General features: G+C 51.8%; 53 protein-coding genes and 5 pseudogenes (1 of these 58 running past the window's edge). 49 read left to right on the forward strand and 9 right to left on the reverse strand.

Annotation, left to right across the window (positions count from 1 at the left end; genetic code table 11):
* From WMO26_RS07510 to WMO26_RS07520, 3 genes are all read left to right on the forward strand, one after another.
* Nucleotides 1-194: hypothetical protein (locus tag WMO26_RS07510; protein WP_349219367.1), on the forward strand; the 194-nt coding region annotated here is incomplete at its 5' end.
* A 54-nt stretch (nucleotides 195-248) separates the two neighbouring features.
* Nucleotides 249-1,991: a bifunctional homocysteine S-methyltransferase/methylenetetrahydrofolate reductase gene (locus tag WMO26_RS07515; protein ID WP_349219369.1), complete on the forward strand. Its 1,743-nt coding sequence runs from the start codon at nucleotides 249-251 to the stop codon at nucleotides 1,989-1,991.
* Nucleotides 1,988-2,779 (forward strand): dihydropteroate synthase, encoded by a 792-nt coding sequence (locus WMO26_RS07520; protein ID WP_349219371.1) that lies wholly within the window; start codon nucleotides 1,988-1,990, stop codon nucleotides 2,777-2,779. The genes WMO26_RS07515 and WMO26_RS07520 overlap by 4 nt, the downstream gene beginning before the upstream one ends.
* Nucleotides 2,780-3,051: 272 nt before the next feature.
* On the opposite strand, the gene WMO26_RS07525 is transcribed toward WMO26_RS07520, so the two are convergent.
* Both WMO26_RS07525 and WMO26_RS07530 read right to left on the reverse strand, forming a co-directional pair.
* On the reverse strand, nucleotides 3,052-4,341 hold the full coding sequence (locus WMO26_RS07525) for a CapA family protein (RefSeq protein WP_349219373.1): 1,290 nt from the start codon (nucleotides 4,339-4,341) through the stop codon (nucleotides 3,052-3,054).
* 18 nt (nucleotides 4,342-4,359) lie between these two features.
* Nucleotides 4,360-5,070 (reverse strand): tRNA 2-thiocytidine biosynthesis TtcA family protein, encoded by a 711-nt coding sequence (locus WMO26_RS07530; RefSeq protein ID WP_349219375.1) that lies wholly within the window; start codon nucleotides 5,068-5,070, stop codon nucleotides 4,360-4,362.
* 591 nt (nucleotides 5,071-5,661) lie between these two features.
* Here WMO26_RS07530 and rplM point away from each other — a divergent pair.
* The 12 genes and pseudogenes from rplM to WMO26_RS07590 all read left to right on the forward strand — a co-directional run bounded on the left by rplM (nucleotide 5,662) and on the right by WMO26_RS07590 (nucleotide 13,173).
* The gene (rplM, locus tag WMO26_RS07535; protein ID WP_349219377.1) at nucleotides 5,662-6,090 is read left to right on the forward strand and encodes a 50S ribosomal protein L13; all 429 of its coding nucleotides are present in this window, start codon (nucleotides 5,662-5,664) and stop codon (nucleotides 6,088-6,090) included.
* 17 nt (nucleotides 6,091-6,107) lie between these two features.
* Nucleotides 6,108-6,509, forward strand: a complete 402-nt coding sequence (rpsI, locus tag WMO26_RS07540) for a 30S ribosomal protein S9 (RefSeq protein ID WP_349219379.1) — start codon at nucleotides 6,108-6,110, stop codon at nucleotides 6,507-6,509.
* A gap of 443 nt (nucleotides 6,510-6,952) precedes the next feature.
* Complete coding sequence (locus tag WMO26_RS07545; RefSeq protein WP_002576359.1) at nucleotides 6,953-7,774, forward strand: ParA family protein; 822 nt, start codon at nucleotides 6,953-6,955, stop codon at nucleotides 7,772-7,774.
* Nucleotides 7,731-8,657 carry a ParB/RepB/Spo0J family partition protein gene (locus tag WMO26_RS07550; RefSeq protein ID WP_002576358.1) on the forward strand — a complete coding sequence of 309 codons (927 nt, stop codon included), beginning with the start codon at nucleotides 7,731-7,733 and terminating at the stop codon, nucleotides 8,655-8,657. Before WMO26_RS07545 ends, WMO26_RS07550 begins: the two co-directional genes overlap by 44 nt.
* A 12-nt stretch (nucleotides 8,658-8,669) precedes the next feature.
* On the forward strand, nucleotides 8,670-8,945 hold the full coding sequence (locus WMO26_RS07555; RefSeq protein WP_002576357.1) for a DUF5720 family protein: 276 nt from the start codon (nucleotides 8,670-8,672) through the stop codon (nucleotides 8,943-8,945).
* Nucleotides 8,946-8,972: 27 nt separating this feature from the next.
* Nucleotides 8,973-9,164: a hypothetical protein gene (locus WMO26_RS07560; RefSeq protein WP_002576356.1), complete on the forward strand. Its 192-nt coding sequence runs from the start codon at nucleotides 8,973-8,975 to the stop codon at nucleotides 9,162-9,164.
* 69 nt (nucleotides 9,165-9,233) lie between these two features.
* Nucleotides 9,234-10,127 carry a DUF6017 domain-containing protein gene (locus tag WMO26_RS07565; protein ID WP_002576355.1) on the forward strand — a complete coding sequence of 298 codons (894 nt, stop codon included), beginning with the start codon at nucleotides 9,234-9,236 and terminating at the stop codon, nucleotides 10,125-10,127.
* Between the two features lie 48 nt (nucleotides 10,128-10,175).
* Complete coding sequence (locus tag WMO26_RS07570) at nucleotides 10,176-10,538, forward strand: DUF7768 domain-containing protein (protein ID WP_002578791.1); 363 nt, start codon at nucleotides 10,176-10,178, stop codon at nucleotides 10,536-10,538.
* Nucleotides 10,531-10,842 (forward strand): DUF5720 family protein, encoded by a 312-nt coding sequence (locus WMO26_RS07575; protein WP_002576353.1) that lies wholly within the window; start codon nucleotides 10,531-10,533, stop codon nucleotides 10,840-10,842. The genes WMO26_RS07570 and WMO26_RS07575 overlap by 8 nt, the downstream gene beginning before the upstream one ends.
* A gap of 101 nt (nucleotides 10,843-10,943) precedes the next feature.
* Complete coding sequence (locus WMO26_RS07580; RefSeq protein ID WP_002576352.1) at nucleotides 10,944-11,444, forward strand: PcfB family protein; 501 nt, start codon at nucleotides 10,944-10,946, stop codon at nucleotides 11,442-11,444.
* Between the two features lie 2 nt (nucleotides 11,445-11,446).
* A pseudogene (locus tag WMO26_RS07585) lies at nucleotides 11,447-12,493 on the forward strand (type IV secretory system conjugative DNA transfer family protein); the annotation flags it as partial.
* A gap of 308 nt (nucleotides 12,494-12,801) precedes the next feature.
* Nucleotides 12,802-13,173, forward strand: coding sequence for a TnpV protein (locus WMO26_RS07590; protein WP_055145291.1), 372 nt, complete (start codon nucleotides 12,802-12,804; stop codon nucleotides 13,171-13,173).
* 60 nt (nucleotides 13,174-13,233) lie between these two features.
* Here WMO26_RS07590 and WMO26_RS07595 read toward each other — a convergent pair whose 3' ends face one another.
* From WMO26_RS07595 to WMO26_RS07605, 3 genes are read right to left on the reverse strand one after another with little or no spacing between them, the layout of a single operon-like run.
* Nucleotides 13,234-14,601, reverse strand: coding sequence for an ATP-binding protein (locus WMO26_RS07595; RefSeq protein WP_055145294.1), 1,368 nt, complete (start codon nucleotides 14,599-14,601; stop codon nucleotides 13,234-13,236).
* Nucleotides 14,594-15,520 carry a hypothetical protein gene (locus WMO26_RS07600; protein WP_055145297.1) on the reverse strand — a complete coding sequence of 309 codons (927 nt, stop codon included), beginning with the start codon at nucleotides 15,518-15,520 and terminating at the stop codon, nucleotides 14,594-14,596. The genes WMO26_RS07595 and WMO26_RS07600 overlap by 8 nt, the downstream gene beginning before the upstream one ends.
* 47 nt (nucleotides 15,521-15,567) lie before the next feature.
* A complete protein-coding gene (locus WMO26_RS07605) occupies nucleotides 15,568-16,446 on the reverse strand; it encodes a hypothetical protein (protein WP_055145300.1) in 879 nt (292 codons plus the stop codon).
* A gap of 250 nt (nucleotides 16,447-16,696) precedes the next feature.
* Between WMO26_RS07605 and WMO26_RS07610 the strand changes: the two genes are divergently transcribed.
* The 8 genes from WMO26_RS07610 (at nucleotide 16,697) to mobQ (WMO26_RS07645) (ending at nucleotide 25,033) form a co-directional block, all read left to right on the forward strand.
* A complete protein-coding gene (locus tag WMO26_RS07610; protein ID WP_055145303.1) occupies nucleotides 16,697-16,906 on the forward strand; it encodes a transposon-encoded TnpW family protein in 210 nt (69 codons plus the stop codon).
* The gene (locus WMO26_RS07615) at nucleotides 16,903-18,951 is read left to right on the forward strand and encodes a recombinase family protein (RefSeq protein ID WP_055145306.1); all 2,049 of its coding nucleotides are present in this window, start codon (nucleotides 16,903-16,905) and stop codon (nucleotides 18,949-18,951) included. The genes WMO26_RS07610 and WMO26_RS07615 overlap by 4 nt, the downstream gene beginning before the upstream one ends.
* A gap of 83 nt (nucleotides 18,952-19,034) precedes the next feature.
* Nucleotides 19,035-19,670 (forward strand): CHC2 zinc finger domain-containing protein, encoded by a 636-nt coding sequence (locus WMO26_RS07620; protein ID WP_055145308.1) that lies wholly within the window; start codon nucleotides 19,035-19,037, stop codon nucleotides 19,668-19,670.
* Complete coding sequence (locus WMO26_RS07625; RefSeq protein ID WP_330375650.1) at nucleotides 19,633-20,958, forward strand: DNA primase family protein; 1,326 nt, start codon at nucleotides 19,633-19,635, stop codon at nucleotides 20,956-20,958. The genes WMO26_RS07620 and WMO26_RS07625 overlap by 38 nt, the downstream gene beginning before the upstream one ends.
* 283 nt (nucleotides 20,959-21,241) lie before the next feature.
* Complete coding sequence (locus WMO26_RS07630) at nucleotides 21,242-22,171, forward strand: ParM/StbA family protein (protein WP_055145311.1); 930 nt, start codon at nucleotides 21,242-21,244, stop codon at nucleotides 22,169-22,171.
* Nucleotides 22,168-22,542 carry a hypothetical protein gene (locus WMO26_RS07635; RefSeq protein WP_055145314.1) on the forward strand — a complete coding sequence of 125 codons (375 nt, stop codon included), beginning with the start codon at nucleotides 22,168-22,170 and terminating at the stop codon, nucleotides 22,540-22,542. The genes WMO26_RS07630 and WMO26_RS07635 overlap by 4 nt, the downstream gene beginning before the upstream one ends.
* Before the next feature lie 203 nt (nucleotides 22,543-22,745).
* The gene (locus tag WMO26_RS07640) at nucleotides 22,746-22,934 is read left to right on the forward strand and encodes a hypothetical protein (protein ID WP_055145756.1); all 189 of its coding nucleotides are present in this window, start codon (nucleotides 22,746-22,748) and stop codon (nucleotides 22,932-22,934) included.
* Nucleotides 22,935-23,335: 401 nt separating this feature from the next.
* Nucleotides 23,336-25,033, forward strand: coding sequence for a MobQ family relaxase (gene mobQ / locus WMO26_RS07645; RefSeq protein ID WP_055145320.1), 1,698 nt, complete (start codon nucleotides 23,336-23,338; stop codon nucleotides 25,031-25,033).
* A gap of 133 nt (nucleotides 25,034-25,166) precedes the next feature.
* Here mobQ (WMO26_RS07645) and WMO26_RS07650 read toward each other — a convergent pair whose 3' ends face one another.
* Both WMO26_RS07650 and WMO26_RS07655 read right to left on the reverse strand, forming a co-directional pair.
* A complete protein-coding gene (locus WMO26_RS07650; RefSeq protein WP_055145323.1) occupies nucleotides 25,167-25,835 on the reverse strand; it encodes a hypothetical protein in 669 nt (222 codons plus the stop codon).
* Nucleotides 25,832-26,392, reverse strand: a complete 561-nt coding sequence (locus WMO26_RS07655) for an RNA polymerase sigma factor (protein ID WP_055145326.1) — start codon at nucleotides 26,390-26,392, stop codon at nucleotides 25,832-25,834. The genes WMO26_RS07650 and WMO26_RS07655 overlap by 4 nt, the downstream gene beginning before the upstream one ends.
* Nucleotides 26,393-26,793: 401 nt before the next feature.
* On the opposite strand from WMO26_RS07655, the gene WMO26_RS07660 reads away from it, so the two are divergent.
* The 16 genes and pseudogenes from WMO26_RS07660 to WMO26_RS07735 all read left to right on the forward strand — a co-directional run.
* The gene (locus WMO26_RS07660; protein ID WP_055145329.1) at nucleotides 26,794-27,006 is read left to right on the forward strand and encodes a helix-turn-helix domain-containing protein; all 213 of its coding nucleotides are present in this window, start codon (nucleotides 26,794-26,796) and stop codon (nucleotides 27,004-27,006) included.
* Nucleotides 27,003-27,671, forward strand: a complete 669-nt coding sequence (locus WMO26_RS07665) for a response regulator transcription factor (protein WP_055145332.1) — start codon at nucleotides 27,003-27,005, stop codon at nucleotides 27,669-27,671. Before WMO26_RS07660 ends, WMO26_RS07665 begins: the two co-directional genes overlap by 4 nt.
* 1 nt (nucleotide 27,672) lies before the next feature.
* The gene (locus WMO26_RS07670) at nucleotides 27,673-28,680 is read left to right on the forward strand and encodes a sensor histidine kinase (protein WP_055145335.1); all 1,008 of its coding nucleotides are present in this window, start codon (nucleotides 27,673-27,675) and stop codon (nucleotides 28,678-28,680) included.
* 100 nt (nucleotides 28,681-28,780) lie between these two features.
* The gene (locus WMO26_RS07675; protein WP_055145338.1) at nucleotides 28,781-29,461 is read left to right on the forward strand and encodes an ABC transporter ATP-binding protein; all 681 of its coding nucleotides are present in this window, start codon (nucleotides 28,781-28,783) and stop codon (nucleotides 29,459-29,461) included.
* Nucleotides 29,461-31,965, forward strand: a complete 2,505-nt coding sequence (locus WMO26_RS07680) for an ABC transporter permease (protein ID WP_055145341.1) — start codon at nucleotides 29,461-29,463, stop codon at nucleotides 31,963-31,965. Before WMO26_RS07675 ends, WMO26_RS07680 begins: the two co-directional genes overlap by 1 nt.
* Nucleotides 31,966-32,007: 42 nt before the next feature.
* Nucleotides 32,008-32,370, forward strand: a complete 363-nt coding sequence (locus WMO26_RS07685; RefSeq protein ID WP_055145343.1) for a hypothetical protein — start codon at nucleotides 32,008-32,010, stop codon at nucleotides 32,368-32,370.
* A gap of 123 nt (nucleotides 32,371-32,493) precedes the next feature.
* Nucleotides 32,494-34,287 (forward strand): annotated as a pseudogene (locus WMO26_RS07690) (DUF4368 domain-containing protein); the annotation flags it as partial.
* On the forward strand, nucleotides 34,284-34,628 hold the full coding sequence (locus WMO26_RS07695; RefSeq protein WP_118481866.1) for a TnpV protein: 345 nt from the start codon (nucleotides 34,284-34,286) through the stop codon (nucleotides 34,626-34,628). The pseudogene WMO26_RS07690 and the gene WMO26_RS07695, both read left to right, overlap by 4 nt.
* Nucleotides 34,629-34,764: 136 nt before the next feature.
* Nucleotides 34,765-35,265 (forward strand): hypothetical protein, encoded by a 501-nt coding sequence (locus WMO26_RS07700; protein WP_005930729.1) that lies wholly within the window; start codon nucleotides 34,765-34,767, stop codon nucleotides 35,263-35,265.
* A 274-nt stretch (nucleotides 35,266-35,539) separates the two neighbouring features.
* Nucleotides 35,540-35,896: a hypothetical protein gene (locus WMO26_RS07705; RefSeq protein ID WP_349219401.1), complete on the forward strand. Its 357-nt coding sequence runs from the start codon at nucleotides 35,540-35,542 to the stop codon at nucleotides 35,894-35,896.
* Complete coding sequence (gene cfr(E), locus WMO26_RS07710) at nucleotides 35,893-36,927, forward strand: 23S rRNA (adenine(2503)-C(8))-methyltransferase Cfr(E) (RefSeq protein ID WP_105119688.1); 1,035 nt, start codon at nucleotides 35,893-35,895, stop codon at nucleotides 36,925-36,927. The genes WMO26_RS07705 and cfr(E) overlap by 4 nt, the downstream gene beginning before the upstream one ends.
* Nucleotides 36,928-37,242: 315 nt before the next feature.
* Nucleotides 37,243-37,602, forward strand: a complete 360-nt coding sequence (locus WMO26_RS07715) for a DUF3847 domain-containing protein (RefSeq protein ID WP_118481865.1) — start codon at nucleotides 37,243-37,245, stop codon at nucleotides 37,600-37,602.
* A complete protein-coding gene (gene mobQ, locus WMO26_RS07720; RefSeq protein WP_118481864.1) occupies nucleotides 37,568-39,064 on the forward strand; it encodes a MobQ family relaxase in 1,497 nt (498 codons plus the stop codon). Before WMO26_RS07715 ends, mobQ (WMO26_RS07720) begins: the two co-directional genes overlap by 35 nt.
* Nucleotides 39,061-40,932, forward strand: a complete 1,872-nt coding sequence (locus tag WMO26_RS07725; protein WP_194611886.1) for an AAA family ATPase — start codon at nucleotides 39,061-39,063, stop codon at nucleotides 40,930-40,932. The genes mobQ (WMO26_RS07720) and WMO26_RS07725 overlap by 4 nt, the downstream gene beginning before the upstream one ends.
* Before the next feature lie 143 nt (nucleotides 40,933-41,075).
* On the forward strand, nucleotides 41,076-41,234 hold the full coding sequence (locus WMO26_RS07730; protein WP_002596227.1) for a transposon-encoded TnpW family protein: 159 nt from the start codon (nucleotides 41,076-41,078) through the stop codon (nucleotides 41,232-41,234).
* A 41-nt stretch (nucleotides 41,235-41,275) separates the two neighbouring features.
* Nucleotides 41,276-42,091: pseudogene (locus WMO26_RS07735) on the forward strand (VirD4-like conjugal transfer protein, CD1115 family); the annotation flags it as partial.
* Between the two features lie 146 nt (nucleotides 42,092-42,237).
* Here the strand turns inward: WMO26_RS07735 and WMO26_RS07740 are convergent.
* Complete coding sequence (locus tag WMO26_RS07740; RefSeq protein ID WP_002382856.1) at nucleotides 42,238-43,446, reverse strand: IS110-like element ISEnfa110 family transposase; 1,209 nt, start codon at nucleotides 43,444-43,446, stop codon at nucleotides 42,238-42,240.
* A gap of 286 nt (nucleotides 43,447-43,732) precedes the next feature.
* Here WMO26_RS07740 and WMO26_RS07745 point away from each other — a divergent pair, with 286 nt between their 5' ends.
* From WMO26_RS07745 to WMO26_RS07775, 8 genes and pseudogenes are all read left to right on the forward strand, one after another.
* The gene (locus WMO26_RS07745; RefSeq protein WP_002588926.1) at nucleotides 43,733-43,990 is read left to right on the forward strand and encodes a DUF4315 family protein; all 258 of its coding nucleotides are present in this window, start codon (nucleotides 43,733-43,735) and stop codon (nucleotides 43,988-43,990) included.
* Nucleotides 43,980-44,753 (forward strand): DUF4366 domain-containing protein, encoded by a 774-nt coding sequence (locus WMO26_RS07750; protein WP_002588925.1) that lies wholly within the window; start codon nucleotides 43,980-43,982, stop codon nucleotides 44,751-44,753. The genes WMO26_RS07745 and WMO26_RS07750 overlap by 11 nt, the downstream gene beginning before the upstream one ends.
* A complete protein-coding gene (locus tag WMO26_RS07755; RefSeq protein ID WP_038270835.1) occupies nucleotides 44,750-44,968 on the forward strand; it encodes a hypothetical protein in 219 nt (72 codons plus the stop codon). The genes WMO26_RS07750 and WMO26_RS07755 overlap by 4 nt, the downstream gene beginning before the upstream one ends.
* Entirely contained in the window at nucleotides 44,949-47,048 is a 2,100-nt protein-coding gene (locus WMO26_RS07760) for a type IA DNA topoisomerase (RefSeq protein ID WP_002588924.1), read from the forward strand. The genes WMO26_RS07755 and WMO26_RS07760 overlap by 20 nt, the downstream gene beginning before the upstream one ends.
* Entirely contained in the window at nucleotides 47,045-47,326 is a 282-nt protein-coding gene (locus WMO26_RS07765) for a hypothetical protein (RefSeq protein ID WP_002588923.1), read from the forward strand. Before WMO26_RS07760 ends, WMO26_RS07765 begins: the two co-directional genes overlap by 4 nt.
* Before the next feature lie 2 nt (nucleotides 47,327-47,328).
* Nucleotides 47,329-49,039 (forward strand): annotated as a pseudogene (locus tag WMO26_RS13660) (ArdC family protein); the annotation flags it as partial.
* 284 nt (nucleotides 49,040-49,323) lie between these two features.
* Nucleotides 49,324-50,550, forward strand: a pseudogene (locus WMO26_RS13665) (YodL domain-containing protein); the annotation flags it as partial.
* Nucleotide 50,551: 1 nt separating this feature from the next.
* Nucleotides 50,552-50,767, forward strand: a complete 216-nt coding sequence (locus WMO26_RS07775; RefSeq protein WP_002588921.1) for a transposon-transfer assisting family protein — start codon at nucleotides 50,552-50,554, stop codon at nucleotides 50,765-50,767.
* 49 nt (nucleotides 50,768-50,816) lie between these two features.
* Here the strand turns inward: WMO26_RS07775 and WMO26_RS07780 are convergent, their stop codons facing one another.
* Entirely contained in the window at nucleotides 50,817-51,620 is an 804-nt protein-coding gene (locus WMO26_RS07780; RefSeq protein ID WP_072853160.1) for a hypothetical protein, read from the reverse strand.
* Between WMO26_RS07780 and WMO26_RS07785 the strand changes: the two genes are divergently transcribed.
* Nucleotides 51,619-51,975: a TnpV protein gene (locus WMO26_RS07785; RefSeq protein WP_072853158.1), complete on the forward strand. Its 357-nt coding sequence runs from the start codon at nucleotides 51,619-51,621 to the stop codon at nucleotides 51,973-51,975. The genes WMO26_RS07780 and WMO26_RS07785 overlap by 2 nt on opposite strands.
* Nucleotides 51,976-52,028: 53 nt before the next feature.
* Nucleotides 52,029-57,671 carry the 5' portion of a helicase-like domain-containing protein gene (locus WMO26_RS07790; RefSeq protein WP_349219392.1) on the forward strand. 2,346 nt of this gene lie beyond the right edge of the window, so only the first 5,643 of its 7,989 coding nucleotides appear in the window; it begins with the start codon at nucleotides 52,029-52,031; its stop codon lies beyond the right edge, outside the window.

Raw genomic sequence — 57,671 nt, forward strand, 5'->3', positions numbered from 1 at the left:
GTGCGGCAATTTGCCGCACCGGGTTTCTTGTTTTATCAATATGTTTCGTGCCCTGCCGCTGCAAGCCATCGGATAGAGGAAAAGAAATCAACTTCGAACAAGGCCGATCGTTGAAACCGGGCGGCAAGAGATCCCTTCGCCAAACCATGCAGGTGTGGCGCGCCTCCTATCTACAGAAAACGCTCTATTTGTAATCCTTTCGGAAATATGCTATACTCTTTTCAATTTCTGCGAAAGGAGTGCATGCGGTGGAACGGTTTTTTCTGGACGGGGCCTTCGGTACCTATTACCGCCAGGCGGGCGGTCAATGTGAACGGTGCGAAGAGGCAAACCTCTTCGAGCCCGAGACGGTTTTGCGCATTCACCGGGAGTATTTGCAGGCAGGAGCGGACGGGATTAAAACCAATACCTTCGCCGTGCGTCCCTCCTTTTCGGAGAACTGGCGGCAGGTGCTGCGCGCGGGTTACCGTCTGGCCAAAGAGGCAGCCGGAGAGGAGAAGGCTGTGTTTGCCGACATTGGCTCCATCCAGGCGGAGGAGACGGCGGAAGAGGAATACTTGGAAGTGGCGCGGGAGTTTTGCGCCTGTGGGGCACAAAACTTCCTCTTTGAAACCCTTGCCCAGCTGGACGATCTTCTGCCTGCCGTGGCGCTCATCCGGCAGGAGGTCCCAGGTGCGCGGATCTTTGTTTCCTTCGCCGCCTTTTCCGACGGGTATACCCAGAAGGGCTTTGATTACAGGGACCTTTTGCGCCGGGCGGCCCAGGTGGAAGGAATCGAAGCAGTGGGCTTGAACTGCGTGTGCGGCCCATCCCACGTCTACCGCCTTCTGTCCCAGATGGACCGGACCGGCCTTCGCCTGCTGGCCATGCCAAACTCCGGCTACCCCGCCAACGTGGGCGGGCGTACCGTGTATGAGGACAACCCCGCCTACTTCGCCGCCAAGCTTTGCGACATCGCAAGCCTCGGCGTACCGATTCTGGGCGGCTGCTGCGGCACCACTCCCGCCCACATCGCCATGGCGGTGCATGCGGTGGAAGGAAAGCCCTCCCAAGAGGCGGCACCGCCCACACCGTCATTGCAGCAAGCACGGCGGCAGGGGCCAAGCCCTTTTCTGAACGGGATGGAGACAGGGCGCAAGGCAGTGGCGGTGGAGATTGATCCTCCGGAGGATCTGGACATCGAGCGGGTGCTGTCCTTCTCAAAAACCGCGAAGGAAGCCGGAGCCGACGTGATTACCGTGGCCGACTCCCCGCTTGCCCGCACCCGGGCGGACAGCTTCCTGGTGGCCGCCCGCATCAAGCGGGAGACTGGTATCGACGTGCTTCCGCATCTTTCCTGCCGGGACCGCAATCACATCGCCGTCAAAGGGACCCTGCTGGGCGGTGCTATGGAAGGAATCCGCAATGTTCTCGCCATTACCGGCGATCCCATCATCCCGCTGGAAAACGGTGTGAGCAAGGGCGTGTTCACCTTCAATTCCTATCGCTTGATCTCCTATATCAAAAGCCTGTCGTCGGACGTGCTGGCCGCTTCTCCCTATGCGGTGGGAGGCGCTCTCAACGTCAATGCCGAGCGGTTTGACGCGGAGCTTAAACGAGCGGAGAAAAAAGTGGAATGCGGCGCCCAGTTCCTGCTGACCCAGCCGATTTTCACCCGGCAGGCGGAGGAAAACCTAAGGAAGGCCAGGAACGCCCTTTCCTGTAAGCTGCTGGCCGGGATTATGCCGGTGGCGGGGTATAAGAACGCGCTGTTTCTCAACAATGAAGTGTCCGGCATTTGTGTACCAGGGGATCTGCTTACCGCCTTGCAAGGAAAGAGCAGGGAAGAGGCGGCGGATTTGTCCGTCCGCTTTAGCATGGAGGTTATCCGCCATGTATTCGACTGCTGCGACGGCTTCTATCTCATGACCCCGTTAAAGCGGATCGACCTGACTGCGCGTCTGGCCCGGGAAATCCGAAATTTTGAAACAGGGAGGAAAGAAACCCTATGATTCGCATTGGAGAAAAACTCAACAGTTCCATCCCTTCCACCCAGAACATGTTCGCAGAGCGCGACCGAGATGGGGTGGTTGCGTTGATTGAAAAACAGGAGGAGGCCGGCGCCGACTATTTGGACATCAACACTGCCCTGTGCGCGGACAAGGAATTGGAAACCATGCTCTGGGTCATCGGCCTGGCTATGGAACACAGCGACTGCGGGATCATGATTGACTCCCCTTCCACCGCTGTGATGAAAGAAGCGATGGCTGCCTGTAAGGGGCGCAAGCTCATCGTCAACTCTGTCACCATTACCGACCGCATAGAGGAAATCGCCCCCCTCATCGCCGAATCGGGCGCCGGGGTGGTGGGGATGCCCGTGGGCGGCGACGGGGATCGGGCCAGCCTGGACGGGAGAATGCACAACATCAGCCTTTTGGTGGAAAAGCTTCGTTCCTTCGGCATCCAGGACGAGCAGATTTACGTGGATATTATGATGGAGGCCGCAGCTTTCGACAGCGAAAGCCCGGCTCTGGCCCTGCAGGTCATCGGGGCGCTCAAAAAGCGGTTCCCGGCGGTCAAAAGCGTGTGCGGCCTTTCCAACGTTTCCTTTGGCCTGCCCGGCCGGGTGAATATCAATATTGCCGCTCTGTCCGCCGGCGTGTTTTTAGGGCTTGACAGCGCCATCCTGGACGTTACTTCCCCCAAGACCCGGCTGGCTTTGCTTGCGGCCGACGTGGTCGCAGGCAACGACGAGTATTGCATGGAGTACATCGCCTACCTACGCGAGCAGGAGAAATAAGGAGATCGCCGGGCGGGCTTATGGCCTTAGAAAAAACGGCCCTGCAATATGGTAGGAAACCGAAACTCTATCCAGTTTTTCAGGCGAGGAGCAATCCGGTCCAAGGCAAAAGCAATCGAGCCGCTCTCAACGGCGCCGGGGTTTTCCTTGCACCAAAGACCGGAAGCTTACGCTGTCGGTAGTCCCCGCGCTTTTATTATCCGGAACAAAATAATCAACAAGGCCCCTGGAATCCAACTGGATTCCAGGGGCCTTTGTCAAAACAAATGCGATTATTCCCCGGTCAGGCAGGGGACCGAATCACCAATGACGCTCTGTAGCCGCGTCCAGGCGCGTTTGCAGAACTCCCAGTCGGCGTTGTTGATAAAAATATCTGGTTTCGTCGGGGCCAGTGCGTACTTACCCACCGGAATGACGCGATACCGGTCGGAGGTTTTGGTATCCTCCCGGATGTAGGTCATCAAAGGGGTGTAGGCAGCGTCTGCGATCTTGACCCCGTCCTCTGTTTTGCGGATGGTTACCGAAACCATTTGACTGGTGCGGGTTTTGTCCACTTGCACGGAGGACTGGTCGGCGATAAAATTCCCCAGCGAGTAGACGATCAGCCGGTTGGCGGTGCCGTTTAATGTTTCCACCTGGTGCAGCTCGGTAGGCTGGGCGGCGTGGGCGTGGTTGCCGAGTACAATGTCCGGTCCGTCGGGGGTGTTAATCAGGGCCTTGGCCAGCGCCTTTTGGGTGGCGTTGGGCGCGTCCTGATACTCCGCGCCCCAGTGAAGGGAGAGAATTACGAAATCTGCCCCCGCTTCCCGGCATTTGCGCACGTCGCCCAGCAGCCGGTCCAGATCCTCGGTGCTGTCGTGGTTGAATTCCCGCATGGCGTACGGCCGGTGTTCCTCGGGAATGGTGACGATCATGCCGTTGTCCCCGTACGAATAGGTAACGATGCCGATCTCAATGCCGCCGTAGTTGAGGACACAGGGCGTGTCGCACTGCTCCTGGGTTTCATAGGTCCCGTCAAACTCCGCTCCAGCCGCCTGAAGGGCGGCGCGAGTGGCCAGAAGGCCGCTCCAGCGCATGTCAAAAGAATGGTTGTTCGCGGTTAGAAAGAAGTTAAAGCCCGCGCCCATGGCATCGCGGATGATCTCGGAAGGATAATTGAAGCACGGGTAACTGGAAGGCTCCCTGGAATCGTCCACCGCGCCTTCCAGGTTGACGATTTTCAAGTCCGCCGTCAACAGCTTGGACACCTCCGAAAAATACGGCGAAAAGTCATAGCTGCCGTCCGCCAGCAGGGCCGACTGGACCGGCTGGTAGTGAAGCAAAATGTCCCCGCAGAACTGAATGGACACCTCGTCCTCCTTTTTGGTTGGGTGCAGGGGATAGGGGGAAAGCGCCTCCTCCGGTTCGGAGGAAACCGGCAGGGTGCTTTGCCCGGATGGGAGGCTCTGTACCTGGGAAGAAGCCCCGCTCTGGGAGGAGGCGCCGCCGTCCGTGCAGCTTGCAAAGGTGAGCGCTACCATCAGCGCCAGCAAAAGACAGGAAACCTTCGTACGTATCTTCATTATCATTCTCCTTTTTCCTTACCAGCCGTCGATTCCCGCGCGCTGCATCGCGCCCACAATTTTAATGCGCAGCCGGTCATAATCCTTTTCCAGATGCCAGAGCAAATCTTTGATCTCTTGGCGCTTGGTGTCCCCATCCACGGGGCACTTGCTTTTGACGATAGGAAGCGCCTCCCGCTTGGCGGCAGACCGTATCATCCGCTCTTCCACAAAGATCATGGGCCGGATCAGGAAAAGCTCCTTGCGGTCGAGCCAGGTCACCGGGGAAAAACAACCGATTTTTCCGCCGCACAGCAGGTTCATCATAAAGGTTTCCGCCGCGTCGTCGAAATGGTGCCCCAAGGCCAGCCGGTTGCACCCGGCTTCTTTGGCCATGTTGTGCAAAATCCCCCGGCGCAGCTTGGCGCACAAAGAGCAGGGATTTGGCTCCTTTCGTTCCTCGAACACGATCGGTCCAAGCTTTGTGCGCTTGAGGACATATTCCACTCCCAGCTCCCCGCACAGCCGGGCAATAGGGGTATAGTCGGTGCACTCTCCGCCGAAGCAAGGGTCCATGGTCAGCGCTACCAGCTCAAACCGCTGGGGGAGATAGGCGCGCAGCCGCGCCAGAGACGTCAGTAAAACCACCGAGTCCTTCCCGCCGGATACGCCTACTGCCACCCGGTCGCCGTCGGCAATCATCCGGTACTGGTCGATGGCGCTGCGCATAAGCCCGTCGATGCGCTGCATAGGCCCCACCCCCATTTCCATGTTTGTCCCATTATACCAGAAAGGAACGTACGATGCAACGAACGGGCCAAAAGGATGCCGTTTGGATACGTTTGTACCGGCCGGCGAGCTGCGGGAGAGAGTTCATATGACAGCCCCGCCAAAAAACGTTGTTTCTCTTCCCTCCGCCTTCCCATCGGTGTAGCCAAACAAACTGCGGAGCAAAAACAGCCATAAGCGCAGCCGGCCGCGTGGAAATGGATACAGACGGAGACCGTGTAGCAGCGCTTTTCTTTTTGGTTAACGAAAGAACGAAACGAACCCCATACGGAAGAAAAATTTATAAAAATGACAAATGAGATTGAAAGCGATACAAAGAGAAAAAACGAGATTTTGAGAGATTGTGCGGATGTAAATTGATGCTATCGAAAATTTCTCTTGACACCGGGAGATTCCTATGATAGTATCATGTTTGCGTCCGGCTGAGAACCGGCCGGTTTTTGAGAACATTCGCCTGCCTGCCCTACCTGGGCAAAGCAGCTTGGTCCATACGACGAGAATGAAAAGCCTTTCATTGCGAAGCGAGAACATTTTAAAGTAGGAGGTACCCTTATGTCGACCTATATGCCAAAAGCGGGGGAGATTACCCGTAAATGGTATGTGCTTGACGCCGCCGGCAAGCCCCTTGGCCGTACCGCTGCCAAGGCCGCCGTTCTTCTGCGCGGAAAGCACAAGCCCACCTTTGCTCCCCATGTGGATTGCGGCGATCATGTTATCGTGATTAACTGTGCCAAAGCAGTCCTCACCGGTGATAAGCTCAATCAGAAGTATTATCGCCGTCATTCCGGCTGGATCGGCGGCCTGCGGGAGATCAAGTACGCCACTCTAATGGCGACCCGTCCTGAGTTTGCCATGGAGCTTGCCGTTAAGGGCATGATTCCGGACACCACCATCGGCCGCGCTGCCTGCGCTCGTCTGCGTGCTTACAGCGGCGCAGAGCATAAGCACGCCGCGCAGAAGCCCGAAACGTTAGAATTTTGAGGAAGGAGGCAATCGGAATGTACGATACGAAGACCTATTTTTACGGCACTGGCAGAAGAAAGAGCTCGGTTGCCCGTGTAAGAGTCTATCCCGGTTCTGGTAACATCACCATCAACGACCGTGATATCGACGATTATTTTGGCCTGGAAACCTTAAAGCTGATTGTCCGCCAGCCTCTCGCGCTGACTGGAAACACCGATAAGTTCGACATCGTCTGCCGCGTAGCCGGCGGCGGCGTAACCGGTCAGGCCGGCGCCATCCGTCATGGTTTGGCCCGCGCCCTGCTGCAGGTGAACTCCGAGGAGCTGCGCCCGATTCTCAAGAAGGCAGGCCTTTTGACCCGCGATCCTCGTATGAAGGAGCGCAAAAAATACGGCCTCAAGGCTGCCCGTCGCGCTCCGCAGTTCAGCAAGCGCTAAACTTTATCAAAAGTGGTCAAAAACCCCGGAACTACGCGGTTTCCGGGGTTTTTCCTTTTCAAATGGTTTGACGCAATTTGACAGAACGAAGCCTCTTTTAACCCGTTTTCTATGGGTTAAATGGTGGACAACCACCCCAAAAAGAGGGCTTATGGGTTAAAAAATAGGACAACCGAGACGCGATTTTGGGATGCCAAGGGGATGTTTATTTATACATCTCCAAGAGACCTTTTTCGTGAAAACGGTTTGTCTGAATTTGACCTAATTTGAACAAAAGAGAATAAATCTAATCGCCAAGCGCTCAGTATTTTCTACTGGGCGCTTTTTGCGTTTCCGGGGAATTTCATTCCGGGATAAGAAAAGGCCGTCACTTTCAATTTTTGAAGTGGCGGCTTTTTCTATTTCCAGAAGCCATAGAACAATTCAGAAATGAGGTGAAGTCATTGAACACGCAAATCATCGCCATCGCCAACCAGAAAGGCGGCGTTGGCAAGACAACCACCTGCGCGAACCTGGGGATTGGGCTGGCGCAGGCCGGAAAGAAAGTGCTGCTGATCGACGGGGACCCGCAAGGCAGCCTGACCATCAGCCTGGGCCACCCCCAGCCGGACAAGCTGCCCTTTACCCTGTCCGACGCGATGGGCCGTATCCTGATGGACGAGCCGCTGCGCCCCGGCGAGGGTATCCTGCACCACCCGGAGGGCGTTGACCTGATGCCCGCAGACATCCAGCTCTCCGGCATGGAGGTCTCCCTGGTGAACGCCATGAGCCGAGAGACCATCCTGCGGCAGTATCTGGACACGCTCAAGGGACAGTATTCCCATATCCTGATTGACTGCCAGCCATCCCTGGGTATGCTCACGGTCAACGCCCTGGCCGCCGCCAACAGGGTCATAATCCCCGTTCAGGCGGAGTACCTGCCCGCCAAGGGCCTGGAACAGCTGCTCCAGACCGTAAACAAGGTGAAGCGGCAGATCAACCCCAAGCTCCAGATCGACGGCATATTGCTGACGATGGTGGACAACCGCACCAACTTCGCCAAGGAGATTGCCGCCCTGCTGCGGGAGACCTATGGCAGCAAAATCAAGGTGTTCGGCACCGAGATTCCCCATTCTGTCCGGGCAAAGGAGATCAGCGCCGAGGGCAAAAGCATTTTTGCCCATGACCCTAATGGCAAGGTGGCCGAGGGCTATAAGAATCTGACCAAGGAGGTGATAAAACTTGAAAAGCAGCGCGAAAAAAGTAGAGCTGGCTCCATACGATGATTTGTTTTCCACCGAGGAAAGCCGCCAGGATGCCAAGCTGGAGAAGATACAGGAAATTCCGCTGTCTGAGCTGCACCCATTTAAGGGGCATCCCTTCAAAGTCAAGGATGACGAGGCCATGATGGAGACCGCCGACAGCGTTCGGCAGTATGGTGTTCTGGTTCCGGCGATCGCCCGCCCGGACCCGGAGGGCGGCTATGAGCTGGTTGCCGGTCACAGGCGGCACCGGGCCAGTGAGCTGGCCGAGAAAGAAACCATGCCTGTCATTGTCCGAGACCTGGACGATGATGCTGCCACTATCATCATGGTGGACAGCAACTTACAACGTGAAAGCCTGCTCCCCAGCGAAAGGGCCTTTGCTTACAAGATGAAGCTGGAGGCTATGAAACACCAAGGCGCACGGGGGGACTTAACTTCGTCCCAACTTGGGACGAAGTTGCGTGCAGATGAATTGTTGGCGCAGCAGGCTGGTTCGAGTAGGAACCAGGTGCAGCGCTATATCCGCCTGACGGAGCTGATTCCCGAACTGCTGGATATGGTCGATGAAAAGAAAATCGCCCTCAATCCGGCTTATGAGCTGTCCTTTCTCAAAAAAGAAGAACAGCGGGATTTGCTGGACGCGATGGACAGCGAACAGGCTACCCCCTCTCTCTCCCAGGCTCAGCGACTCAAGAAATACAGCCAGGAGGGACATCTGACCCTCGATATGATGCGCGTCATCATGGGTGAGGAAAAGAAAAGTGATCTCGACAAAGTGACTTTCACCTCCGACACCCTGCGGAAGTATTTCCCCAAAAGCTATACGCCCCAGCGGATGCAGGAAACCATTATCAAACTGCTGGAGGCGTGGCAGAAGAAGCGCCAGAGAGACCAGGAACGATGAAAGGAGCCGCCTATGAGGGATATTTCAGCCCGTGAGCTGAAAGGACACAATATCTTGGCCGTAGAGCGTTTTCAGGACAGCACCCGCTGGATGATCGAGTTTTCCGTTCAGCGCCCTTGTTCCTACGGCTGCCCCGGCGATGATATGCGGCTGTTTCTTACGGAGGACGGGTATCAGGCCGCCCTCGTAAGCCAGAAGCGTCGGGAAATCAAAATCAAGCGGTATGCCCGTGTGATCGAGGGCCATGTGCTCGACTTCAAACCGGACAAGCGCCGCCGCCACCCGTAAACTCATTATCACTACGAAAGGAAAGGAATGAATATGTGTACTGTCCAGAGCATCAAAGATGCCATCCGGGAAAGTTGCCAGTCCCAGTATGATATGGAATCCACCGACATTGACCGGGTTTTGCAGACCCTCCCGTTTTCGGAGCATGAGCCGATGTTCAGTCATCCGCCGAAGTACAAGCGTCCTTACCGGCCCTGGCAGAACAACAAAAACAGCTGAAAGCCACAGTCTTTTTCACGAAGGATTGTGGCTTTTTTCATGCCCTAAAATTAGAAAGGAGTGAAGTCAATGGCCGTTTTTCGCATTGAACGGACCAAAGATTATACCGTGATGAGCAATCATCACCTGCGGAACCACGAACTATCCCTCAAGGCAAAGGGGCTTCTTTCCATGATGTTATCCCTGCCTGATGACTGGAACTATACTACCCGTGGACTTGCGAAAATCTGCAAGGAGGGCGTTGATGCCATCGGCAGTGCGCTGCGGGAGTTGGAAACCGCCGGTTACATCGTGCGGAACCAGCTGCGGGACCAACAAGGCCGGATCAGCGACACCGAGTATGTGATTTATGAGAAACCCCAGCCCAGGCAGCCAGAAACGCCAAGGCCGGATACGGCTGTACCAGATACGGCTTCACCAGATACGGAAAACCCGTATCTGGATAAACCGGATACGGAAAAGCCCGCAGAATTAAATATAGAGAAACCAAATACTCAAAAACAAAATACTCATGGAGCAAGTACCGATTCCATTCCCTTCCGGGAAACAGCGGCAGCACAGCTGCCGGAACGGAAAGGAAGGGATGCGATGTCTGTCTCAGAGATAGAAAATTATCGGGAATTGATTCTGGAGAACATCGAGTATGACTATCTGTGCAGAGAGTTTTCGACCTACCGTGAGGACCTGGACGAGATTGTGGAGCTGATGGTGGAGACCGTTTGTGCCAAACGTAAAACCACTCGGATCGCTGGCAGCGACTTTCCCCATGAAGTCGTGCGCTCCCGGTTCTTGAAGCTGGATAGCGAGCATATCCGATTTGTCATGGACGGTATGCAGAAAAACACCACGGAGGTCCGCAATATGAAACAGTATTTGCTTGCAGTGCTGTTCAACGCGCCCACCACGATCAGCAATCACTACACCGTACAAGTCAATCACGATATGAACACAGGCGGCTGGTAAACAGCCGCTTTTCTGTTGCCCGGCAATACCGGGAGAAAGGATTTTGCCATGAAACGACCTCTTGCCTACATTACGGCTCCCTGGAGCAACAACCAGTATGAGAACGCCGAGAACGCTGCCACCTACTGCCGCCAGGTGTACGACGCCGGGTATTCGCCCATCTGCCCGGTTCTGTTCTTGTCCACCTTCCTCAAGGACGAGATTCCCCAGGAACACAAGGACGGGCTGGATATGGTGCGAGACTATCTGCGCCGGTCCCATGTGCTGGTGGTCTGCGGCCACGGCATCGACGAGACCGTGAAGAATGACATCGCCACCGCTGAGCGCCTGCGGATCACCGCTACCACCCTGGACGGTATCCTGACTGTGAAAGGCCAGGGACGCGGGAAAGGAGGTGCGCGCCATGCCTGAGCGTAAGACCGTGGGCCAGCTGATGGAGGAAATGCGGCTCAAGGCCGGGGCGCAGAACTACCACGGCCATGAGTACATGGATTTGGAGCGGTTTGCCGAGGACACCCGGCACATGATTATCTTCGATGTGCTGACCCACGATTCGCCGGTGGGCTGGAAAGGCGAACGGACCCGCCTGTTTCTGACGGAGGCCGGATACCAGAAAAGCCTGGAGAACCAGGAAAAGGGCCACATCAAGATTCTCAGCCATGCCAAGGTGCGCCAGGGACATCTGTACTATGACCGCTCCGATCAGCTGCGTTGAAAGGAGCCTGCCATGATGAAATACCTGCTGCGGCGGCTGGTGGTCCCGCCTTAGTATCAAGCGCCACCCCTGCAAAATCCGTGGAAAGGAGGCGATGACCTATGCAGGAGGAAGTGGAAAACAGGACTTTGACGCTGGTAGTCAGCGGAACAAAGTTTACCGGGCGGCTGTTTAAGGCCGCCATCACCAAGTACCTTGCCCACCGCAAGGAAAAGAAGCTGCAAAAGCAGAAAAGCCGGGATACCCCCGTGATTCCCCACGGCAAACAGACGGTGAAGCAGCTGATCGGCCAGAATCAGGGCGTTTCCAACATCGAGATCACCGACCCCTCCATCAAGGAGTTTGAAAAGATCGCCCGGAAATACGGCGTTGACTATGCGGTGAAGAAGGACCGCAGCAGCTCCCCGCCCAAGTACCTGATCTTTTTCAAAGGCCGCGATGCGGATGCCCTGACCGCTGCCTTTACCGAGTACACCGGCAAGAAGGTCAGAAAGGCGCAGAAAACAGAGCGTCCGTCCGTGCTGGCAAAGCTGAGCCAGTTCAAAGAGCTGGTGAAACACGCCGTTGTGGACCGGAACAAGCGGAAGGAGCTGGAACGATGAAGATGAAAAAGCAACTTGACATCAAAAAGCTCCTTTTGCTGAATATGCCCTATATCCTGATGGGGCTGTTCGCAACCAACTTCGGTGAAGGATGGCGGATGGCCGTGGGTGCGGACGCTTCGGCAAAAATGCTTTCGTTCTTCTCCACGCTGCCGGTGGCGCTGGCCAGCTGGTGGCCCAGCCTGCACCCTTTGGACCTGCTGGTGGGGCTGTGCTGCGGCGCTGGCCTGCGATTGGCCGTGTATCTCAAAAGCAAGAACGCCAAGAAGTACCGGCACGGTATGGAGTATGGCAGCGCCCGCTGGGGCACCCATGAGGACATCGCACCCTACATCGACCCGGTGTTCCAGAACAATGTGATTCTGACTAAAACCGAGAGCCTGACCATGAACAGCCGCCCCAAGGACCCCAAGACCGCCAGAAACAAAAATGTGCTGGTGATCGGTGGCTCCGGTTCCGGCAAGACCCGCTTCTGGCTGAAACCGAACCTGATGCAGATGCACAGCTCCTATGTGGTGACAGACCCAAAAGGCACCATCCTGGTGGAGTGCGGCAAAATGCTTCAGCGCGGCACACCCAAGCTGGGCAAGGACGGCAAGCCCATGAAGGATAAGCACGGCAAGGACATCTATGAGCCTTATCGGATCAAAGTCCTCAATACCATCAACTTCAAGAAGTCCATGCACTATAATCCCTTTGCCTACATCCACTCCGAAAAGGACATCTTGAAACTGGTCACGACGCTGATCGCCAACACCAAGGGCGAGGGCAAGGCCGGGGACGATTTTTGGGTTAAGGCCGAGACGCTTTTGTACTGCGCCCTCATTGGGTATATCCACTACGAGGCCCCGGTGGAGGAACAGAATTTCTCCACCCTCATCGAGTTCATCAACGCGATGGAGGTCCGGGAGGATGACGAGGAGTTCAAGAACCCCGTGGACCTGATGTTTGACGCGCTGGAGGCAGAGAAGCCCAACCACTTCGCCGTCCGTCAGTACAAAAAGTACAAGCTGGCTGCGGGTGTTGTATGCTCTAAAAGACTTCTTAATCAAGCGGTTGGGAAGTCTCTTAGAACACACAACCTAAAACCGAAGAAAGGAGCGCAAGTTATGAGAAAAAACGAGAAAATCACAGCTCTGTACGAACGATTGAGCCGTGATGACTTTGGCAAAGATGATGACCAGCAGCGTGAGAGCAATTCCATTTCCAATCAAGATGTAATATGTAGAGGGTGGTTTCTACCGCCTAATACTATTACATGACTGGCGGCTCATTTGTGGTGAATTGGTCTGGCAGTTGTGGGAAAGGAAAAAAATCCGCATAACTGCTGACATTTTAGCACGAAGGGAGCATGAAAATGAAGTCTATTTTTGAAGAAATGGGCGGCACATATACGAAGGTTGGCGATTACTATATCCCCGACCTTGCGCTGCCGGAGACCGAGGAATATCAGATCGGTAAGTATGGCCGTATGCGCCGCCGCTACTTGAAAGAGCATCGTCCCGTCCTTTATGCACACTACCTAACAAGCTGCACCCTGCATGAACATCTTGCAGAGATAGACAAATCCTGCAATCAGCGTATGGAGATCATGTGCGAAGCTATGGCACGACTGGAAGGTGTGACCGAGGCACTTAAAGCTACCGATCAAATGGAATGGGTACGGCGCATGAACAACATTCATAACCGTGCAGAGGAAATTGTTCTGACGGAGCTTGTATATTGCTAAACACATGTTAGCCCCGCATCAGCATGAATGAACGCTGGTGTGGGGCTAATTCTGTATCACTTAGCTCTTTATATTCCAGTAGCCTTTTCGGTCAGACCCGATGCGCTCGATGATTCCTTTTTCCTTCAGCTCCTTCAGACGCTGAGAAACTGTTTTTCTGCTGATAGATAGCTTATCTGCTATGGTGGTAGATGTGTATGCAGGATCTTCGGAAATCAGGGCCAGAATTTGCATGGATTTTTCATCCAAGGTTTCTGTTACCTTTTCTGTTACCTTTTCTGTTACCTTTTCTGTCACCTTGTAGGTGGCAGATCGAATAACCCGATCCTCTGACGCTGTAAACTGAATCATAATATCGCCGGGATGCACGGTGTACGCAGGAAGCGGGCTTCCATCTTCCTTGCAAGCCTGACAGATTTTCTCAATACCACGTCCCCAGCTCTCGATGAAGCCGGCCAAATAATACACATTCGCAATCGCCGTGTTGTAAGGGCGGGATGCGTGTTTGGACATCAGGCTGTCTGCCGTCCAGTTGTCTGGAAGCCTACCACAGTTAGCGATATACAGCTTATCCTCATACACGCTGATCTGAATCGGAACGCCGCTTTCATATTGCTTGTGGCATAGAGCGTTAAGAAGGGCTTCACGCAGGGCAGCGTCGGGAACAAAATAACGCTCAATGCGCTGCATCCCTTCGTAAGTGATTTTCGCTTTCATATATTTCAGATGGATGACTTCAATGATCTTGTCAATCTGTTCCAACAAGGAGCCGTGAATTTCATCCTGATAACGGAGATCGGCATCATTCTCGAAAAAGCCGATTTTTGTGTATGCGCCCAGCTGCCAGCGGTCAGGGTCTTTGCAGAACAGCAGCATCGCTGCGTTGGTATAATACCCGGCATTGGTCAGACGCAGCTTTTCCATTAAATCCGCTTTGTCCTCGTCTAAAACGCTTTGGTCGATCCGGCCCTTCTTGGCGGCAAGGGTCTTGAATCTCTTGACCAACTCATCATCAATATCATCCAACGTAAATCCCGGCAAGGGCATATTATCCCACGAAGCACCACGTTTGCGTAGAATGAAGCTCTCCAGTTCTGGGCCAGAAAGGGTCTGCATGGTGCTGCCGCTTCTATAATAATAGACACCTTTGCAGTTTATGGCAACGGGATATGGTGGAACAACGATTTCCAGATATTCTTTCCCGTCACGCTCCAGCTGATTGACATCCACCACGATGCTCATGGCATTTCGGATTTTGTTTGGAACATCCTCCAGCAGCTTGCGGATATTGGGCAGGCCGATAACTTTTCCATCATCGTCACAGCCAATATAAATCTTGCCGCCCTGTGCATTGGCGAAGCCGCAAATCCATTCCAGATAGTCATCCTTCCACTTAGCTTTCCATTCTATGTTCTGATTTTCAGGCATTATTATCACCATCCTCTGATTTATTCTTTCCCCGGCTCTTATAAACATTATACTGATTTTTACACCTTGCACTGCAAAAAGCGGAGTTAGCCCGGTTACTCAGGAACACTTTCTGACACTGCTTGCACATCCGCAACGGCTTTGTGCTGTCCACCAGCATGAAGCTGAACATCATCTGAATCCCCAACAGCAGGGAATGGAAATCCCAATAGATCGTTGGCCTATCCAACAGCTCTATATGATAGGTGGGTGCAATGCCGCCAAATGCAGCCATAGACTTACGCAGCATATTCCGGCTTTCTTCCTCCATGGAATCATAGTCATTATAATAGAAGAAAGAGGTCAGCATATTAAATGCCCAATCCTTGAGTTGCTGTGCCACCCAATCGTAAGGCTCTGCATACGCCCGCTGGAAGCTCATGGTCTTTGCCATCGGCTCGTCCATAAAGGTCATGGTCAGTGCAATCATTGCCCGGTCGCTGGACACATTCCAACTGGATTCCACACCGTTCTTGACCACATCCAGCTTATCAAAGGGGTAAAACAGGGACAGATACTTCTCCGTCTCCATCGTTTCTTCCTTGATAAAATGGTTCTTTGGCAGATATACCGCCTCATAATCCATAAAGGACGGCGTGGTGGGCAGGGCCGTCATCAGGCCCAGCAGCCCATAGTGGGTAATAAATTCCAAGATTGCCTTTTCTACCTCTGGCTCAGAGCTTTTCTTGCCGTTCATCATCAGCATCCCCACATTCAGAGCATCCAGCACAATGTCCGGGGCTTCCTTGAGTGGGTTATAGACATCCGGCCTGGCATCCTTTGCCGGGGTGATGTATTTCTTCCCGTCCTTGCCTGTTTTGATTTCATAGCGTTCATACCGCACCCAATGGGAACGGGATTGCTCAAAAAATGTATTCATAACGCAAATCCTTCCTTTCGGTCATCTGCTTATCAAATTCAATCAGATCATTCGCTGTCCTTGCTGCTGCCAAGGGCAGCTTTCTTTTTCCTCGGCTTTGATTTGTTCTCCCGGAGGATAACGGCGTCCTTGCCATAGGCTTTCAGCAAAAGCCCATATTCCTCTAAGAACTGCCGTTCCCGCAGCGTTAGGCTTCCACAGTCGTTCTGTTTTTCCAAAAGGTAATCATAAACCGCTCTTTGCAGCTTCTTGTGGATATTCTTTCGGAGCTTTCTAATGTTTCGGTCTGTCTGTCCCCGTATCATACCCACCTGTATGGTGCTGTACTGCCGGATGGACAGGTAATACAGCACTTCCTTCTGATCAATGGTAAGGCTGCGTATCAGCTCAGAAATAAATGAGCTTGCAACCAACTCATGCAGTTCATAGGGGCAAGAAAAAATGATATCCAGAAAATTGCCGCTGGCAAGCTGGCGGTATCGTGGCAGATTCAAATACAGCGGAATCATCTTCGGATTGGGAACTGCCATGTATTCTAACGGAACATCTCCCCGGAGATTTTCATGGTCACGCTCCCGTCGTTCCCGATTCCGATCCAACCTGTCCCATTCGCTGACAACGTATCGAAAGTCGTCCTCTGTTCTTGCAGCATCCTCCAGCCGTGCCAACGCCTCTGCCCGTATCTGGCGCTTTAAGCGTTTTTCGCTGACAGGAGCAGCTTCTTCCTCTTCGTCCTCCAGTTCTACGGTGTAGTCCCTTGGGTTTTCGTCCTGCTCCAGCTCTCTTTCCAGCTCTAAGGCTCGTTCTTCGGAGAGGATTTCCTCTAACTGCTCGTTTTGTATCGTCAGATCGGAGGCTTCATCCCATTCGGTTAGGTCATCACCGTCATCCGGGAACAGGAGAAATGTTCTATTTTCATCTGTCATGACCTCACCTCCGAAAATTTTTTGAATTTCTTTCAAAAACAGTTCCGATTTACACCCCGGATTTCTCCTATTAGTGAGAGGGTAATCTGATAAGCGGTTATTTAGGTTACTTTTTCAACCCGTATCAAGAGAAAGGAGGACGCAAGTTGCGGTAGCTTTATGAAACATGACACAAGATGCCACCGACTTACATCAGTCGGAACCACCATTAGTATATCAAACGAACATGAATTTTTCAAGGAGGAACGCTATGGATAAAAACAAACAGGCACAGTATATGATAAGACGTATTGGCGGCACCACCTACAAGGTGAGAGTCGCTTTCAGTGAAAGTGGGAAAGAGACAATGGAGGATAAAATTTTACGAATGATACGCAACGAAGTAGTTACAAACGACGGAACTTGTGATATAATTGGTGTACCACAAATGAGCCGTCAGTCTGAAAGGAGCGCATCATGAGCATCATTCAGACTGAGGACAAGATCACCGCCTTATACGAACGACTTTCCCGTGACGATGACCAGATTGGGGATAGCAACTCCATTGTGAATCAAAAGAAATACTTGGAGGGCTATTGCGCACAGCAGGGGTACACAAACTTTGCCCATTACACGGACGACGGATTCTCAGGCGGCACATTTGAAAGACCGGCATGGAAAAAGCTGGTGGCAGACATTGAAGCTGGCAAGGTGGCTCGTGTGATCGTAAAGGATATGTCCCGAATCGGACGTGACTACTTGCAGACCGGCTTTTACACGGAGGTTATGTTCCGTCAGCATGGCATTCATTTTATTGCCATCGCCAACAGCGTGGACAGCAACGACCAGAACAGCAATGAATTTGCTCCGTTCCTCAACATCATGAACGAGTGGTACTTGCGTGATCTGAGCCGCAAGCAGAAAACCGCTATCCGTGTGAAGGGGGAATCAGGCAAGCCTACCACCAACAGTGCCATCTACGGCTATAAGAAAGACCCGAACGACAAGCACCATTGGTTGATTGACGAGGAGGCCGCCGCCGTTGTGCGGCGCATCTTCCGTCTGACCATCGAGGGAAAAGGCCCCTATGACATTGCCAGAATCCTTTTTGAAGATAAGGTAGAAGCTCCGGCGGTCTATTTTGCAAGGAAAGGCATTGGCGTTTGGAAAAGTAAGACCGAGTTCGCATATCCTTATAACTGGAGCGGCTATATTGTGGGGCAGATATTGTCTAAGCCTGAGTATATGGGGCATACGGTCAATTTCCGTTCCCACAAGCTGTCATATAAGGACAAGACCTCTATTCCTAATCCCAAGGAGGACTGGCTGATCTTCGAGAACACCCATGAGGCCATTATCGAGCCGGAAACATGGGAGCTTGCTCAGCAACTGCGGAAAACGCCACGGCGTATTGATACCATAGGCGAAGCCAATCCCCTGACCGGGCTTTTATACTGTGCGGACTGCGGCGCAAAGATGTATAATCATCGTTCCAGAGGCGGTACAGAAGGCACTCCGTATCCGTCGGATTTCTTTGACTGCTCCTCTTATACACTGGCACATCAGAAGCATGGAAAGGACTGCTGCGGGCACTATATTACCACTAAGTCGCTGCGTATCCTTATTTTAGAGACAATCCGCACTGTCAGCCAGCTTGCCATAGCAGATCGGGAAAAATTCACCGAGAAGATACGAGCCGCTTCACAGGTCAGGCAGGTGGAGGCGGCCAAAGATGCCAAACGAAAGCTGAACAAAGACCGTAAGCGCCACAGTGAGCTGGATACGATCATTAAAAAGCTCTATGAATCCTTTGCCGTAGGCCGAATTTCTGAGGAACGCTTTGACAGCCTGCTTGCTGAGTACGAAGTCGAACAGAAAAACCTTTCCGCACAGATTGCAGAAACGGAGGAAAGCCTGACGAGCTATGAGGAAGATACTGCCCGTGTAGAGCAGTTCCTTGCTTTGGCAGAAAAGTACACCGATTTCTCCGAGCTGACTACACCGATGATCAATGAATTTATTGATAAAATCATCGTTCATGCCCCGGAGCGCATCGACGGGGACAGAACGCAGGAGGTAGAAATCTTCCTGAAATTCATCGGAAAGTTTGAACTTCCTGCCCCGGAGCTGACAGCAGAGGAAATCAAGCGGCAGGAGCAGCTACGCCAGCATCGCATCAAAAGCCGGGAGCGCTATCAGTTGATTAAGGCCGGGAAGCACACCGTTGGGCAGCCTTTTCAGCTAACCTGTAAGTGCTGCGGTCAGGGATTTGAATCCAAAAGCTCGGCTGCTATGTTCTGCGGACCGAATTGCCGGGCGAAGTTCTACCGGCAGGAAGCGGCAGAAAACAGGCGGCGTGACTGCACTTGTGAAAACTGCGGTAAGACCTTTTCCACCACAAGAAGCAATGTCAAGTATTGCAGTGATGAGTGCCGATATGAGGGGCATATCAAAGGCCAGCGGGTTCGCAATGCAGCGAACAGGAAGGAAAAACTGGCAGCGGAGACAGTTACCTCTCCGGCTTAATATTTCCAATAAAACAATAAATTTTGAGGAAGCGGTTTGCCTTATATCAGGGCAAGCCGCTTTTTCTACGCAAAGGAGGACACATGAATTTATTCGAAACCGTAAAAAACAACGTCAGCCTGCGGGAAGCGGCACAGGCGTATGGCCTTGAGGTCAACCGGCACGGCAAGGCGCTCTGCCCCTTTCACAATGACAGACACCCCAGCTTGTATGTGGCAAACGACCATTATTATTGCTTTACCTGCGGAGAGCATGGAGATGTCATTGACTTCACTGCAAGGTTGTTTGATCTCAAGCCCTACGACGCAGCCATGAAGCTGGTGATAGACTTTCATCTTGACCCGGACAAGCCGCCCAGCGCAGCGGCACTCAATGCAAAGCGTATCCGAACAGAAGCACAGAAGCTCAAAGAAAACGAGCGTCTGTGCTTTTCTGTTTTATCGGACTATTACCGTTGCTTGGAGGAATGGAAAGCATACTATGCGCCGCAAACGCCGGATGAGCCAGTCCATGATTTATTCGTGGAAGCCTGCCACAAGCTCAGTCAGATTGAATATGAACTGAACATTCTCACCTTTGGTGACAGCTATGAGCGTCGGGAAATTGTACAGGACTGGATGACGGATGGTGAAATCATAGCACTAAAGGAGCGTCTGGAACAACTGCGAAAGGAGGAAACCTATGGACGAATTGAATACCCCAATGGTTATGCCGCCTGAAGAAAGCATTCCCGATTGGTATGATGGAAAACGCATCAACGAAGTGCTGTTTTGTCAGCAGTTCTTAAAAAAGCATCCCATGAAATGTGTCAGAGGAAGGCTGTTCACAGTGGATGGACTGATTGAGGACGAGGCGCAAATCGGCAATCTCATTCTGGAGGAGATCTCCGGCTGTCTGACCTCCGGGCTTTCCAAGGTGGTGGCAAATCTGCTGGCCAGTATCAAGCTGCAAGCCTATTCGCCGCCCCTGCCCATCGAGACTGACCGTATCCATGTGGCAAACGGGACACTCTTTCTGGATGGGCGTTTCACCGAGGACAAAAGCTATTGCAACAACCGTCTGAGTGTGGCCTATCTCCCCGATGCACCGCCGCCTGTGCGCTGGCTGCAATTTTTATCCGAGCTGCTTGTCCCGGAGGACATTCCCACCTTGCAGGAGTATATGGGCTACTGCCTATTGCCTACCACAAAGGGGCAGAAAATGCTCCTGATGATTGGTAAGGGCGGCGAAGGAAAGAGTCGAATCGGACTTGTAATGCGCTCCATGCTGGGAGATAACATGAATACCACCAGCATCCAGAAGGTAGAGAACAACCGTTTCAGCCGTGCAGACCTGGAAAACAAGCTGCTGATGGTGGATGACGATATGGATATGAGTGCCCTGCCCAAGACCAACTATATCAAATCCATCGTGACCTCAGAGTGCAAGATGGATATGGAACGCAAGGGTGTTCAAAGCTATCAGAGCCAGCTTTATGTCCGCTTTCTTTGCTTCGGCAACGGCGCTTTAACCGCTTTGCACGACAAGTCAGACGGCTTCTTCCGCAGGCAGATCGTGTTGACCACCAAGGACAGGCCAGCAGGACGAGCCGATGATCCATTTCTGGTGGATAAGCTGACACAGGAGCGTGAGGGCATCTTTTTGTGGTGTCTGGAGGGTCTGCGGCGGTTGATTGGGAACGAGTATCAGTTCACCATCAGCGATAGAGCCAAAGAAAATATGGAGACAGTAAAGCGCAGCAGCAACAATGTGATCGAGTTTTTGCAATCCGAGGGCTATATCCGCTTTAAGGCCGACAGCGAAGCCAGCTCCAAGGCTATCTATGAAGCCTATCTCCGCTGGTGCGAGGACAACGCACAAAAGCCTATGTCAGCAAATCGTATCAGCTCAGAGCTGGCCCAGAATGAACGGCTTTATAATGTGGAGGCTACCAACAATGTGTACGCAGCCGGAAAGCGGGTGCGTGGATTTATCGGAGTGGAGGCGATGAACTTGCTTCCTTATTAAATATGAGAACTGGACTTCAAAACTGCCGTACATGCCGTACACGATGTACGGCAGTTCTCAACTCCGTTTTCAAAAAGCTATTTTACCGCAAAATCAGCGTTCTTTATGTGCAATGTGCTGCGATTACCGCATTTTCTTGCGGTATAAACAGCGATTTGACAAAGCAAACGCAAAATCCAAAGACCAATCGGTGTACAGCGGCGTACAGCACTGGCGTTTACCGTACAGAGCCGTACACAAACAATCTATTTTCAAGGCCGCACAGCGGCAGAAAGGACAAACTATGAACTATATGAACAATAACCCTATAATCATCGGCATCGACCACGGCTATGGGAATATCAAGACTGCACATTGCTGCTTTCCTACGGGCGTGATCATCTCTGACAAGGAGCCGACCTTCAAAAGCAATCTGCTTGTCTACAACGGCAGCTATTACACCGTGGGCGAAGGTCACAAGGAGTTTATCTCTGACAAAATGACAGACGGTGACTACTATATTCTGACCCTTGCTGCCATTGCAAGAGAGCTGAATATCCGCAAGCAGACCTCTGCCCGTGTGCATTTGGCGGCGGGGCTCCCTCTTACTTGGGTCAGCGAACAGAAGGATAGCTTCAAGGCGTACCTGTTGCAGAATGAAATGGCGGATTTCATTTTCCGTGGTGTCAGCTATCATGTGGAGTTTGCCGGAGCGGACATCTTCCCGCAGGGCTTCTCCGCTGTGGCGGACAGACTGCGGGGATTCAAGGGCATCAATATGCTTTGCGACATTGGCAACGGAACGATGAATGTCATGTATATCAACGAGCGCCGTCCGCTATCTCAGAAGTGCTTCACGGAGAAGTACGGGACAAACCAGTGCATGATTGCTGTCCGGGAAAATCTCATGCGGCAGTTTGGCGCATCGGTAGATGATACGATTCTGGAGCGTGTGATTCGCTTTGGGACGGCAGACATCAGCGAACGCTACCTAACTGCTATCCAGAACACAGCGAGGGATTACACCGCAGGCATCTTCCGCAGACTGCGTGAGCATGAGTATGACCCGGAACTGATGAGGCTCTATGTTGTCGGCGGTGGAAGCTGCATGGTGAAGAATTTCGGAGAATATGATGCCAGCCGGGTGATGATCAATGATGACATCTGCGCCACAGCCAAGGGCTATGAGCTGCTGTCTGCACAGAAAATGCAAAAGAAAGGCGATCTTGTATGAAGCAAATCTACACAACAACACTTCGGCTGAATCTGGAGAACGAAGCAGACCGCAGGGCGTGGGAGCATTTGCAGAGCCTTGACAGGCGAGAATATCGTTCAGTCAGCAAGGCAGTCGTTTCGGCGGTCAACGCTTACTTTGACCGTAGCAAGCAGCTTGCCGATGATCCCTATCTGGAAACACGGGAGAAGGAGGACGCTTTCCTCAGCCGGATCGAGGATACCATCTCACGCAGCTTGCAGAGCTGTACGCCGGTAAGCCTTGGCGGTATCCTACAGCTTATGCAGAGCGCACAGCCTGCCGCTGCTCTTGTTTCGGAGGAAACCGAGGAGGACATTTCAGCTGCGCTGGATTTTGCAGACGGCTTTTGAAATTACTTTTCTTGATTTTACTACTATGTTGGTGGCAATACAATCCGTCTTTGCTACCAAATTGGCAATTCTCAGAATGAGGAAAACAATTTACCATCAGTTCTGCAGGGAGTTGGTATCTGTGTGATACCAGTTCCCTGCTTTTTACTATCACGAAGCCGCCCAGCGGCAGAAAGGAGCCAGATATGGCAAATAAAAAGATCATGACCAAGGAAGAATTGCAGGCCAAGCACCGATTGGAGGAGGCACAAATGCGGGATCGGGCGAAAGAGCGAAAGGCCCGTACCAGACGCTTGATTCAGGAGGGCGCTGTTTTGGAGAAAGTATTTCCAGAGGCTCAGCAAATGGAGCTTGAAAAATTAGAGGACTTGTTATATGAGAAGCTACACTAATCTGCGAGGGGCGTTCCGGGCAACCGGGGCGTCCCTTCCTTTTTTATCCCGAAGGGCGCACTTACTCACCACCTGCGAAGCAGGCGGTGGTATCCCTTCCGTTGGTCGGGCTCGTGCGCTCTTCACGAACTGTCCATCGGACACTTCTCCAGAGAGGGCAGGAAATGCCGCAAGTCAGCATTCCCTGTGCAGTCGGCGCTTCTGCTGATGCAGAGATTGCTGCTTGTCGCACCAATCCGGCAGATACTCTGCCCGCCTCCTGCCTGCGAAAACCTGCCACCGGCAGCTTTATCGCAGATATGGGCAGCAATGCAGCCCATTTTCTCTTTGCAAAGAGAAACAGAAACCAAGGGGTGGCGTTTTACCACCCCCTCACAAAATACGAATCGAGGTGAACGCAAATGGCAATTTACCACTTGGAGGCAAAGGTGGTCAGCCGGGGAGCCGGACGCTCCGCCTGTGCAGCCTCCGCTTATCTCAGCTGCTCCCACATCCTCAATGACTATGACGGAGTACAGCACGATTACACCCGAAAGCAGGGGCTTGTGTGGCAGGAGGTATTCCTGCCGGACATGGCCCCACCCGCATGGCAAGACCGAGAGGTTCTCTGGAACGCCGTGGAGGAAAACGAGAAAACCAAGGACAGCCGCTTAGCCCGTGAGTTTGTGGTAGCCCTGCCCATAGAGTTGTCCCTAGAGCAATGGCAGACGCTGTTGACGGACTTCGTACAAAACCAATTTGTCGCAGACGGGATGTGCGCCGATCTGGCAATCCACGATCCTGATCCACCGGGTCATAATCCACATGCCCACATTCTCTTGACGGTGCGCCCGCTTGATGAAAGCGGCAAATGGCAATACAAAACGGAGAAGGAATATCTCTGCAGCCGTGACGGTGAGGAACGGGGCTTTACCGCTGCCGAGTTTAAGGCTGCACAGGCTGACGGATGGGAGAAACAGTACCAGTACAAGGTAGGCAGGAAGAAAGTGTATATGACACCATCCGCAGCTGAGGAACATGGATATGAGCGTGCCAGCAAGTATCCCAAAAGCACCAAATACGGGAGACAGAATCCCATTTCTGAACGCTGGAACAGCGAGGAACAGCTCCTTATCTGGCGCAAAGCATGGGCAGATGTGACAAACAAATATTTGGAGCGATACGGTCATGAGGAGCGCATCGACCACCGCAGCTTTGTCGAGCGAGGCATTGACGAGCAGCCCACCATCCACGAGGGCGTGATTGCCCGTGCTTTGGAACAGAAAGGTATCGTGTCCGACAGGTGCGAACTCAACCGTCAGATCAAGGCGGACAACAGGCTCCTGCGGGAACTGAAGGCGCAGTTCAAGAAAATTACGGAGGCGGTGAAGAACACGCTGCCCGCTATTGCAGAAGCGTTGGAAAAGCTGCGGGAAAATATGCTGATCTTCTGCTATCAGTTAGGGCATATCCGCAGCAGCAAGAAACAGATGACCGGTGCCTTGAATATTCTGAAGCCAAATCTGGCACAGTACCGCTCCCTTGTGCAGCAGATAAAGGAAACAACCAAAGAACGGAAGTCCCTACTGGCTGAAAAGAAATCCCTTCCTGCGATCCACTTTGTCAGGCACCGTGAGCTTGCCTCCAAAATAGCCGAGTTGACGGAAAAGTTAGAGGAGCTAAAAAGCGAAAAGGCTATGCTGCTTCATTCTCTGGAATACCCAGAGGACGCCACAAGCGATATCTTCCAGCGCCAGATTGACCGCTATGAAGATAATCTCAAACGGCTTGAGGCGCAGGAGAATAAGTATGCCGGAGAGCTGGAGGCTGCATTGTCTGAGTATGCCGAGCTGAAAGAGCAAGCTTCCGGCTTTGATTCCTTGCAGCTTTATCTGGAGCGGAAGGCACTTCGACCTGACAGAGAGAAAGCAGCAGCCCAACGCATTGAAGCGGCTTATGGCGACAAGTTCAGTTGGTGGTTGATGGAGAGTGGCCTACGGGATGTGTCTGGCTATCTTGACGAATATGCACAGGAAAAGACAATGGATCGAGAACTGCGGCAAAGGCGGCGATCGGAGCGGCTTGAGCGTAAGATGAAAAACAGAGATATGGAACGTTAAAAGTGCTGGAGGTTGAAACTTCAGGTGAAGTCTGTGACATAGGGGGATGGAGATAATCCCTATACGTCAAGCGTAAAATAAGCACCGGTATGGGTTTTCCATACCGGTGCTTGCAATATTTAATCGAATTCTATCACTTAAAATCAAAAGAGTTTTCCAACAACTTATCAAGTGCTGCCATCAGTTCCGCTCGAACAGCCTCTCTTTCACTTTCTCCGCCTGCATTTTCGATATAGATGGAATAGTTATCAAATGTGATATAGGCGTAATAGATCACAGTCTTAATTCCTTCGCTGTTTGCATTTGTAACGAAGTAGCCAGCTTTAACTGGCGTATCTCCAACCATAGATACATTTCCCTTGCCAATTACGGTAGTATCCATAAGATTGTTCCCAGACAGCGAAACAACAAATTTCATATCGCTGTAATGACCATCAAAGCCAACAAATGCTACATCGTCCAAGGTAAAGAGGGCATCTCCGGAAATCGGAAGATCACCGAAAATAGTCTGAACCTCATCTTTGGTCAATGCTCGTGCTTGCAAGTTCAAACTCAGAGCAGAGGCTACCGTATCTGCTTTAGTGAAAGATATGGTAGTTCCATCACCTAATGTAGCTGTTTCTGTACTTTTGCCGAATAATCCCATACTAAACACTCCCACCACGATTAGACAGAGACACGCAGCAATTGCCCCAAATTTCAGCCAAATGCTTTTTTGTTTCTTTGCCTGATAACTCGCCGTTTCTTCGATATGACGGCTACCAATGCCACCAACGGCGTCAGAGATGTTCTTTCGTGTCATAAATCATACCCCGCTTTCTGTAAATGATTTTTAAGTTTGCTTCTGATTCGGGAAAGGCGAACAGACACATTGTTATTTGTTGTACGAAGCCTCTTTGCAATTTCTGTAATGCTATCTGAGTACCAATACCTTGCTACAAACATAACCCTGCTTTCCTGATCCAAGCTGTCAAGGAAACGATCAATTTCCTGTGACAGCTCCTTTGCATCCACTTCCTGTTCAATAGTAGATGCAGAAGTTAGGCACTCTTCCAACTCATCAAGTGCAACATCATAGTAACTGTTTCGCTTTAGTGCAGTATTTGCGTGGTATTTTGCGGTAGCGATATTGCGGGTAATACGAAAAATATAGGTTCTGAGTGGGTCAGGTCTTTCTGGAGGAATTGCATTCCACGCAGCAAGGTATGTATCATTTACACATTCTTCTGCGTCGGGTTCGCATTTCAAAATGTTGTTTGCAATTCTTTTGCAAGTTGAACCGTATTTTGCAGCAAGTTCAGCTATTGCCTGCTCAGTACGAGCAAAGAACAGTTCAATGATCTTCACATCCTCTAACAAGGTATCCACCTCCTCACCTATGTACTATGGATCTGGCGGACAATCTTACAGAAGCGAGGGAAAATTTCACACCTTTATTATAGTACATTGCAATTCTATTTTCTATCGCCTCAGCAAAATCGTTTGGCACCAGTCGAGGTCGCTCGGCAGTCTGAAAATATGGTCCTTCGGTTTTGGTAGAGTTGCTCGCAGCAGAGGAGGCGTAACAAAAAATTAAAGGTAGCTGCCCGGACAGAATGGGTTGGGTGGAAAAATAAATAATATCCGAAACAGGATGACGGAAATTGTTAGCGCCGAGTTAATTCGTACACAGTTAGTGTTTAAGTGTTTACAAACAGCCCATTGATATTGTTCGTTTGTGCGTATATAATATATATAACTATTTGATGCGGAGGTAAACTATGTTTGAATACATGACAGTACAGGATGCGGCTAAACTTTGGGGAATATCGGTGCGTCGTGTTCAAAAGCTGTGTGAGGAGAATCGCATTGATGGAATTGTTCGGCTACCTCGTGCATGGCTAATTCCCCAAGATGCCCAAAAGCCGGCTGATGGAAGATATAAACAAAATAAAAATGAATTTATAGCTGACAACAAGGAGAACACACGATGAGTAAATTGTTATTAGTGGAGGATGACCAAAGTATCGTATCCTCATTATCAGACTATTTAGGAAATGAAGGGTTCAAAATCGAAAATGCTCCCGGTCAAAAAGAAGCAATAGAAAAATTGGATAGCGACCAATACGATATAGCCTTGGTGGACATTCAATTATCAAACGGAAATGGTTTTTCTGTTTGTTCTGCAATTAAAGAAAGAGGAACTATGCCAGTTATTTTCTTAACGGCTTCTGATGATGAATATAGTGTTGTGGCTGGGTTAGATATGGGGGCTGACGATTATATCAGCAAACCGTTCAGACCAAGAGAACTGCTTTCAAGGATCAACAGCGTATTAAGGAGAACTAAGAACACACAAAACATTATCAGTTACCTCGACTTAGTTGTGGACACAAATCAAGCAACCGTATCAAAGAATGGGAAAGAGATTTTGTTGTCTGCTATGGAATATAAGTTGCTGTTAGTCTTTTTGCGTAACAAAGGTATTGTCCTTTCTCGCAGAAGATTGTTGGAGCTTTTATGGGACACTACTGGGGAGTTTATCAATGATAATACATTGACTGTCTATATGAAAAGGCTACGTGACAAAATTGAAACCAATCCGCAGGAGCCGGAAATCATAATTACCGTTCGTGGGCTTGGCTATAAGGTGGGTTGATATGGACTTTATCAGAAATAAAGAAGTTAAAAGGCAAATTGTTGTCAGCAGTATTCTTATTCTATTTTGGGGCGGCATTGGCATTATCGTTGATAGCAAAGCTGTGTGGATTGTTCTGTCGGCTATCATTTCATCCAGTGCAGTTTCCCTCTTTTTCACATATCAGAGATACAAGAAAATTGCTGATTTTAGTTTGCATATTGATAGGCTGTTACATGGAGATGAAAAAATTTCTTTTGGGCAGTTTCAAGAAGGTGAGTTATCTGTTTTACATGATGAAATATCCAAGATGACAAGACGGCTTATTGAACAGGCAGAAGCTCTGAAAATGGAGAAAGGTAATTTGGCAAATGCTTTAGCCGATATTTCACATCAATTAAAAACACCTTTGACATCGCTGAATATCTTAAATGCTTCTCTGTGTAATGAGGAACTGACTGACGAAGAAAGGTATGAGCTGATCCGCGAACAGACTATGCTCTTATCAAGAATGGAGTGGCTGATAGCCACACTTCTGAAAATATCCAAGCTGGATGCAGGAACGATTACTCTAAAGCCACAGGCGGTATACTTAAAAGATGTGGTAGAAAAAGCAATTCGTCCTCTGGAGATTGCGGCAGAATTAAAAATGCAGACAATCACGCAAGTGATTCCGGCAGAATTAAAACTATCTCTTGATACTGATTGGACTGCTGAAGCCTTGGGGAATGTAATCAAAAACTGTATCGAACATTCACCAGAGGGCAGCACTATCGAAATCAAGGCAATAGAAAGACCTCTTTTGACACAGATCATTATAGAGGATAGCGGAACAGGTTTTCAGGAAAAAGACATCCCCCATTTATTTGACCGATTTTATCAAGGAAGTGGCTCTACAATCGGTAATGCCGGTTTGGGGTTGGCTCTGGCAAAGACGATCATTGTCAATCAGGGTGGTGTCATCCAAGCGAAAAATCGGGAGTCAGGCGGTGCAAAATTTGAAATCTGCTTTTATCGGGGGACTGCTTAATGCAGCCCCTTTTTAAGTGACATTTTTGTAATGAAAAAGTAATGAAGCAGTCACTTGGCTTTGCTATACTGAATTGCAAAAATATATGGAGGAACTTTTTATGGAGATATTAAGAGTAGAGAATATCTGCAAAACCTATGAAATGGACAATGCTCCTGTCCATGCTTTGTCAGATGTTTCTTTTTCCGTCGATAAAGGAGAGTTTGTTGCAATCATTGGAGCATCTGGGTCTGGCAAGTCTACCCTGTTGCACATTTTAGGTGGTGTTGACAGACCGACTTCGGGAAAAGTATTTGTGGATGGACAGGATGTTTATGAGCAAAATGAAGATGAATTGGCTGTATTCAGAAGAAGGCAGGTTGGGCTTGTCTATCAGTTTTATAATCTGATCCCGGTTTTGACTGTCGAGGAAAATATCACGCTGCCGATTCGATTGGATGGGCGTAAAATCAATCAGGAGCGTTTGAAAGAACTGCTATCCACACTCAAACTGGTAAAGCGTAGAAAGCACCTGCCAAGTCAGTTATCCGGCGGTCAACAACAAAGAGTGGCAATCGGACGAGCGTTGATTAACGCACCTGCGATTATCCTTGCGGATGAGCCAACGGGAAATCTGGACACGGAGAACACAAGGGATATTATGAAACTTCTGCGTGAATCCAATGAAGTCTATCGCCAGACAATGATCCTGATTACCCATGACCGTGAAATCGCAATGCAGGCAGACCGTATTCTGGAAATTCAGGATGGCAGACTTGTGAGGGATGAGGTGATACGCTGATGAATATGATTTTCATGCTTACACTCAGGAATCTGTTGTCGAATAAAAAGCGTACCCTACTCACACTTTTAACCATTCTTTTGTCAATCAGTATGATAACCGCTATTCTCTGTGGGGGATGGTCGTTGGTTGATTTTTTGAAAGAGAAAGAAAAAGTGTATGGTGGCGATTATGACTACTACATGGAGGATTTGACTTGGGAGCAGGTTCAAGAGCTATATAGTCAAAACAATGTAGGCGAAGTTTCGCTTCTCCGCTTTGCCGGAAACAGTTTTTACGGGGAGAAATCCAACAGTACAATGCTCTCCGTTGGCGAGATTGACGAGAACTTTACCCAAAGATTTTCGTTAAATCAGTATTTGCTTGCAGGGCGTTTCCCGCAAGATGAAAATGAGATTGTTATTTCAGAATCTTTTTTGAAGAAAAACAACATGAATACAGAGATTGGAGATACGATTTCTTTAACTCTTGGTTCAAGAATTTGGGATGAATATAATGCCCAGCTTTCCGGGCTGACAAATTATAGGGGCGAAGAAGAAAGCTTCGTTCCAACAAAAGAGAAAGCGTATGTAGTTGTTGGTATTCTGTCAGATGTGAATGACTCAAAAATCGCAGCAAACTATAATGCCTTTGCAGGTGTTGACAAAACGGCATCCGATTTTGCTGCGTATGTCAAGGCAAAGAATTTATCCAATTCGATCTATACAGAAGCCGAAGAAGTGGCTGCGGCAGTAGACAGTCATGTAGCAAAGTTTCATTCGGAATTGTTAGTCTATCATGGAATTACCGGGGGTAAAGGAGCTGCAAAACTGATTGCTTTGGTGGTCATGGTCGTTTGTCTTTTGATGGCTGCATCTGCTTCAATGATCAGCAACGCCCTCTCCATTTCCTTACAGGAACGAATTAAGCAGATGGGAATGCTATCCAGTATTGGAGCCACAAAAGGGCAAAAACGCCTTAGCGTATATTTAGAAGCCTTCCTTTTGGGAGTGGTGAGCATACCCTTTGGATTGGTTGTTGGTATCCTGCTATCTGCTCTGTTATTAAGTGTGGTCAGGGCAGCTTTTGGAGAAACATTCACTTTTGGCATCGTAGAACTGTCCTTGAAGGTAAACGGATTGATCCTGCTCGTCAGCGGATTATCCGGCATTGCTTCTTTGTACTTCGGAAGTAGAAAGCCTGTGAAGCAAGCAGCTAAAATTACAGTTATTGAAGCGATCCGCCAGTCTAACAATGCGGTATCAAGAAAGAAATTCCGTGACGGAAAAATCGTTTCTTTGGTTTTTGGCATTTATGGTTCGTTAGCAGCAAAAAATATTAAGCGTAATCCAAAACGCTTCCGAGCGATTACCGGCTCTATTTTCTTGTCGGTGGTAATTGCCCTTTCCTTATATAGTTTCTCTGATTTTATGCTTTATCAGACATCCTTGGATATGAAGGAGGACGGTTCCTGTTATACTGATGTGATTTCGATGATTCAATACAAAGATATTCCTGTCGCAATCGGGGCATTATCGGATGAAAATATCACTGCGGATGTTTCCTATTCTTTTCAGCGATATATGACCGCTGAATTTTCGCAGGAACAAATCAATCCTGATATGCAAGGATATTTTATCAATGGTACGAAAGCAGAGGTATATGTCGTAGGATTGGACGAAGAACATTTTGTCTCTTTTTGCGATGAAAATGGATTCAGTCTGGATGTGACAAATTTCAATCATGGAATTTTGCTCAATCAGACTATGGGATACTATAATTCGGCACAAAATCGGGTAATTGCAGGCTCACCGTTTCTTATTGAACCGGGAACAGAAATCATTCCGCTGGGGGCATCCGAGGATGCCTTGCCGATTATCGTGGAAGAAATCGTTTCAGAAGAAAATGCAAATATCCAATCCATGTTTGTGAGAGATCGAGCTGTCCTCATCGTGCCTTTAAGTTATTTTAACTTGCTGATAGATGATAACGCCTATGTGGAAATGAGAATACAGACAGCACAGCATAAAGAAGCAATGGAATGTCTGGCTGACAGAGGATTTCCGCAAACTGTGGACATTGCAGCCGCAACGAATAATTCCAGACAGGTATATACGATTGCAAAACTGGTAATCTGCCTGTTCTCGATCCTGATGACGGTTATTATCAGCTTGAATGTTTGTAACACTATCTCGAATACGATTCATTTGAGAAGAAGCGAATTTGCTGTTCTGCGTTCTGTTGGTATGACTGCCAAAGGATTAAAATGTACGCTATTGCTCGAAGCTGTTTTGTACGGCGTAAAAGCATTGGTTCTTGCGTTGCCTGTGAGCTTTTTGATTCATTGTGCTATCTACTACTTCATATCGTCGGGTATGACACCATTTGCTTTTTATATGAACGGCGGTATTTATGCTCTTGCAGTTATGGCTGTCGGCGCTATGGTATGTATCGCTATGCTGTTTGCTGTTAGAAGCGTATCAAAGGTGGAAATTGTAGAGGAACTGAAATTGAGCAATATGTAATCATTCAATCTAACAAAGCAACTGAAACAGAGGTAATAGAAATTGCGTAAAAAGAAACTGGTAAAGAGAGTTGCAGGCATTGCTTTGACTGTTGGTGCAGTTATACTTGCCATTGTATGTGTTGGTAAAGTAAATCGCATTCAGAACGAAAAAGATATTATTGGCACATGGAAGGATGCAAATGCTGAGGAGATATTTACCTTTCAAGAAAACGGGGAACTTGCTGTGAGTAAAGATATGCCCGATTCGGGTCTATCCTGCGGTGACGCATATTATAGTTTTTCTTACTCGGATATAATCTGTGTTACACAGGGAAATAGTAGTGTAGAATTTGAGATAGAAGTAGATCAAAACGAATTGAAAATCTTCTTCATGGGACAAGAATATCTGGAATTGGAAAAGTAATGATTACAAATAAAAGAAAACCATTGAGCCGATAATTCGCATCCTTTGCGGACTAACGGCTCTGCATATATTTTGAACGCTATTTTCAGAAACATTGTGTTTTGCAGAAAAGCCCCTTGACAAATTCCATCTCAAAAAGCTATGTTGGAGGAGTTCGCCGCACGACAGGGCTTTACAAACATTGTCCATTTCACGGACGATGGCATTAGCGGCACTTGCTTTGACCGTCCCGGATTTTTGGCAATGATGAAAGAGGTTGAAGCCGGGAATGTGGAGTACCTGTGTATCAAGGACATGAGCCGCATGGGTCGTGACTATCTGAAAGTCGGTCAGATTATGGAAATCCTGCGTCAGCGTGGCGTTCGCCTTATCGCCATCAATGACGGCGTGGACAGTGCCAGAGGGGACGATGATTTTACCCCTTTCCGCAACATCATGAACGAGTATTACGCCAGAGACACCAGCCGTAAAATCCGTTCCACTTTTCAATCCAAAGGCAAGTCCGGCAAGCACCTCACAGGCACGGTCATTTACGGCTATCTCTGGAACGAAGCCAGGGACCAATGGTTGGTTGACCCCGAAGCCGCTGATGTGGTCAAGCGCATCTTTGCCATGACGATTGACGGCTACGGTCCGTATCAGATCGCCAGCAAACTGAAATCGGAAAAGGTGCTTATTCCGTCTGCTTACCTTGCCCAACACGGCGAGGGCGTGAACAAAAACAAGACTTTCAAAGATGTGTACGGCTGGGGTTCTTCCACCATCTGCAACATTCTTGAAAAGCGTGAGTATCTGGGACACACCATCAACTTCAAGACTCGAAAGCACTTCAAGGACAAGAAAAGCCATTATGTCCCGGAGGACGAATGGACGATTTTCGAGAATACCCATGAAGCTATCATTGACCAGCAGACCTTTGACCTTGTGCAGAAAATCCGTGGGAATGTCAGACGCTACCCGGACGGCTGGGGCGAAGCAGCTCCCCTCACAGGCTTGCTTTATTGTGCCGATTGCGGCGGCAAGATGTATGTCCACCGTACCAACAACGGCAAGCGTATTTCTCAATATACCTGTTCCCAATACAGCAAAGTCCCAGTTGGAAAGCTCTGCACGACACAGCACCGTATCAATGAAGATGTGGTACTGTCCCTTGTTTCCGAAATGCTCAAAGCTATTGCCGAGTATGCCAAGCATGACCGAGCTGAGTTTGTCCGTGTGGTGCAGGAAGCGCAGTCCAGCCAGCAGACGGCAGAGGTCAGAAAACAGCGCACACGCCTTGCCACAGCAAAGCAGAGAGTTTCCGAGCTGGAAGTCCTGCTCTGCAAAATCTATGAGGACAACATTTTAGGCAAGCTGTCCGACAGCAGATACGCCACTCTGGACGCTCAATACGAAAAGGAACAGTCCGAGCTTACCGCCGAAATCTCTGCTCTGGAAAAGGCTGTCAAGAGCTATGAGAAGCACGAAAAGGACGCTGATCGTTTTATCGCTCTGATTGACAAGTATGAGAACTTCGACAAGTTGACCATTGCCATGCTCAACGAGTTTATCGAGAAAATCCTTGTGCATGAGCGTGACCGTAAAGGCAGTATACAGACCACACAGGAGGTCGAGATTTACTTCAATTTTGTTGGGCGATTCGTTCCCCCGGCGTTTGGAGAAGTGGAGCTGACCCCGGAAGAATTAGAGGAAATCCGCAAGCGTGAGGAACGCAAGGACAGGCTTCATCAGAACTACTTGAAGCGGAAAGCCAGCGGAGCGCAGAAGCGATACGAGGACAAAATCAAGGGGAGAAAAAAGGCAGAAATCGAAGCCAAGAAAGCCGCCATTCGTGCGGAGGACATTGCAAAGGGAGTGTTCGTCCCTGTCAGCAGTTTACCGCAGAGAGAGCCGATGAAAGGAGTACAAACAGCATGAATATCACTTATACACAGAACGGCGATTATCTTATCCCGAACATCGTTATCCGCAAGACCAAGCCCCTCGGACACTACGGCAGACTTCGCAAGGCGTATCTGGAAATGCACCGTCCGATACTGTTCAATGAGCTGGTACTATCCGACAAGCTCTTTGAGCATTGCGCCGAGATTGACGAAGCGGCACGAAACCGCATGGAGCTGATCGTGCGGTCACTGGCAGAGCAAAACGGCGTGACCGAGCAACTGAAAGCTGAAAACCAAATGGAATGGGTGCGGCAGATGAACGCTTGCAAGGCGCAGGCAGAGGAAGTTGTGAAAGCAGAGTTGATTTATAATTGAGCGAGGAAGTCCGGGCAGAAAACTGTTCGGACTTTTCTCATATAGTCCAAAGTTGCGGTAGAATTGTTCACAAGTTTTATGGTATAATTTGAATACGAAAATTAAGCAACAAATCGGAATTTGAGGAGGTATTCATATGAAGAGAGCATTGCTTTTTATTTTCATGACGGTTTGTGTATTAGGAATGTCCGCCTGTAGCAGCAAAGACGCCATGCCAGAAACATCAGATTCTGCCAGCAATCCGGTTCAGAATACAGATATCAGTAATCTGAATGGAGGAAAAATCTGGTCTGAACAAGATATTGTGTCTATGTTCTCTCTTGTGCAAGAAACAGATTGGGAATACATAGACTGTGTTTTAATTCCAGATCATGCCAGTGACCGTGTTGGTGCAGTACTCTTCCGGAACGATAAGGAGCAATCAAGCAATGTTGCGTTCTTTGATGCAGACGGATACTTTCAACAGTATGGCACATATGCAAGAATGTCTGACGAACCTGATTTTCAGTATCTCGGAGGTGGTGCGGTAACATTTAAGCTGGAAACAGAAGATGGTATAATCTATAACTACACGATCACAATCTCGATCGATGGCAGTAATGTGAATTTTAAAGCGGAAGATGATTTGCCAAAATAAATTCAAGTTTGTCGCACTGATAAAAACCCTTTAGGAACTAAAGGGCGCACTTCTATACTCTCCTATCGGGAGTATGTGCGTCCTGCGGAGCTTCATTCCCAGTCAGCAGAAGAAAACTGCCCGACCGAGAATGTTTCGTCACTTCGTTCCGTCAAGGGAGCTACACTCCCTTGCGCCGCTTATGCGGCTATCCCTTGTGGACTTGCCGTCTGCAAACAGCATAAAATGCTGTTCGCCGCCAGCAAGTTTGATATCAATAAATTTGGAGGAATTTATGATAAAAAGAATGATGATGGCATTATGTATATTCGTTTGTACCTTTACTTTAGTTGCGTGTTCTGGACAGCAAACAAACGAACCACTTACTTTAGGTGTCAATGCGATAAAAACAGAAATTGATAAAGAAAATAAAATCATAACCACAAAAGATAGCGAAGAAAAAGGTGTTTTAGGGAATGATTGTCTTATTGACTGTTCCAAAATTCCAATGATTTATTCAAAATATGAGGTTATGAAGCGATGTATATCGGGAATGAATTTTCCGGATTATCGCTATGAGCAATTGATAAAGATGATTTTTGCACAGCATATTCCTGACTTTCATTATTCAAGAGGAGAAAAGCCTACATGATTTATTCAAAATATGAGGTTATGAAGCGATGTATATCGGGAATGAATTTTCCGGATTATCGCTATGAGCAATTGATAAAGATGATTTTTGCACAGCATATTCCTGACTTTCATTCCATGTATATGCTGCCGGAAAGACTAAGATCAAATTTGGCGGAAACTTTTGGGACCTCTGTCTGCGGCCTTGTTCCAGTTACACATCGGGCATCGGGCCAGGCAGATAAGGTGCTTTTTCAATTAAAGGATGGAAACTGCGTCGAAACGGTGAACCTGCATTACAAAAAAGGATGGGAATCTTTTTGCGTCTCATCTCAATGCGGCTGTGGGTTTGGCTGCAAATTCTGCGCAACAGGTGCTATCGGACACAAACGCAATATGACCGCTGATGAAATAACAGATCAAATTCTGTATTTTTATCTTGCAGGGCATCAAATCAATAGTGTTTCTTTTATGGGAATGGGCGAGCCGTTTGCGAATCCCAATTTATTTGACGCATTAAAAATCCTGACAAACCCGTCTTTGTTCGGATTAAGCCAGCGACGCATTACCATATCGACGATTGGAATGATTCCCGGGATAAAACGGCTGACCCGTGATTTTCCGCAGGTGAATTTAGCTTTTTCGCTGCACTCGCCTTTTGAAAAGCAACGTTCGGAATTGATGCCGATCAATCAAACTTATCCGCTCCATAAAGTAATGGATGCGTTGGATGCGCACGTTGCAAATACCAAAAGGCGCTTGTTCCTGGCTTATATTATGCTGGGCGGAATAAATGATTCGGCAGAGCATGCGAAAGCGTTAGCGCACCTTATTTTGAGCCGGGGAGCGTTGTCCTATCTATATCATGTTGATCTTATCCCATATAACGCAACAGATAAGACGGCGCGAAAATTTACCGCTTCAAATCACGAAGCCATTAAAAACTTCAGTGATATTTTACATTCCAACCGTATCAGCGTGGCTATCAGAATGCAGTTCGGTTCTGATATCGGCGCCGGGTGCGGGCAGTTGTATGCTGATGAAAGGGATTGAGCGCTTCAAGACGTTTTTATGTACACAGAGATTTCCAAGCAGCATTGGCGTTTGAAAGGAAAGGCACCCGGCATAAATTTAATGCTGGGTGCCTTATTGTTACATCAAAGGTTTTATTTTCAACGAGGTTTATGCCGGGGATATGAAACGGCAGAAATGTTGTGGAATATCTTCGCCAACAACTTTGACCAACTTCAATTTACCGAACTGAACACAACAACTGAATACCGAAAAACTGACCGTTGACTGGTCGCACTATGCGAAAAGTTGACGGTCTTTTTTTATCCCCAAAATCAAAAAAGGAGGTCAATTACAATGACAAAACCGAAAACCCTCGACCAGCTCCAAGCCGAAAAGGAACGAGCCGAGACGCAGCTTGCACAGGAACAGCACAAGCTCAACCGTCTTGAGAACAGAAAGAAATATCTGGAGAAAGGCGAAAGGCAGAAACGCACCCATCGTCTTTGCAATCTGGGCGGCACGATTGAGAGCCTTGCCCCGGAGGTCAAAGATCTCACACGCACCGAAATGACAGAGCTGATGGAGTACATCTTTTCTCTGTCCGAAGTCCAGCGAGCCGTCCGTCACATGGCGATTACTCACACCAACCAAGCGAACAGAGAAAAGGAGTTGAAAGCCGATGGCACTATTTCATCTGAGCGTCACGCAGACTAAGCGAAGCGCAGGACAGTCCGCTATTGCTTCTGCCGCCTACCGTGCCGGGGAGCGATTGTATAGCGAGTATTACGGCGAATACAGCGACTACACCCGCAAGGGCGGCGTGATCTGCTCTGACATTCTCTTGCCGTCCCATGCACCGCCAGAATACGCAGACCGCCAGACCCTATGGAACGCCGTGGAAAAAGCCGAGCGTGGAAAGAACGCCCAGCTTGCATACAGCTTTGACATTGCCTTGCAGAATGAATTTTCCCTTGAGGAAAACATCGCTCTTGCAAGGCAATTTTTGTTGGAGAACTTTGTGAGCCGTGGCATGGTGGTTGACTTCGCCGTACACCAGCCAGACCGGGAGGACGGCGGCATACCAAACCCGCATTTTCATGTGCTTTGCCCCATCCGCCCCATCGAGCAGAACGGCAAATGGGGACTAAAGCAACGCCGGGTGTATGAGCTGGACGAGGACGGCAACCGTATCCGAGACGCAGACGGAAAGTTTGTGTTCAACGCCGTTCCCACTACCGACTGGGGCAGTCCCGAAACGCTGGAACATTGGCGGCAGACATGGGCGGAACTATGCAACGCCAAGTTTGCGGAGAAAGGGCTTGATGTTCGTATCGACCACCGAAGCTATGAGCGTCAGGGCGTGGAGCTTCTTCCCACCGTCCATGAGGGCGCAACCGTCCGGGCAATGGAGAAGAAAGGCATACGCACCGAGAAAGGCGAGTTCAACCGCTGGATCAGAGCAACCAATGCCGTTATCCGGGACATCAAGAAGAAAATCGCTCTCCTGTTTGATTGGATTGCCGAAGCAAAAGCGGAGCTTGCCAAGCCGCAGGCACCCGACCTTGTTTCTCTGCTGAACGCCTATTACACCCAGCGCAGAGCCGGGGCATATTCGCAGAAAGGCAAGGTCAGCAATCTAAAGGAGATGAACGAGACTTTCAATTATCTCCGGGCAAACGGCATTTACACTCTTGAAGATTTGGAAAGCCGTGTCAGCGAACACAGTGCTGCCACAGAGAGCTTGAAGAAAACGCTGGACGAACAGACCGCCCGAATGAAAGCAATCAAGCAGCTCTATGACAGCTCTGCTGCTTTCCAGAGCTTGAAGCCTGTCTATGACGGCTTGCAGAAAATCAAGTTTGAGAAGCCCAGAGCCAAGTACAAGGCAGAGCATGAAGCGGAACTGAAACAGTTCTACGCCGCCAGACGCAAGCTGACCGGAGAGTTCCCGGACGGCAAGGTGGATATGAAAAAGCTGACCGAAGAGTATGACGAGCTGGAACAGGCGCACAACACCACCTATGGCGAGTTTAAGACCGTCAGAGACGATTTACACCGTCTTTGGAAGGTCAAGTCATGTATAGATACTGCCGCCCGATTTAACGAGCGCACAGAGGAACAAATGCTCCAAAATCGACCCCAAACACGACACAAAAAGGAGGAACTATCCCGATGAATTATACCCAAGCACAGATTGACCGGGCAAACGCCGTCAGTCTGGAAGATTTTCTCCGTACACAGGGAGAGACGCTTATCAAAAGCGGACGAGAATACCGCTGGAAAGAACATGACAGCCTGACCATTCGTGGAAACAAATGGTTTCGCCACAGCCAGAGCAAGGGCGGCTATCCCATTGATTTTGTCATGGAGTTTTACGGAAAATCCTTTCCCGAAGCCGTCCAGCTCCTGACCGGCGAAAGCGGCGAGGGACAGAGCGAAGCCAGCACAGCACCGCACACAGCGTTCCACTTGCCCTTGCACAACAGAACAGCCGACAGAGCAATTCAATATCTTTGCGAAAGCCGAGGTCTCAACAAAACGCTTGTTGAGGCTTTTCTTCTTTCCGGGGATATTTACGAGGACGCAAAGCGGCACAATGTTGTCTTTGTCGGCAGAGACCGAAACGGCACACCGAGATACGCCCATGTGCGAGGAACGGCAGACCCATTCAGACAGGATATTGCCGGGTCTGACAAGTCCTATCCGTTCCGCTATGAGGGAAACGGCAACCAGCTCTTTGTCTTTGAAGCACCGATTGACCTGTTATCGTTTATCTGCCTTTATCCGCAGGACTGGCAGACAAGGAGCTATCTTGCCCTGGGCGGTGTTTCGGGCAAAGCCCTTGACCGTTTCCTTTCTGAACGCAAGGACACCCGAAAAGTGTTCCTCTGCCTTGACAGCGACACCGCAGGAAGCGAAGCCTGTACCCGACTGGCACAGTCCATTCCCGGCGAGATCGCCGTCATTCGCCTTGTCCCGGCAAGGAAAGACTGGAACGATGTTCTCCGTCAGCAAGGGGACATTCCCAGCCGCAAATTCATAGCCGAGACAATCACGCTGCGAGAGCTGCCCACCGCCCAGCCTGTTCCCATGCTCCGCATGGCAGATGTGGAGCTGACGAGCGTGGATTGGCTATGGTTTCCCTATATTCCCTTTGGAAAGCTGACGATTATACAGGGCAACCCCGGCGAGGGCAAGACCTACTTTGCCATGCGTCTTGCGGCGGCTTGCACCAACCGAAAGCCTTTACCTGGTATGGAGACCCTTGAGCCTTTCAACATCATCTATCAGACCGCCGAGGACGGTTTGGGCGATACCGTTAAGCCCCGGCTGATGGAAGCTGACGCAGACCTTGAACGAGTGCTTGTCATTGACGATAGGGACACACCGCTGACCCTTGCCGATGAGCGCATAGCAAGGGCAATCCGGGAAAACAGCGCAAGGCTGGTTATTATTGACCCGGTACAGGCGTTTTTGGGCACAGATGTGGACATGAACAGGGCAAACGAGGTGCGCCCGATATTCCGCAGTCTGGGAGACATTGCACAGGCTACCGGGTGCGCTATCGTGCTGATTGGACACCTGAACAAAGCCGCAGGAACGCAAAGCACCTACCGGGGATTGGGGTCTATCGACATTACGGCGGCAGTCCGCAGTCTGCTGTTTATTGGCAAGCTGAAGGACAGTCCCACAACGAGGGTGCTTATCCATGAGAAAAGCTCCCTTGCGCCGCCCGGTCAGTCTCTTGCCTTTTCTCTGGGAGACGAGAAAGGTTTTGAATGGATAGGGGCTTATGACATTACCGCTGACGAGCTTCTTGCCGGGACGGACACCGCTAAGACCGAGAGCAAGACCGCACAGGCGCAAATGCTCATTCTGGAACTGCTTGCGGACGGAAAGCGTATGCCGAGCGCAGAGCTGGAAAAGGCAGTCAATGAGCGTGGGATTTCCTCACGCACCATGAGAACGGCAAAGAGCCGTATCGGGGACAGACTTGTGACCGAGAAAGACGGCACAGCATGGGTCTGCTATCTCCGAGACTGACAACAGGAACACGGCAAGCGTGGCAAAGACGGCAAGGTTTTTATAGATACCTTAATGTTGCCGCCTTGCCTTGTTCCCTCATACCGACACCGCCCGATGATGAATAGTCACCGGGCACTTTTTCATTTACAGGAGGATTTTGAATGAACAATACCGCAACCAACACCGCCACTTGCCCGACTGTCAGAAAGCAGATCGGCAAGACCACCTATATCGTCCGTGTCCATTTCAGCGAGACCGCCAAGGAGACGATGGAGGACAAAATCAAGCGTATGCTCCGTGAAGAAGTCCGCAAAATGTGACTTCTTTTTGAATTTGATGAAAAAGTCCTTGACTTTTCGTCTCTGGCAAAACCGCAAAATCCATCCTGATTTCCTGCGGTGCGCGCCTTGCCGTGTTCGACATCGCGGAGCTGCGGGAGGTCACGGCCTACGACGAGCTGGAGCTGGATACCCTGGGAGACCGGAAAACCGCCTTGTTCTTGATTATGAGCGACACGGACGATAGCTTTAACTTCCTGATCTCCATGTGCTACACCCAGCTGTTCAATCTGCTCTGCGAAAAAGCGGACGATGTGTACGGCGGGCGGCTGCCGGTCCATGTGCGGTGCCTCATTGACGAGGCCGCCAATATTGGACAGATCCCTCGGCTGGAAAAGCTGGTTGCCACCATCCGAAGCCGTGAGATTTCCGCCTGCCTGGTGCTGCAAGCACAGTCCCAGCTCAAAGCTATCTACAAGGACAACGCCGATACCATCATCGGCAACATGGATACCTCCATCTTCCTGGGCGGCAAAGAGCCGACAACCCTCAAGGAGCTGGCCGCCGTGCTGGGCAAGGAGACCATCGACACCTACAACACCGGCGAGAGCCGGGGCCGCGAGACATCCCATTCTCTTAACTACCAAAAGCTCGGCAAAGAGCTTATGAGCCAGGATGAACTGGCCGTCATGGACGGCGGCAAGTGTATCCTCCAGCTGCGCGGTGTGCGGCCTTTCCTCTCGGACAAGTACGACATCACCAAGCACCCCAATTACCCGTACACCGCCGACGCGGACCCCAAGAACGCCTTTGACATCGAGGCGTTCCTGTCCACCCGGCTCAAGCTCAAGCCCAACGAGGTCTACGATGTGTATGAAGTAGACGCAGAGGGCGTGTAAATCTGTTCCGCTGTGAAAGACCTGCTAATAAAAGTCAAGTAGAAATTTCAGATTTTTAGGGAGGCGAAAAAATGCAATACAAAATCAAGCCGCTGAGCATCTCAAAATTAAAACGGCGGCCAGCCAGATGGTATAGAGTGTAAAAATCAGTCGTGCTCCAGGGATTCCAAGTAGGCTTTCACAGAAGCGTAGTAGATGCGCAGGAACTTGTTGGCAGAGGCCATCATGTAGACACGATATGGCTTGCCTTCAGAGCGTTTCTTGTCCATGAACTGGTACACCGGCTCGTCTATTGGAGCACATTGCAGGATGACGCTCATCACCAGAAAGAGCGTCCTGCGCAGTGAGGCAGATCCTCGCTTGGAAATGCTACGGCTACGGACATCTATTTGACCGGATTGGTAGGGCGGGGCGTCAATACCCGCAAAGGCAACCAACGCTTTTTTGGAATGAAAACGGCGTACATCGCCAATTTCAGCCAGGAGTTGAGGGCCGAGGGTTGGGCCAACACCAAACATCCCCATCACTACAGGATACTCCGGCAGAGAAGCTGCCAGGGATTGCATCTCCTGTTTGAGAGCAGCTAACGCGGAAGAAGTTGTCTGGAGTTGAGAAATGGCCTGTTCTACCAAAAGTTTTGCCGTATCCGTTTTCGGTATGACACCGAAGTGTCTGCAAGCAGAGGCATAAATATCCAGCGCCTTATCCTCGCTGAAATTGTAGCCGTGCTTTCTGCACCACTTCTGGTATTGGGTAGTAAAGGCCTTCTCAGACCGGCCACAAACGCACTCGCAATGCCAAAAAGTAGCGACAAAGTCCACCCACTTCTCGCTGCCATCGGCGCGGGGCGGACTGGTAAACAAGCGATTTGCGTCTGGGAAGGTGGTGTCCAGCAGGGAGATCAGGTTATTCTTCAGCATGGTCTGAACTTTGGAATACTGTTGGTACTGCCGGTAGCAGATTTTCAGCATGAGTCGGGTATCCTCCTCCGGGATATATCTCGGCAATGTGAGCCAGTGGTCAAGACCGTAGTTGGCCAGCTTTACGGCATCCTTTTTGTCGGTTTTGGCCCGTCTTAAACTGTTGTTTCCGTAGTCATGCACCAGCATTGCATTGACTACCGAGACATAAAGGCCCGCGTCGTGGAGCAGCCAGGCCACCGGAGCATGGTAATTACCCGTGGATTCCATCACCACACGGGTCTCGCCGTCCAGGCTTTTGAGCAGTCCTGCCAGCTCGCTCAGTTCATTGGCGGTGTGACGTACTTCAAAGGGTGAAACCACTACCTCTCCGAAGGGCCGCATGACTGCAATCATGCTCTTACCCTTGGAAACATCGATGCCAACGCAGTTCATTCACATTCCTCCAATACAAAGAATCTGCAACCGGAATCCATCTTTTCTCGCTGCCGATTCAATCTATTGTGTGACACGAACTCTCCGACATCCGGTGGTTCAACCTGCTTAAATCGAACGCTGCAACGAGAGGATGGCTAACAGTCTTTCACACGGACATACAAGCCCAAGGAGTGATTGGTCAGCCAGTTGCTCCTCTCATTGTAGCTTAGGCACGAGATGGAGGGAAAGCCGGACTGGCTGTCCGGCTTTCCTGTCCAAATTTATTGTAATAGGAGTGATTGAAATGGCTAAGAACAAAATCCAGCGCATTGACCAGGAGATTGCCAAGGTCCGCGAGAAGATCGCGGAGTACCAGGACAAGCTGAAAACCCTGGAGGCGCAGAAAACCGAGGCGGAGAACCTGGAAATCGTTCAGATGGTGCGCGCCCTGCGGCTGACCCCGGAGCAGCTGAACGCCATGCTCTCCGGTGGTACGGTCCCTGGCATGGCCGCTGCCTCCGCCAACTACAACGAACAGGAGGATACCGACCATGAAGAATAAGAAAATTTTCAAAACCCTTTCGGCCCTCTGCGCCGCCCTGGTGCTGATGATGGGCCTTTCCGTGACTGCCTTTGCCCAGGGAACGGAAGAACTTCCGGCGGAGGATGCCACCAACGACAGCAATGTGGTCGTGGAGGAAACCGAGGACAGTCCGGCCCTGACCCCGGATGGCAACGCCGCCCTGGTGGATGATTTCGGCGACAACAAGCAGCTCATCACCGTCACCACCAAGGCAGGCAACTACTTCTACATCCTCATTGACCGGGCCAACGAGGACAAGGAAACCGCTGTCCACTTCTTAAACCAGGTGGACGAGGCGGACCTGATGGCGCTGATGGAGGACGGTCAGACCACCCAGGAGCAGCCCGCCACCTGTACCTGTACGGAGAAATGTGTGGCCGGTGCGGTGAATACGGCCTGCCCGGTGTGTGCCACCAATATGAGCGCCTGCACGGGTAAGGAGCCGGAACCGGAGACCCCGGAAGAAACCCCGGAACCGGAAGAACCGGCGCAGAAACCCGCAGGACTGAATCCGGCCATTCTTTTGGCGGTGCTGGCTCTGATGGGTGGCGGCGGCGCTTTTGCCTACTTTAAGCTGGTAAAAAGCAGACCCAAGACCAAGGGCAACGACAATTTGGACGATTATGACTACGGCGAGGATGATACCGATCAGGAGGACGAGGACTCCTGGGAGACCGAGGAATCTGACGAGCCGGACGCTGACGGGGGCGGCGACGAGGAAAGCGAGGACAAGACGGTTTGACCCGCTTCACCGACAGCCCCTATGAACGCATGATGACACGCAGGCCGGAGGGCGGGAAGGAAACTTCCCGTCCTCCTACTTTATCTCCCGGCCACCCCTGTTATGGCTGCGGAAATTACCGTGACGGTCAGCCCTGCGTGGGATTCTGCCACCGGCAGCTGACCGCATGGCTGCGGGAAAGGAGGATGAAAAACCATGAAGCTGGTGATCGCTGAGAAACCGTCCGTTGCCCAAAGTCTGGCCGCCGTGATTGGGGCCACCGCCCGCAAGGACGGCTATCTGGAGGGCGGCGGCTGGCGGGTCAGCTGGTGTGTGGGCCATCTGGCTGGTCTGGCCGACGCCGACGCTTATAACCCGGACTACGCCAAGTGGCGCTATGACGATCTGCCCATTCTGCCGGAACCCTGGCAGATGGTGGTGAGCAAGGACAAGAAGAAACAGTTTGATGTGCTGAAGCAGCTGATGAACGCCCCGGATGTGACCGAAGTGGTAAACGCCTGCGACGCCGGACGCGAGGGGGAGCTGATCTTCCGCAGCGTCTATGAGCTGGCGGGCTGCCAGAAGCCCATGAAGCGGCTCTGGATTTCCTCAATGGAGGATTCCGCCATCCGGGAGGGCTTTGCAAACCTGCGCCCCGGTGCAGACTATGACGGCCTGCGGGATGCGGCCCTCTGCCGCGCCAAAGCGGACTGGCTGGTGGGTATCAATGCCACCCGGCTGTTTTCCGTGCTGTACCACCGGACCCTCAACATCGGACGTGTCATGTCCCCGACGCTGGCCCTCATTGTCCAGCGAGAAGCCGAGATCGACACCTTCAAGCCGGTGCCATTCTACACGGTCACACTGGAGCTGCCCGGTTTCACCGTTTCCGGGGAGCGCATGGCAGACAAGGCTGCCGCCCAACAGCTGAAAACGGCCTGCCAAGGTGCGGCTGCCACAGTGAAAAAAGTGGGGCGCAAAAACAAATCCGAGAAGCCGCCCGCCCTCTATGACCTGACCACCCTCCAACGGGACGCCAACCGGCTGCTGGGGTTCACCGCCCAGCAAACCCTGGACTACCTGCAAAATTTGTATGAAAAGAAGCTCTGTACCTACCCTCGGACGGACAGCCGCTATCTGACTTCGGATATGGCGGCGAGTCTACCGGAGCTGGTCCAGCTCACTGCCGGGGCGATGCCCTTTTCCAATGGCATGGAGATTGCCTGCAATGCCGCCCAGATTGTCAACGACAAGAAAGTGACCGACCATCATGCAGTGATCCCTACCCGCAACCTCCAGGGCGCGGACCTGTCCGGCCTGCCGGTGGGCGAAAAGGCGGTGCTGGAGTTGGTGGCTCTGCGCCTGCTGTGCGCCGTGGCCCAGCCCTATACCTTTGCGGAAACCGCCGTTGTTGTCGAGTGCGCCGGAGCGGAGTTTACTGCCAAAGGCCGCACAGTGAAAAATTACGGCTGGCGGGCGCTGGACGCTGCCTATCGCGCAGGGCTGAAGAATGTGGAGCAGGACAAAGAACCCGAGGACAAGGCTCTGCCTGAGCTGTCTGAAGGTCAGACGCTGCCCCTTTCTGGTGCTACCGTCAAGGAGGGCAAGACCACCCCGCCCAAGCACTTCACCGAAGATACGCTACTCTCCGCAATGGAGACTGCCGGGAAGGACGATATGCCGGAGGATGCCGAGCGCAAGGGCCTGGGGACCCCGGCCACCCGCGCCGGGATTCTGGAAAAGCTGGTTTCCACCGGCTTTTTGGAGCGCAAAAAGAGCAAGAAAACCGTGCAGCTCATGCCATCCCATGACGCGGTATCCCTTATCACCGTGTTGCCGGAGCAGCTGCAATCGCCCCTTCTGACTGCTGAGTGGGAGTACCGGCTGGGTGAGATCGAGCGTGGCGAGCTGGCCCCGGAGGATTTCATGGCTGGGATTAGTGCCATGCTCAAAGAACTTGTGGGAACCTATCAAGCTATCAAGGGAACGGAGTATTTGTTCAGCCCTTCCCACGAAGTGGTGGGCAAATGCCCCCGCTGTGGCGGAGAGGTTGCAGAAATGCAAAAAGGCTTCTTCTGTCAGACAGAATCTTGCAAATTTGCAATTTGGAAAAACAACAAGTGGTGGGAGATGAAGCACAAGCAACCTACCAAAGCCATCGTAACGGCACTGCTCAAAGATGGCCGCGCTCATGTGAGGGGCTTGTACTCCGAGAAAACCGGCAAGACCTACGATGCCACTGTGGTGTTGGCGGATGATGGGCAGTACGCCAACTTCAAGCTGGAGTTTGACCAGCAGAAAGGTGGCAAACGATGAAGCTCTCACGCTATGAACAGGAAACCATCATCCTCTACAACCAGGCCGAAGCCACCGCCGAGGTCTATACCCATGACCCCCGGCTGCTGGAGAAGCTGCGGCGACTGGCAGAGAAATACCCGGACCAGATTGTGAAAAAGGACCGCCAGACCTTTCTCGTTCCCAAACGCTGTGTGTCCGTCCGGGAACCTTACAGCGCCGAGCGCCGTAAGGCAGCCAGTGAACTGGCCAAGGCTGCCGGATACAGGCCGCCCACCCCCAAGAAAGGCAATGAGTAAGCATGGCTGAAAGTGTCTTTGAGGCTGTCAAGCAGTCCATCACCGTCCGAGAAGCAGCGCAGATGTACGGAATCGAGGTCAACCGGAGCGGCATGGCCTGTTGTCCCTTCCACGATGACAAAAATCCCAGCATGAAGCTGAACGAGGAATATTTTTATTGCTTTGGCTGCGGAGCCACCGGCGATGTGATTGACTTCACAGCGAGGCTCTACAATCTGTCCCCCAAAGAGGCCGCCGAGAAGCTGGCCCAGGATTTTGGCCTGGCTTATGACAGTCAGGCCCCTCCCCGGCGACGCCATGTCCGCCAGAAATCCGAGGCGCAGAAATTCAAGGAGGACCGAGACCATGCCTTTCGTGTCCTGGCCGACTACTTTCATTTGCTCCGCAAGTGGGAAACGGACTACACACCCAAAACACCGGAGGAAAATCCACATCCCCGATTCATGGAGGCAATCCAGAAAAAGGACTATGTGGGCTATCTGCTGGATTTTTTTCTGGAGAACAGCCCGGAGGAGCAAAAGCTGTGGATTGCCGAACATCAATCAGAAATAGCCAAATTGGAAAGGAGAGTGAAATTCATGGCTGATAAGACCACCAATCGAGAACGGTTACAAGAGATCACAGCGGGCATTGAACAGGGTATCAAGGAACTGTTTGAGAGCGAGAAGTATATGCGCTATCTGTCCGTCATGTCCAAGTTCCACCGCTACTCCGTCAACAACACCATGCTCATCTATATGCAGCGCCCGGACGCCACCCTGGTGGCCGGGTTCAACAAGTGGAAAAATCAGTTTGAGCGCCATGTGAAAAAGGGTGAGCATGGTATCACCATCATTGCCCCCACGCCCTACAAAAAGAAGATCGAGGAAATGAAGCGCGACCCGGATACTCATGCACCCATCCTGGACGCGGATGGCAAGGCGGTCATGGAGGAAAAAGAAATTGAAATCCCCATGTTCCGTCCGGTGAAGGTGTTCGATGTGAGCCAGACGGACGGAAAGCCCCTGCCAGAGCTGGCCTCCAGCCTGTCCGGGACGGTGCCGCACTATGAGGCTTTCATGGAAGCTCTGCGCCGCTCGGCTCCGGTTCCCATCGAGTTTGAGCCGATGGCCGAGAACATGGACGGCTATTTCTCCTCTGACCAGCAGCGGATCGCCATCCGGGAAGGCATGAGCGAGGTGCAGACTGTTTCCGCCGCTGTCCATGAGACCGCGCACAGTAAGCTCCACGACCCCAAAAAGTACGAAGCGGAGCCGACCTGGAAGATCGTGATGGTGAGCGAGGGCGGCACCAAGCATGACTTCCGTCTGGACTTCGCCACCGAAGCAGAGGCGGAACAGGCCGCCGCCGAGGAAGGCTGGCGCTATGTGGACGAGAATCGGTTTGAGTGGCGGTTGGAAGTGGAGGAAGATCTGACGGCGGTGAAACAGGCCGCCAAGAACCGCAACACCGAGGAAGTGGAGGCCGAGAGCATTTCTTATGCGGTTTGCCAGTATTTCGGCATCCAGACCGGCGAGAACAGTTTTGGCTACATCGCTTCCTGGTCGAAGGACAAGGAGCTGAAGGAGCTGCGGGCCAGTCTGGAGACCATCAACAAGACTTCCTGCGAGCTGATTAACGACATCGAGCGCAACTACAAGGAAATCTGCAAGGAGCGCGGCATTGACCTGACTGCCGCCACGGAACCGCAGCAGGACTCTATCGAGCAGCTGGCAGCAGACATCGACCAGTTCACTTTCGATTATGACCCTTATGAGTATCGGAACAATGCAGATAGCCGTGAGGACGCACTGCACGAACTGACTGCCACACTCCGAAGCGGAGATGCCAGCGGTGTACGCGAATGGCTCCAGAATATCGTGAACGAGGATGAACCGGATGAAACCACCCAAAAAGCTGCCGAGCTTATGGGACGCTTGGATCAGCTGGTGCCGATGACTGAACCGGAACAGCTGACCGAGCCGGAAAATACCGAAAGTGTCCAGCCCAGCGCCGAGTACCGGGAGGCCCTGTTGGTGCTGGATGATACCAGCTACCTTCATGTTCAGCCCTGCGACACCGGCTGGGACTACACGCTCTACGATGTGGCAACCATGAAGCAGATGGACGGCGGCCAGTTGGACGGGCCGGATATGGGCCGTTCCACAGCGGTTAGCCATATCTGCGAGGACCTGGGGATGGGCGGCAAGTCCATCAAGTATGCGCCGCTGTCCATGATCGAGACTTTGCAGGAGGCGGCTTACCACCAGATGCAGGAACAGGTCAGCCAGCAGACCACAGAAGCTGCCGCCACCCAGCTGCCGGATGCCCAGGAGCAGGCGTTGGACGAGTATCCCATGCCGGACCCGGCACTGACTCAGGATGATCTGGAGAAATGCGGCTACCTGGACGGTGACCTTCTGCCCCTCTCCAAAGAGCGAGCCTATGAGCTGATGGAGCGAGACCTGACCGTTTATATCGTCCAGGAGGGTGAAAACCCGGAAATGGCCTTTGACACTGCCGACCTGGACGCCCATGACGGTATCTTTGCTGTGTCCCGCGAGGAATGGGAGCAAAGCCCGGACTTTCACGAAAAAGTTTTGGAACGACAGGATCGGCAGTTGGAACGGGAACAGGCGTTTCTTTCCCATGAGGGAAATTGTTTTGCTATTTATCAGGTGAGCAAGGATGACCCGCAGAATGTGCGTTTTATGAATCTGGATTGGCTGCAATCGCACAATCTGTCCGTAGAGCGGAGTAACTATGACCTTATCTATACCGCCCCTCTGGACGGTTCCGGCAGCACTATGGAGCAGCTGGAAAGGCTGTATGAGCAGTTCAATCTGCAAAAGCCGGTGGATTTTCACAGCCCGTCTATGAGCGTCAGTGACATCGTTGCCATCAAGCAGAATGGTCAGGTATCCTGTCATTACTGCGACAGTGTTGGTTTCACCCAGGTGCAAGGTTTCTTGCCGGAAAATTCGCTGAGAAATGCGGAAATGACGGTGGAAGATGATTACGGCATGATCGACGGTATCATCAATAACGGCCCAAAGGAGCCGACAGTGGCCCAGCTGGAACAACAGGCCCGCAGTGGTCAGCCCATTTCTCTTATGGACTTGGCAGCAGCCGTCCATCGAGAGGAACGGGAAAAGAAAAAGTCCGTAATGGAGCAGCTGAAAAGCCAGCCCAAGACGGAACACAAAAAGACAGCGCAAAAAAAGAGCGCGGAAAGGGAGCTTTGATATGAACAACTTCACCTTTGAGGAAACGAACCTTCTTTGCATCTACAACACCGGCAGCCGCACCGGGCTGATCGACGCTCTGACGGAGATGCGCGGTGAGCTTTCGCCGGAGGAAGCCGAGCTGCGGGAACTGACGGACAGCGCCCTGGGTAAACTCCAAGCTATGAACGACACCGAGTTTGCCGAACTGGAGCTGTACCCAGATTTCGACGAGTAAAAAACACACATAAAGACCTGATGGGACGGCCTGATATGCCGTCCCATTTCTATTCAACATGAAGGGAGGACAGAAAACCATGCCATCCAAAGCTGAATTTTACCGGCAGATGGCCGAACAGGTATCGACCCAGCTTGTAGGCAGCTGGAAGGAGTGGACGGCTTTTCTCACCACCGCCGCCCGCCTTTATAAATACCCATTCCACGAGCAAATGATGATTTACGCCCAGCGCCCGGATGCCACCGCCTGCGCCGAGTATGACCTGTGGAATGAAAAAATGGGACGGTATGTGCGCCGTGGCTCCAAGGGTATTGCCCTGGTGGACGATTCCGGCGACAAGCTTCGCCTGCGCTATGTGTTCGATATTTCCGATACCGGCACCCGTGAACATTCCCGTACACCCTGGTTGTGGCAGCTGGAAGAACAGCACATTGGGCCTGTGTCGGCCATGCTGGAGCAAAACTACGGCGTTGCCGGTGACAATCTCGCCCAGCAGCTCACGGATGTAGCCGGAAAGCTGGCGAGTGAGTATTGGGACGATCATCAGAGAGATTTCCGCTATATCGTTGACGGTTCGTTCCTGGCGGAGTACGATGATTACAACATCGAAGTCCAATTTAAGTCCGCCGCCACCGTCAGTATCGCCTATGCCCTGATGTCTCGCTGTGGGCTGGATACGGAACAATATTTCCAGCATGAGGACTTCATGCCGATTTTCGATTTCAATACCCCGGCCACGGTTGGGGCGTTGGGCGCGGCGGTCAGCCAGATTAACCAGCAGGTTTTGCGGCAGATCGGCGTCACCATCCAGATCTATGAGCGCGAGCAACTCGCGGAAAGGAGCGTTACACATGGAGAACAGCCTGACTTACACGATGAACGGAGATTATCAGATTCCCGACCTGAAGCTGACCGAACAGCCGGAGAAGCCCCTGGGCAAGTACGGCAGGATGCGGAAAGCGTACCTGAAGGAACACCGGCCCCTGATTTACAATCAGCTGCTGCTGACCGAGAAGCTGTACCCGCACCTCATCGAGATCGACGAGACAGCGCAGAGCCGTCTGGAGCAGATGATGCCCCAGCTGGCGAAAGACGCGGGCGCGACGGAGCAGCTGAAAGCCAGCGACCCGATGCGCTGGGTGGGCCTGATGAACACCTGCAAAGCACAGGCCGAGGAGATTCTGATGGCGGAGCTTATTCACAGCTGAGTTTCTTCCTCTCCGAAGCAGAACAAATCAGAATCATAGATGAAGCAGAGAATGTGAAAACATCCTCTGCTTTTTCTTTTGCCCAGGCTGACATCGACCATGTGCTGCGGCTGGGCGGCAACACCTATCGCCAGAGAGAGCGCATTGTCGCGGCCTTTGAGGAGCAGAAGTCCACCACCGAGATCGCAGACACCCTGAAAACCCTGTACCATGGCGGCAACGGGATTGGCAGCATCACTGCATGGTATGCCGAGGATGGAATCCATCTTTCCCACGGCAAAACTGCCCGTTACGATAAGTCCGCCCAGGTCATTTCCTGGGAGAGTGCCGCTGAGCGTATCGGCCAGCTTTTGCAGGACGGCCAGTTTGCCACCAATGTGGAGCTGGCTGAGGCTGCGGGCTATGAACGCTCCCTCCTCGCGGAAAAGTTCTGGAATCTGTACCACGATTTCAGCGAGGAAGCCAGAGAAGCTGGGTATCTGCCCATCCTTTCCAACAATCCGGGGCGCGGTTTCCCGGAGGAATCTGCATGGCTCACCGAACAGCTGAAAAGCCCGGAGTTTCGCCAGAACCTTGCGGAAGAATATGCTGCCTTCTGGACGGCCTACCAGCAGGATCGGGATTTGCTGCGCTTCCACTACCATAAACCCAAAGAAATTTGGGAGAACCTGCAAGATCTGTCCTTGCCTCGCACCACCTTTACCTCTCAGTTGACGGAAGTACCTTCGGTCAAGCAGTTTATCTCTGAGGACGAGATCGACGCCGCCATGACCAGAGGCAGCGGATTTGAGGGCGGTAAGGGCCGAGTTTTCACCTTTTTCCAGGAACCCCATACGGATAAGGAAAAGGTGGATTTTCTCAAACATAAGTATGGTATTGGCGGTCACTCCCATGCCCTGTCCGGTGCAATGAAAAGCGATGAAAGCCACGACGGAAAAGGTCTGCACTACAAAAAAGACGGCTGCCCGGATGTGCATTTCACCTGGGAGAAAGTCGCCAAACGGATTACCGACCTGATCCAGAAGGGACGCTATCTCACAGAACAGGAACAGGCGGAGTATGACAAAATCCAGGCAGAAAAGGCCCTGGCGGAAGAAGATGCCCTGCAAGCCCAGCAGCCGGACCCGGCTGTGTGGGAATACAACGGCGTCAAGGAGCGCCACCCGGATGATATAATCCTCTACCAAATGGGGGATTTTTTTGAGCTGTACGGTGAGGACGCCAAAACTGCTGCTGCGGAACTGGACCTCAATCTCACGACCCGCGCTATCCCCGGCGGTGGCCGTGTGGAAATGTGCGGCTTTCCGGCAAACCGGCTGGAGCAGGTTGTGGAACAGCTGCGGGATAAGCATGATGTGACCATTTCCGCTGTCCCGAAGGGCGGCAGGGAGCGGCAGGAGTATTCCATGCCCTCTATCGACCATGAGGCGGAACAGCACATCAATGCCCAGGAAGCGGAGTTTGGCGCAGACGGGACCAGAGTATTTCAGGAGACCGAAGCAGCCGCAGCCCCTACGATTCGAGAACTGCATGAGCAATACAAGCCCATTGTACTTGCCGCTGTTATGGAAGATGTGCCATATCGCAATGCCTGCGGTCACAGTGACCATGAGAACGCCGTGATCGAGGGCAATGCCGCTATTCGCCGTGCTGTCCTGGGATCTGGCAACATGGAGCTGCTCCGCCTCTATTCCGACACACCGGAGTTCCGCCAGCGCCTTCATCGAGAAATCATCGACGAGACCTATCCCAAGCTCCATGAGCTGCTGCACCCTCTCACGGACAATGACATCGACAAGGCTATCCAGGACTGGAACGGCAAAATCGAAAGTAAACACGCCGTTGTCCGTTACATGGAGAAACATGGGCGGGAAAAAGATACCGCTGCATGGCTGGCCCATGAGTTTGACGGCGGCGATGGCAAAACCCCGTTTTCGGTTCGCCCGGAAAGCCCCGAAGGAACGGTGCTGCCCTGGCCCAAGGTACAGCGCCGGATCGCTCAGCTTATCAAGGAGGACCGGTTCTACACCGAAGCGGAACAGGACCGGTTCGACAACATCGACCCCATCGCCATTCGGGAGGCTTTGGCCGAGCGCGGCATTGTGAATGGTGAACTGGTGGATGAGGAAAAACTGGATAATGACCCATTCATCCAGCGTGTTATGGCGGATGTGGAGGCCATATCCAGAGAGAGCGTCCCGGCAGATGAGCCGGAACAGCCTTCTCCCCATAATTTGCGTGTTCTGGTTTCAGATGAGGAATACGCTGCGGCTCGTGGCACACTCCGGGAGCGAACCTCCTACGATCCAGCGGTTCCTCCTTACAATGTGGGTGATATTGTCTATCTGGATGACCGGCCCCATCAGATCACAGAGCTGCGGGATGACACGGTGCAGCTGCTGCCCACCGGCATGAGCTATCCCATCTACCGGGCTGAGAGCCGGGAACGGTTTGAGCAGCTTTTGCGGGAGGATAACCGCAACGACTTCTATACCGAATTCCTGCCTGCAAATCTGGATACGGTGGACCAGGACCTTCGGGATGTGCTGGCCCATGGCCTGATTGGTGAGGCGGACAAGGCGGAGCTTTCCGAGCTTCTTCGCAACGGCAAGAGTAACCAGGAGGTAGCCTTGTGGCTGAGCCGGGCCTATCCCAACATCGTGGAAACGATGGAGCTGGAGACCGGCGAGACCGCCGATTACCGCACGATGCCGGAAGGTATCGAGCTGGAAGTGCTGGATGCAGATGAAAAGCGTCTGGCCATGCTGTTCTTCCAGTGGAGCGAGGTTGCGCCTTTGCTGCGCGGGATGTATGCCCGTCAGTTGGACGGTTTTGAGCAGGAACGCCCCGAACCGGCTGCCGAAACCCCGGCCTTCCAAGCCGAGACTGTGGCTGTCTATCCGGGCGATAAGAACAATCTGCCCTATGATGTGGTTGTTCAGACCCTGCGAACCAATGAGCCGGAGCCGCCCACGCCTGCTGTCGAGCCGGAAAAGACTCTGGATGAGGTACTGGACGAACACCCCGTTTCCATTCAGGTAAACGGCGAGTGGCAGACCTTCCCCAATGTCAAAGCTGCCGAGGAAGCCTCTTATGAGGAATACAAGGCCAATCTGCGTCGCACCGCCGAGAATTTCCGTATCACTGACGATCACCTGGGCGAAGGCGGCCCCAAGGCTAAGTTCCAGGCCAATGTCGAGGCAATCAAGCTGCTGAAATACCTGGAGGAAACCACCGAGCAGGCAACGCCGGAACAGCAGAAAATCCTTTCTCGGTATGTGGGCTGGGGCGGCCTTGCCGATGCCTTTGACCCCGACAAGGAAAGCTGGAGCAAGGAATATGCCCAGCTGAAGGAACTGCTGACCCCGGAGGAATACGCTGCTGCCAGAGGTTCCACCCTCAACGCGCACTACACCAGCCCTACGGTCATCAAAGCGATTTACGAGGCTGTGGGCCGCATGGGATTTGAGACCGGCAACATCCTGGAGCCGTCCTGTGGTGTAGGCAATTTCTTCGGTATGCTGCCGGAGGAAATGCGAAACAGCCGTCTTTACGGCGTGGAGCTGGATTCCATCAGCGGGCGTATTGCCCAGCAGCTCTACCCCAAGGCCGACATCACCGTGGCAGGGTTTGAGACCACCGACAGGCGGGATTTCTACGATCTGGCGGTGGGTAATGTACCGTTTGGCCAGTATCAGGTTCGGGATAAAGCCTATGACAAGCTGAATTTCAGCATTCACAACTACTTTTTCGCCAAGGCTCTGGATCAGGTTCGTCCCGGTGGCGTGGTGGCCTTTGTCACCAGCCGCTACACGATGGACGCCAAGGATTCCACCGTGCGCCGGTATCTTGCTCAGCGCGCCGAACTGCTGGGGGCCATCCGTCTGCCCAATGACGCTTTCAAAAAGAACGCAGGTGCCGAGGTCGTTTCGGACATCATCTTCCTGCAAAAGCGTGACCGTCCGTTGGACATCGTGCCGGAGTGGACGCAGACCGGGCAGACCGAGGACGGCTTTGCCATCAACCGCTATTTCCTGGACCACCCGGAAATGGTGCTGGGCCGACAGGAACCGGAAAGCACCGCCCACGGCATGGACTACACCGTGAACCCCATCGAGGGGCTGGAGCTTGCCGATCAGCTGCATGATGCCGTGAAGTACATTCGCGGCACCTACCAGGAGGCCGAGCTGCCGGAGCTGGGCGAGGGCGAAGCCATCGACACTTCTATCCCTGCTGACCCCAATGTGAAAAATTACTCCTACACCGTTGTGGACGGCGATGTGTATTACCGTGAAAACAGCTGTATGGTACGGCCTGACCTGAATGCCACCGCCGAAGCCCGTGTGAAAGGACTGGTGGGTCTGCGAGAATGTGTCCAGCAGCTCATTGATCTGCAAATGGACGCCGCCACACCGGACAGCGCCATCCAGGACAAACAGGCCGAACTGAACCGGCTCTATGACAGCTTCTCTGCAAAATATGGTCTTATCAATGACCGGGCGAACCGGCTGGCCTTTGCTGATGATTCCAGCTACTATCTGCTCTGCGCGCTGGAAGTCATTGACGAGGACGGCAAGCTGGAGCGCAAGGCGGATATGTTCACCAAGCGCACCATCAAGCCCCACAAGGCGGTGGACACTGTGGATACCGCAAGTGAAGCTCTGGCCGTATCAATTTCCGAAAAAGCCTTTGTCGATATGGCGTATATGGCGGAGTTGACCGGCAAGACCGGCGACGAACTGGCCGCCGAGCTAAAAGGCGTGATCTTCCGTGTACCTGGGCAGTTGGAGAAAGACGGCACTCCCCATTATGTAACAGCCGACGAATACCTGTCCGGCAATGTGCGGCGCAAGCTGCGTCAGGCACAGCGGGCCGCACAGCAGGACCCTTCCTTTGCAGTCAATGTGGAGGCCCTTACCGCTGCCCAGCCCAAAGACCTGGATGCGTCGGAGATTGAGGTGCGCCTGGGCGCTACCTGGATCGACAAAGAGTACATCCAGCAGTTTATGTATGAGACCTTCGACACGCCGTTTTATCTCCAGCGCAATATCGAGGTCAACTATTCTTCTTTCACCGCTGAGTGGCAGATCACCGGCAAAAGCTCTGTAAGCCAGAACAATGTGGCAGCCTATACCACCTACGGAACCAGCCGTGCCAATGCCTACAAGATTCTGGAGGACAGCCTGAACCTGCGGGATGTCCGTATCTACGACACCATAGAGGATGCAGACGGCAAAGAGCGCCGGGTGTTGAATGCCAAAGAGACCACCCTGGCCGCCCAAAAGCAGCAAGCGATCCGGGACGCTTTCAAAGACTGGATTTGGAAAGACCCGGACCGCCGCCAAGCTCTGGTCCGCCAGTACAATGAGGAAATGAACTCCACCCGTCCCCGTGAATACGACGGCGGACACATTACTTTCGGTGGTATGAACCCGGCCATCACCTTGCGGGAACACCAGAAAAACGCTATCGCTCATGTGCTGTACGGCGGCAATACGCTGCTGGCACACGAGGTAGGCGCTGGCAAAACCTTTGAAATGGTGGCTGCCGCCATGGAGAGTAAGCGCCTGGGCTTGTGTCAGAAATCCCTCTTTGTGGTGCCGAACCATCTGACCGAACAATGGGCGTCGGAGTTTCTGCGGCTCTATCCTTCCGCCAACATTCTTGTCACCACCAAAAAGGACTTTGAGACCCAC

The sequence above is a fragment of the Solibaculum intestinale genome (assembly GCF_040096205.1).
GTDB classification, from domain to species: Bacteria; Bacillota; Clostridia; order Oscillospirales; family Acutalibacteraceae; genus Solibaculum_A; species Solibaculum_A intestinale.

Excerpts from the sequence above, each read along its gene's own strand:
- WMO26_RS07620 (WP_055145308.1), top strand. The coding sequence starts at position 19,035 with ATGAATTTATTCGAAACCGTAAAAAACAACGTCAGCCTGCGGGAAGCG.
- WMO26_RS07670 (WP_055145335.1), top strand. The coding sequence starts at position 27,673 with ATGGACTTTATCAGAAATAAAGAAGTTAAAAGGCAAATTGTTGTCAGC.
- WMO26_RS07625 (WP_330375650.1), top strand. The coding sequence starts at position 19,633 with ATGGACGAATTGAATACCCCAATGGTTATGCCGCCTGAAGAAAGCATT.
- WMO26_RS07600 (WP_055145297.1), bottom strand. The coding sequence starts at position 15,520 with ATGAATACATTTTTTGAGCAATCCCGTTCCCATTGGGTGCGGTATGAA.
- WMO26_RS07605 (WP_055145300.1), bottom strand. The coding sequence starts at position 16,446 with ATGACAGATGAAAATAGAACATTTCTCCTGTTCCCGGATGACGGTGAT.
- WMO26_RS07610 (WP_055145303.1), top strand. The coding sequence starts at position 16,697 with ATGGATAAAAACAAACAGGCACAGTATATGATAAGACGTATTGGCGGC.
- WMO26_RS07740 (WP_002382856.1), bottom strand. The coding sequence starts at position 43,446 with ATGAACTGCGTTGGCATCGATGTTTCCAAGGGTAAGAGCATGATTGCA.
- WMO26_RS07570 (WP_002578791.1), top strand. The coding sequence starts at position 10,176 with ATGAAACGACCTCTTGCCTACATTACGGCTCCCTGGAGCAACAACCAG.
- WMO26_RS07580 (WP_002576352.1), top strand. The coding sequence starts at position 10,944 with ATGCAGGAGGAAGTGGAAAACAGGACTTTGACGCTGGTAGTCAGCGGA.
- WMO26_RS07680 (WP_055145341.1), top strand. The coding sequence starts at position 29,461 with ATGAATATGATTTTCATGCTTACACTCAGGAATCTGTTGTCGAATAAA.
- WMO26_RS07745 (WP_002588926.1), top strand. The coding sequence starts at position 43,733 with ATGGCTAAGAACAAAATCCAGCGCATTGACCAGGAGATTGCCAAGGTC.
- WMO26_RS07780 (WP_072853160.1), bottom strand. The coding sequence starts at position 51,620 with ATGTGTAACGCTCCTTTCCGCGAGTTGCTCGCGCTCATAGATCTGGAT.
- WMO26_RS07705 (WP_349219401.1), top strand. The coding sequence starts at position 35,540 with ATGATAAAAAGAATGATGATGGCATTATGTATATTCGTTTGTACCTTT.
- WMO26_RS07575 (WP_002576353.1), top strand. The coding sequence starts at position 10,531 with ATGCCTGAGCGTAAGACCGTGGGCCAGCTGATGGAGGAAATGCGGCTC.
- WMO26_RS07595 (WP_055145294.1), bottom strand. The coding sequence starts at position 14,601 with ATGCCTGAAAATCAGAACATAGAATGGAAAGCTAAGTGGAAGGATGAC.
- WMO26_RS07520 (WP_349219371.1), top strand. The coding sequence starts at position 1,988 with ATGATTCGCATTGGAGAAAAACTCAACAGTTCCATCCCTTCCACCCAG.
- WMO26_RS07775 (WP_002588921.1), top strand. The coding sequence starts at position 50,552 with ATGAACAACTTCACCTTTGAGGAAACGAACCTTCTTTGCATCTACAAC.
- mobQ (WP_118481864.1), top strand. The coding sequence starts at position 37,568 with ATGGCACTATTTCATCTGAGCGTCACGCAGACTAAGCGAAGCGCAGGA.
- WMO26_RS07525 (WP_349219373.1), bottom strand. The coding sequence starts at position 4,341 with ATGAAGATACGTACGAAGGTTTCCTGTCTTTTGCTGGCGCTGATGGTA.
- WMO26_RS07590 (WP_055145291.1), top strand. The coding sequence starts at position 12,802 with ATGAAGTCTATTTTTGAAGAAATGGGCGGCACATATACGAAGGTTGGC.
- WMO26_RS07695 (WP_118481866.1), top strand. The coding sequence starts at position 34,284 with ATGAATATCACTTATACACAGAACGGCGATTATCTTATCCCGAACATC.
- WMO26_RS07765 (WP_002588923.1), top strand. The coding sequence starts at position 47,045 with ATGAAGCTCTCACGCTATGAACAGGAAACCATCATCCTCTACAACCAG.
- WMO26_RS07785 (WP_072853158.1), top strand. The coding sequence starts at position 51,619 with ATGGAGAACAGCCTGACTTACACGATGAACGGAGATTATCAGATTCCC.
- mobQ (WP_055145320.1), top strand. The coding sequence starts at position 23,336 with ATGGCAATTTACCACTTGGAGGCAAAGGTGGTCAGCCGGGGAGCCGGA.
- WMO26_RS07700 (WP_005930729.1), top strand. The coding sequence starts at position 34,765 with ATGAAGAGAGCATTGCTTTTTATTTTCATGACGGTTTGTGTATTAGGA.
- WMO26_RS07730 (WP_002596227.1), top strand. The coding sequence starts at position 41,076 with ATGAACAATACCGCAACCAACACCGCCACTTGCCCGACTGTCAGAAAG.
- rplM (WP_349219377.1), top strand. The coding sequence starts at position 5,662 with ATGTCGACCTATATGCCAAAAGCGGGGGAGATTACCCGTAAATGGTAT.
- WMO26_RS07560 (WP_002576356.1), top strand. The coding sequence starts at position 8,973 with ATGAATATGTGTACTGTCCAGAGCATCAAAGATGCCATCCGGGAAAGT.
- WMO26_RS07650 (WP_055145323.1), bottom strand. The coding sequence starts at position 25,835 with ATGACACGAAAGAACATCTCTGACGCCGTTGGTGGCATTGGTAGCCGT.
- WMO26_RS07715 (WP_118481865.1), top strand. The coding sequence starts at position 37,243 with ATGACAAAACCGAAAACCCTCGACCAGCTCCAAGCCGAAAAGGAACGA.
- rpsI (WP_349219379.1), top strand. The coding sequence starts at position 6,108 with ATGTACGATACGAAGACCTATTTTTACGGCACTGGCAGAAGAAAGAGC.
- WMO26_RS07630 (WP_055145311.1), top strand. The coding sequence starts at position 21,242 with ATGAACTATATGAACAATAACCCTATAATCATCGGCATCGACCACGGC.
- WMO26_RS07555 (WP_002576357.1), top strand. The coding sequence starts at position 8,670 with ATGAGGGATATTTCAGCCCGTGAGCTGAAAGGACACAATATCTTGGCC.
- WMO26_RS07660 (WP_055145329.1), top strand. The coding sequence starts at position 26,794 with ATGTTTGAATACATGACAGTACAGGATGCGGCTAAACTTTGGGGAATA.
- WMO26_RS07725 (WP_194611886.1), top strand. The coding sequence starts at position 39,061 with ATGAATTATACCCAAGCACAGATTGACCGGGCAAACGCCGTCAGTCTG.
- WMO26_RS07760 (WP_002588924.1), top strand. The coding sequence starts at position 44,949 with ATGAAGCTGGTGATCGCTGAGAAACCGTCCGTTGCCCAAAGTCTGGCC.
- WMO26_RS07615 (WP_055145306.1), top strand. The coding sequence starts at position 16,903 with ATGAGCATCATTCAGACTGAGGACAAGATCACCGCCTTATACGAACGA.
- WMO26_RS07750 (WP_002588925.1), top strand. The coding sequence starts at position 43,980 with ATGAAGAATAAGAAAATTTTCAAAACCCTTTCGGCCCTCTGCGCCGCC.
- WMO26_RS07665 (WP_055145332.1), top strand. The coding sequence starts at position 27,003 with ATGAGTAAATTGTTATTAGTGGAGGATGACCAAAGTATCGTATCCTCA.
- WMO26_RS07640 (WP_055145756.1), top strand. The coding sequence starts at position 22,746 with ATGACCAAGGAAGAATTGCAGGCCAAGCACCGATTGGAGGAGGCACAA.
- WMO26_RS07675 (WP_055145338.1), top strand. The coding sequence starts at position 28,781 with ATGGAGATATTAAGAGTAGAGAATATCTGCAAAACCTATGAAATGGAC.
- WMO26_RS07635 (WP_055145314.1), top strand. The coding sequence starts at position 22,168 with ATGAAGCAAATCTACACAACAACACTTCGGCTGAATCTGGAGAACGAA.
- WMO26_RS07565 (WP_002576355.1), top strand. The coding sequence starts at position 9,234 with ATGGCCGTTTTTCGCATTGAACGGACCAAAGATTATACCGTGATGAGC.
- WMO26_RS07530 (WP_349219375.1), bottom strand. The coding sequence starts at position 5,070 with ATGCAGCGCATCGACGGGCTTATGCGCAGCGCCATCGACCAGTACCGG.